Below are 40,425 nucleotides of genomic sequence, written 5' to 3'. Positions count from 1 at the left end.
CGGCGCTGCAGGCCCAGCTCCAGGACGCGCTCGACGGGGCCCTCGACCAGGCCCCACTCGACGAGCTTCTCGGCGAGCACGCGCTGGGAGGCGTCGTGGAAGTCGCGGAACTTCGCGCCCGGCTTCACGGCGGCGATGCCGGCTTCCTGGGACTCGTAGACCGCGTCGTAGATCTTGCGCTGGATGTCGGTGTACGTGCCGTTGACGGGCAGCGTGCGCGTGACGTCGGCGGTGTAGAGGGAGTGGGTCTCCACACCGGCGTCGAGCAGCAGCAGGTCGCCCGAGCGGACGTCGCCGTCGTTGCGGACCCAGTGCAGGGTGCAGGCGTGCGGGCCGGCGGCGCAGATGGAGCCGTAGCCGACGTCGTTGCCCTCGACGCGGGCGCGCAAGAAGAAGGTGCCCTCGATGTAGCGCTCCGAGGTGGCCTCGGCCTTGTCGAGGACCTTCACGACGTCCTCGAAGCCGCGGACGGTGGAGTCGACGGCCTTCTGGAGCTCGCCGATCTCGAACTCGTCCTTCACGGCGCGGGTCTCGGAGAGGTAGATGCGCAGTTCCTCGTCGCGCTCGGCGGTGACCTTGTCGGTCAGCGCCTTGTCGACCACGGCGTCGTGGCCGCGCAGGTTGCGCACCGGACCCTCGGCCTCGGCGAGGGCGTCGGCCAGCTCGCGCACGTCCTTGGCGGGGATCCCGAGCAGCTGCTCGGCCTCGGCCAGGGAGTGCCGGCGGCCGACCCACAGCTCGCCCTGGCCGGACAGCCAGAACTCGCCGTTCTCCCGGTCGGAGCGGGGCAGCAGGTAGATGGTGGCGGTGTGGCCGGCCGGGCCCGTGGGCTCCAGGACCAGCACGCCGTTCTCGGTCTGGTCACCGGTGAGGTAGGCGTACTCGGTCGACGCGCGGAAGGGGTACTCCGTGTCGTTCGAGCGGGTCTTCAGCCGGCCGGCCGGGATGACCAGGCGGTCGCCGGGGAAGCGTGCGGACAGTGCGGCGCGGCGGTCGGCGGTGTGTCCTGCCTGGGCGATGGGCTCCAGACCGCGCAGTTCGGTGTCGGCCCAGCCGGTGCGCATGTTCTCCGCGAGTTCCTCGCTGACGCCCGGGTACAGCCCGTTCTTGCGCTGCTTGTGCTTCTTCTGGGGCTGCTCTTCTGCCGGGGTCTCCGGGGTGAGCTCGTCCGCCACGTCTTCTCCTCAGCCGCTACGACATGCAGGGTCCGGGTACGGACCCCGTTCATCGTATGTGGGGGGAGGCGGCGCCCGGCGATGGCTGTGACATATCAGTCATACCGGGCGACGAGCCTCCGCCGGGCAGGTGCCGGGGCCGACGGCGGCGATTGCGTGCGCCCCGCGTCAGTCGAACCGGGCCGCGAGCAGCACGATGTCCTCGGCCGGGTCGGCCGCCACGGCGTCCGGATCCTCCCCGGGCAGCACGGTGCGCAGGATGTGGTCGCAGAGGGCCGCCGGGTCGTCCCGGGCGCTACGGGGGACCCCCGCGGCCGCCGCGTGCAGCCGGGCGTACGCCCGGTCCATGGGGTCGCCGGTGCGCCGCAGGAGGCCGTCCGTGTAGAGCAGCACCGTTTCTCCGGGTGCGGGTTCGATCTCCACGCTCGGTGCCTCCCAGCACGCCAGCATCCCCAGCGGCGCGGAGAGGGAGGTCTCCACGTACTCGGTGCGCCGCTCGCCGATCAGCAGGGGCGGGGTGTGCCCGGCCCCGGCGAGGATGATCTTCCGCGCGGCCGGCTCGCAGTACGCGAAGAGCGCGGTGGCCGAGCGCGCGGGCTCGGTCAGGCGCAGCAGCAGCTCCAGGTCGGACAGGACCGCGACGGGGTCCTCGCCCTCCATGACGGCGTACGCGCGCAGCGAGGCCCGCAGCCGGCCCATCGCGGCGACGGCACTCGGCCCGGAGCCGGTGACGGAGCCGACGGCCAGCCCCATGGCGCCTTCGGGCAGCGGGAGCGCGTCGTACCAGTCGCCACCGCCCCGCGGCCCGGTGTGGTGCCGGGCGGCGAGCTGGACGCCGGGGATCCGGGGCAGCCGGCTGGGCAGCAGCTCCTCGGAGACGGTGGCGAGCCGGGCGCGGGAGCGCTCCACCTCCAGCATCCGGGCCAGGTGCTCGGCGGCGTGCCGGACGTAGAGCCCGACGAGGTCGCGCTGGCGGTCGTCCGGCTCGGCCTGTTCGTCGTAGAGCCAGACGGCGGCGCCGAGCCGGCCGGTGGCGTCCGCCGTCAGCGGCAGCGCGTAGCTGGCGGCGTAGCCGAGCCGGGCCGCGACCTCGCGGTGGCGGGGGTCGAGGGTGGGTTCGGGGCCGCCGGTCGCGGGGGACGGCACAGGGGCGCCGGGTTCGGGGAGCACCTCGGAGCCGCCGTGGGCGTCGGGGAGTCCGTCGAGGATGCGGCCGTAGGAGGTGGCGCTGCGCGGCACGGTCTCGATGTGTCCGAGGTCCGCGCGGCCCAGGCCGAGGCCGATCGTGGTGCTGGGGCCGAGGCCGTCGGAGGGTTCCAGGACGACGAGTCCTCGGCGGGCGCCGACGAGTGCGGCGCCGGCGCGCAGGAACTCCTGGAGGGAGGAGGCGAGGTCGCTGGCGCGGGCGAGGCGCTCGGTGAGCTCGTGGAGGGTGGTGAGGTCGGAGACCATGCCCGCCAGCCGGTCCTGGATGACGCTGCTCGCGGCAGGCGGTACGGCCTGGGCGGGGGCGGTTCGAGGCGGGGTGGAGGGTGACGTGGGAACGGGCGTGGGCGCCGGAGTGTGCGCTGACGCTGTAACTGCTGGATCGATTCCAGCCACTTTCGGCAGATGCGGGGCGCTCATGGCGTCCGCCTTTCCACCTGGTGCGATTCGCCATATAGCATCGCAAACCCCCAGATCGTGCTGCGCCGCCATCGATGGATCCACATCTACACGCACACGAGGAGCGATGTCCAGCATTGCCCAGGCGGGAATCCTGGTGTCCGTGGGACGGCAACTCACGGTCGAGCCAGGGCTAAAACTTGGCCGGAAAACGCGGGAAGCGGACGGTTTTTGCGATCGACTGGACGGGCGTCACGGGCACTCCGGGTACGTAATCGGCAGTGGCCGGGGCCAGTTGGCGTCTCCCGGCACCGCCGGGAACCGCCCGGCGCGGGCCGCCGTCCTTAGCGGCGGCAGCCGGTCTCGGTACCGGTGCGGGCCGTCCGGGGCGTTGGTACCGGACCCCGCCGGACGTTTGACGGACCCGATAAGAAAACTGCACGAACCGTGTGAACCTGCTTCCGGCGGACAGTGGCGCGAAACGTGTACGTGTGGTGAGACACCGATTACATGGTGTGATGTGGCCCTCGGCGTTCAACGGAAAGGAACGAGCGCTCATGCGCGAGATCCTCGGAAGGCGTCTCCAGCGGCTCCGCGATCGCTTCAAATTCCCGCGCGCCGCCTCCCGCTCCACCGCGGCAGCCGCGGACGCGGCGGTTCCGTCCCTCCTCGACGGCGCCCTGACCTGCGCCACCCTCTGGCAGTGGCCCGTACTGCCCGGCATCGGACGGGCCGGTGCGGACAGCACCCGCTGCGCCTGCCCCGACCCCGACTGCGTGGTGCCCGGAGCCCATCCCTTCGATCCCGGGCTGCTGGCGGCGACGGCCGACGCCCGGATGGTGGCGTGGTGGTGGGCCCGGAGGCCCGCCGCCCCGGTGCTGCTGGCCACCGGCGGGACCGCACCGTGCGCGGTGAGCCTGCCGGCCGGGGCGGCCGCGCGTGCCGTCGTACGGCTGGACGCGATGGGCATGCGGCTCGGCCCGATCGTCGCCACGCCCACCCGCTGGTCCCTGCTGGTGGCGCCGTACTCGCTGGAGCGGCTCGGCGAACTCCTCTACGCCAAGGACCACGTCCCGTCCTCGTTGCGCTTCCACGGCGAGGGCGGGTACCTGCTGCTGCCGCCCTCGGCGGCCTCCGGCGGCGGGCAGGTCCGCTGGGAGCGGGAGCCCGCGGCGGGTCGCGACGGCCTGTGGCTGCCGGAGGTCGAGGCGGTCGTGGACGCGCTCGTCGAGGCGAGCAGCGGGGCTCCCGGCGGGGGCAGCCGGCTCGCGTACTGAGTCACTCGTACGGGTGTCGGCGGGACGTGTTTCCAAGGGAATTGGGCGCGGGGATCTCCGGGCCCCATTCCCGCGTCGCTATCTTCGGCGAATGAATCTCCGTCTGATCGCCATCGGTGCCGGCGTGCTGACCATCCTGTCGCTCCCCCTGGCCGGAGCGATCGCCGGGCCGGATTTCGCCGGTCAGGGTGACGGGAAGGGCGGAGGGCTGCTCTCCTCGCTCGGATTGTCGGGCCCTTCCCGTACGCCGGACACGGCGGCGCGCGCCGCGGACCGCGCCGCGAGCCCCGGGCCGGCCGAACAGCCCCGCACGGACTCCCACTGCGGACCCGAGCTCACCGCTCCGCAGGGTCTGGAGGCGCAGACCTGCGTGCTGGAGGGTGACGGGCAGACCTGGGGCCGCAGTTACTACCGGAACACGAGCGGCCGGGCCCTGGACGCCGTACTGACCGTCATGGGACCGGCCGGCCGCACCGTGCAGATCCGCTGTGCTGTCGGTCCGGGAGACGAGCCGGGGCTGTGCGAGACGCCCCGGGGTGAATCGGTGGGTGCGCCTGACGGCTACTCGGCCGTTGCGGAGTTTGCAGTTCCGGATGATGAAGGGCGACTGCTGCTGCGGTCCGGGAGCAACTCACCGGCACCGCGCGAGGGTTGAGCGCCACCTGAAAAGGAAGCGCCCGGTCGCTGGCGACGGGGGATGCACCAGCGACCGGGCTACAAGAACGGTAACAAGAGATCGCCTGTTCGCAAATTCGATCTCTGATATTCAGACATCGATTTGCAGGCGATTAGCGGGAGTTGTGACTCCGGTCACCGGCCTCGCGGGCTGTGTGGACGTCAGCTGAGCGTCACCTGACGGTTGGTGAGGCCGCCGCGCGCCCGGCGCTCCTCCGTGGTCAGCGGGGCGTCCGTGGCGAGGGCCCCGGCCAGCCGCTCGGCGAACTCCGCGGCGGGCTTCTCCACGTCCTCGGCGGTGACCCCGGTGGGCAGGTCCCAGACCGGGACCATCAGACCGTGCGCGCGGAAGGAGCCGACGAGCTTCGTGCCCTCGCCGAGCGAGGAGGTACCGGCGGCGTGCAGCCGCGCGAGGGCGTCGAGCAGCTTCTCCTCGGGGTGCGGCATGACCCAGCGCAGGTGGTTCTTGTCCGGGGTCTCGCACCAGTAGGCCGCGTCCACGGAGGCCAGCTTGACGGTGGGGATGGCGGCGGCGTTGGCCCGCTCCAGCGAGGCGGCGATCTCCGGGGAGGCGGTCTGGGCGTTCTCCGACTCCGGAATCCAGAATTCGAAGCCGCTGTGCACAACCGGCTCGAAAACGCCGTCGAGGTCCAGGAGATCCTGAAGTCGGCTGCCCTCGGCGGGAACCCGCCGGGCCGGCACCGGGGTGCCCGGCTCCGCGACGAGCGCGCGCTCCAGGGTGTCGGCCATGTCGCGGGCCAGGTCCCCGGAGGACGAGTCGTTCTGCAGGCCGATCAGGACGGAGCCGTCCTCGCGGCGCAGGGCCGGCCAGGCCATGGGCAGTACGGTCACCAGCGTGACGGAGGGGACGCCCTCGGGCAGACCGCCCTTGAGGGTCAGGGGGATGGTGGCCGCGGGGACCAGCTCGCGCAGCGCCACCCAGTCGCACTCGCCCGGCAGTCCCTCGAAGGGGCGCCGCACGTGCTCGGTCACCGCGTGCGAGGCGGCTGCGCCGTGGCAGGCCTTGTAGCGGCGCCCGGATCCGCAGGGGCAGGGCTCGCGGGCGCCCACCACCGGGATTTCCCCGTTCTGGATCTGCGGCTTCGCGGTCTTCGCGGCGGGGCGCTTCTTGGCCATCGTGGGTGTCTCCCGGTTGCGGCGGTACGGCGGTGTCTCTGGCGCGAGCCTAGCCGTTCGTACCGCCGTAACCGGTGGGGTGCGGCCGGGAGCGCGGTCGGCGTGCGCTCCCGGACGGCCTCCGTACGGATGACCCGTGCCGCGGTCGGGTTCCGGTCCGGGGGTCCGCTTCAGGTATCCAGGTCGTCGAAGGCCGATGCGAAGTCGATCGCCGGGGCGGTGACGCGCGTAGCGAAATCGTCGTGCCGGGGCCCGTGGGCCACGATCACCCACACGGTGACCTCACCCGCCGCTCCGTCCCGGACGCCCCAGTCCTGGGCCAGGGCGCTGATGATGTTCAGCCCCCGGCCGCCGCGGGCGGTGACCGAAGGCGTGGCAGGGACGGGGCGCGTGGGACCGCCGCCGTCCGTGACCTCGACCGTCAGCCGCCCCGCCTTGTCGACGCGCCAGGCGGCGCGTATCTCCCCCTCGCCGACCTCCCGCGCGCCCAGCGGCCGGCCGTGCCGGCAGGCGTTGCTGAGCAGTTCGGAAAGGATCAGTACGGCATCGTCCACGATCGATTCGGACAGGCCGCTGATGCGCAGCTGTTCGCGCATGCGGTGCCTCGCCTCGCCCACGCCCGCCGGCCCATGGCGAATGTCCATGCACGACGTGGGCACTTCCTGTGCCATCACCAACGTCACCCCCGGAACCTCCTTAGCCCCACGCCATGGTCTGGATGCCCCAATGGCCTGGACCGGAAACCGCCCTGACGAGGGCCTCTGACGCATTCATGACCAGTGAACGCGGAGCGGATGCGCCGGGGCACACCCTGTCACGTGGGGGGTGCGTGTGACGGGTGCGCAAAACGGGACGTCAGCGTCCCAGCTGTGACAGAACCTGGCGTGGCCTGTTCGTGATGATCGCCTCTACACCCAGATCAGCGCATAGCTGAACATCTTCCGGTTCGTTCACGGTCCAGACGTGGACGGAGTGCCCGGAGGCCTGGAGCTTGCGGATGTAGCCCGGATGGTTGCGCGCGATCCGCATGCCGGGCCCGGCGATCCGCACGCCGGCCGGCAGCCGCCCGTCGCGCATCCGGGGCGAGATGAACTGCATCAGGTAGACGGTCGGGATGGTGGGGGCGGCCGCCCGCACCCGGTGCAGGGACCGGGCGGAGAAGCTCATGACCCGGACGGGGTGGGGCCCCTCGGCGGGCGGGGCGTCGAGTCCGAAGCGCTTGAGGAGGAAGAGCAGGCGTTCTTCCACCTGTCCGGCCCAGCGGGTCGGGTGCTTCGTCTCGATCGCCAGCTGGACGGGGCGGCCGGCGTCGGACACCAGCTCCAGCAGCCGCTCCAGGGTGAGCACGGAGGTGCGCTCGGGGTCGGCGTCCCAGTCGGGGGACTCCTCGCGGTCCTTCCAGGAGCCGAAGTCGAGGGCGGCGAGTTCGGCCAGCTCCAGGGCGGAGACGGCGCCGCGGCCGTTCGAGGTGCGGTTCACCCGGCGGTCGTGGACCAGGACCAGGTGGCCGTCGGCGGTCAGCCGGACGTCGCATTCGAGGCCGTCGGCGCCGTCCTCGATGGCCTTGCGGTAGGCGGCCAGGGTGTGCTCGGGGGCGTCCTCCGAGGCGCCGCGGTGGGCGACGACCTGGATGGGGCGCGGCATTGCGTGGGTCACCTGGTCATGGTGCCATCGAGGGGCCGTCGTGCGTCGGGGTGAGTCCCGAGGATGCGCCCGATATGTCGGAGATAAAGGATGGGGAGAGACGCACAGGTCCGGCTTACAGTGCTCTGACGGGGCATGGGAAAGGCTTTGCCCTGGAACTTGTGCGGCACGTCGAACGTTCAGTCGGACCGATGCCGGGCCGGCGAAGGGCCCGGAATCGCCTGATTTCCAGTAGCCGTGTAGGCCGTGTGTGACTGAGGAGAGAGCGCTGTGAGCACCGAGAACGAGGGCACCGCGGCCCCGACACCCCCCGCGGCCCCGTCCGCACCCCCCGTGCCCGTGGCCGCCTCCACCCCCGACCCGGCGGCGTCCTCCGCGCAGCCCGTGCCAGGGGCCGAGCAGACCCAGCAGCTGCCGCCCACCCCGGCCGCCCCGGCGTACGCCCAGCCGCAGGACCAGCCCCCGGCCTACGGGCACACCCAGCCGCAGCCCCAGCCCGAGCCCCCGGCCGGCGCCCCGACGGCGTACGGCGCCGAGGGCTGGCCCCCGCCGCCGCCCGCGGTGCCCGCGTACGGCGGCCAGGGCGGCCACGGAGGCGGCTGGGGCACCCCGCTCCACACCGACGGCGCTCCGCAGCCCAAGCCGAAGGGCAGGGGCGGCCTGGTCGCCGCAGTCCTGGCGGCGGCCCTCCTCGCGGGCGGCATCGGCGGTGGCGTCGGCTACTGGGCGGCCCAGCGCGGCGACGAACCCTCGGGCTCGACCACCATCACCGCCAGCACCCCCAAGGACATCAAGCGCGAGCCCGGCTCCGTCGCCGGCCTCGCCGCGTCCGCGCTGCCCAGCGTCGTCACCATCGAGGCCTCGGCCGGGGACGGCGAGGGCGGCACCGGCACCGGCTTCGTCTACGACGAGCAGGGCCACATCCTCACCAACAACCACGTGGTGGCCTCCGCCGCCAACGGTGGCAAGCTCTCGGCGACCTTCTCCAACGGCAAGAAGTACGACGCCGAGGTGATCGGCCGCGCCCAGGGCTACGACGTCGCCGTGCTCAAGCTGAAGAACCCGCCCGCGGGCCTCAAGCCGCTGGCCCTCGGTGACTCCGACAAGGTCGCGGTCGGCGACTCGACCATCGCGATCGGCGCCCCGTTCGGCCTGTCCAACACGGTCACCACCGGCATCGTCAGCGCGAAGAACCGTCCGGTGGCCTCCGGCGACGGCTCGGGCGGCAAGAACTCGTACATGAGCGCCCTCCAGACGGACGCCTCCATCAACCCCGGAAACTCGGGCGGTCCGCTCCTCGACGGCCGCGGCGCGGTCATCGGCATCAACTCCGCGATCCAGTCCGCGGGCAACGGCGGCTTCGGCGGCGGACAGGCCGGCTCGATCGGCCTCGGCTTCGCCATCCCGGTCAACCAGGCCAAGAACGTCGCCGACTCCCTGATCAAGACCGGCAAGCCGGTCTACCCGGTGATCTCGGTCTCCGTCGACCTCCAGGCCAAGACCGACGGCGCCAAGATCTCCGAGCAGGGTGCGGCCGCCAACGAGCTGGTAGACCCCAACGGCCCGGCCGGCAAGGCGGGCCTCAAGCCCGGCGACGTCATCACCGAGTTCGGCGGCCGGCAGGTCGACAGCGGTCCGACGCTGATCAGCCTCATCTGGACGTACAAGCCGGGTGACACCGTGAAGCTGACTTACCTGCGGGACGGCAAGCCCAACACGGTCGACATCACCCTCGGCTCGCGGGTCGGCGACAAGTAGCCGCTCGACACTGGCTTGATGGGAGGGGCCGTGGGCGGGATTCCGTCTACGGCCCCTCCCAATATCTGCTTATGCTTCGCTGGTGTTCGATTCACGGCACATACGGACATTCCATGAAGTGGTCGCCGCGGGTTCGTACTCGGCGGCCGCTCGCGTCCTGGGCTACACCCAGCCCGCGATCACCCAGCAGATGAAGGCGCTCGAACGCGCCGTCGGCACACCGCTGTTCACCCGCGTGGGCCGGAAGATGAGACTCACCGAGGCCGGTGAGTCCCTGGCCCGGCACGCCGAGTCCATCCTCGGCTCCCTCTCGGCCGCCGAGGCCCAGCTGAAGGCGTACACCCGGCTGCGCACCGGGCGGGTCCGGGTCTGCGGATTCCCCAGTGCCAACGTCACCCTCGTTCCCGAGGCCCTCAGCGGGCTGGCGAAGGATCACCCGGGCGTCCAGGTCGAGCTGCTGGAGGGCGAGCCCCCGGAGTCCCTGCGCCGCCTCCAGCGCGGCGAGTGCGACATCACCCTCGCCTTCACCTACCCCGGGCTGCACGAGGAGATCCCGGAGGAGGTGGCCGAGGTCAGGCTCCTGGAGGACCAGCTGACCGTGCTGCTCCCGACCGGCCACCCGCTCGCCCGGCGCCGCGCCGTGCACCTGGCCGACCTCGCCGAGGAACGCTGGATCGCGGGCTGCCCCCGATGTCGCGCCAACCTGCTGCACGAATGCGCCGAGCTGGGCTTCGTCCCGGACATCAGGTTCGCCACCGACGACAACCTAGTGGTCCAGAGCCTCGTCGCGCAGGGGCTGGGGGTCGCGATGATGCCCGCGCTGGTGCTGCCGTCGCTCTCCCTCAGCCGTGTCTGCGGGCGGGTGCTGGAGCCCGCGGCCCGCCGCCACATCGCCGCCTACGTCTACCGCGACCACCTGCGGATCCCGGCGACCGCCGTGGTGCTGGACGAGCTCAAGCGCGTCGCCGCGAACCGGATCGGCTGCTGAGCCTCCGGCTCCACCCAGCCTCGATCCATAAGCTCAGCTTGGGATTTCAGGGAAGAACTGTCGTTGGACGTGATGGATGCGGCGACGGACGCTGCTTCCATGACCACCACCACGCCGGCCCGTACGACCGCGAGGATGGCCGCCCTCGTCAGTGAGATCCGCAAGGTCGTGGACCGGGGGCTGGCCCCCGACCTGACCGCCTACCTCGTCGGCGAGCGCCTCGCCCCGCACCTGGGCGAGCCCGAGCTGCTCACTCCCGAACAGCGCGAGGGGCACCCCGACCGCTACCGGCAGCACATCCTGCACACCGAGCCCGACGGGAGCTTCTCCGTGGTGGCCCTCGTGTGGCTGCCCGGCCAGGAGACCTCCATCCACGACCACGTCTCCTGGTGCGTGGCCGGGGTGCACGAGGGCGCCGAGAGCGAGGTCCGCTACCGACTGGCCCCCGCCACGGCGCCCGCGGGCGCCGCGCGGCTCGTGGCGACCGAGGAGGTGGTCAACGGCCAGGGGGACGTCTGCGGGTTCGCCCCGCCCGGTGACATCCACAAGGTGCGCAACTCCTGTCGTACGACGGCGATATCCCTGCACGTCTACGGAGCCGACGTGGGCCGTCTGGGCAGCAGCGTCCGCCGCGTCTACCCGGAACCGACCGGCTGATGGCCCTCCTGAACCGCACCGTCCATCGACCGGTGCGGCCGCGACTGCCCCGTGTTTCACGTGAAACATCCACCTCCTGGCCCGGATTGGGCCTCGCCGCCGCCGGCACCCTGGTGGCGTGGTGGGTACACGAGGTGGCCCCGGCGGTACCGATGCTGACCGCTTCGGTGGTGCTCGGCATCGCAGCGGCCCACCTTCCCGGTCTACGGGGCGTGGTGCGCGGACCGGCCCGCCCGGGTCTGTCGCTGGCCGGCCGGCGCCTGATGCGCATCGGCATCGTCCTGCTGGGCCTCGCCCTGGGGCTGGACCAGGTGGTCCGGCTGGGCTGGGCGACGGTGGCGATGGTGAGCGGAGTGGTCGCTGCCACCTTCTTCGGCACCGTCTGGCTGGGCCGACGCCTCGGACTCCCGGGAGACCAGCCCCTGTTGATCGCCACCGGCTACTCGATCTGCGGCGCCTCGGCCATCGGCGCGGTGAGCGAGGTGTCCGGCAGCGACGAGGAGGACGTGGCCACTTCGGTGGCTCTGGTGACCCTCTGCGGGACGCTCGCCATCGCCGTACTTCCGCTCCTCCAGGGCCCGCTGGGGCTCTCCGACCTCGGCTTCGGGCGATGGGTGGGGGCCAGCGTCCATGACGTCGGACAGGTCGTGGCGACGGCCCAGACCGCCGGGCCCGGGGCGCTGGGCGAGGCGGTGTTGGTCAAGCTGATGCGGGTGGCGCTCCTGGCTCCCCTGGTGGCGGCCGTGGCCTTCTCGATGCGCGCCCGGCGGCGCGGGGTGCGCACCTCCTCGGGGCGCAGGCCCGCTCCGGTGCCCCTGTTCGTGGTGGGGTTCCTGGCGGCGGCCGCGCTGCGCGCCACGGGTGTGCTGCCGGACGTGGCCCTGGAGTGGGCGCACACCGCACAGGGACTGCTGCTGGCGGCGGCCCTCTTCGGGCTGGGCAGCGCGGTCGACCTCCCCACCCTGGCCCGGACCGGGGGACGCGCGGCCCTGCTGGGGCTGGGGGCGTGGGTGATGGTGGCCGGGGTCTCGTACGTCGGAGTCCTGCTCACCGTATGACCCCTTGGTCCAGCGGGAGTTGGCCATTTCCTGGCCGGAACCGACCGAACGTCCGGACTGCCCGCTGACATTTCGGGGCGCGCGTGCGACGGTGCCCCGGCACGCGCGCTCACCCGTACACCCGTACACCCGTACAGCCGATCCGCACCGACAGCTCTTCACCCCACCCTGCCCGGGTCACACGGGTCCGGGCACGGCAGAAGGAGTCCTGCGTGAATCGTCATCGCACGGCGGTGTCCGTCCTCCTCGCCGCGGGCGCCCTGTTCGCGGGGGCCCTGACGGCGGCCTCCCCCTCGGCCGCCGCGGAGCCGCCCGCCTCGTTCCGGCCGTCGCAGACGGCCGGCTTCTGGACGGCGGAACGGATGCGGCAGGCCACCCCGCTGGACGTGGCGGCCGACCCCGGCGCCGCCCGTACGACCGGGGCCGCGGCCGGCCCCTCCCTCCGGGTGGCCCCCACGGTGGCCTCCCCCACCTCGTTCCCGCAGGCCGGCGGGGCCTGGACCGGCGGCGGGGCGATCGTGAGGACGTCGGGCCGGGTCTTCTTCACCATGGGCGACCGGACGGCCTCCTGCTCGGGCGACTCGATCACGAGCGCCAACGGCAGCACCGTCATCACGGCCGGCCACTGCGTGAAGTACCAGGGCGCCTGGCACACCAACTGGGTCTTCGTCCCCGCCTACGACAACGGGAACGCGCCCTACGGCCAGTGGCCGGCGACCAAGACCCTCGCGACCGACCAGTGGGCGGCGAGCGAGGACATGAACATGGACGTCGGCCTGGCGGTGGTGGCCCCGTTGAACGGCCGGAAGCTCAGCGAGGTCGTCGGGGCCCAGGGCATCCTCTTCAACGGCGGYTACACCAAGAAGATGTACTCCTTCGGCTTCCCGGCGGCCGCGCCCTACGACGGCACCAGGCTCGTCTACTGCAGCGGCACCACGGGCAAGGACTTCCTGCTCACCAAGGACCACAGCCTGGGCTGCAACATGACGGGCGGCTCCAGCGGCGGCCCCTGGCTCCAGGACTTCGACGAGGCCACCGGCCTGGGCACCCAGGTGTCGGTGAACAGCTTCGGCTACAACTTCCTGCCGAACCGGATGTTCGGCCCCTACTTCGGCAACGAGGCCAAAGCGGCCTACGACAAGGCCCAGAACTCCTGATCCCGACCACCCCCGACGCCCCGGAAACACCCACCCCACCCACCTCCACATCCCGGTACTCTGTACCGGCCAGGTGGGTTGCCCGAGCGGCCTAAGGGAACGGTCTTGAAAACCGTCGTGGCAGCGATGTCACCGTGGGTTCAAATCCCACACCCACCGCCAGGTCAGAGAAGTAGCAGGTCAGAGGGCGYGATCCCACATTGGGGTCACGCCCTCTCTGCTCACCCTGTCTCACCCGGTATCGCCCCTGTCACGCTGTTGACCAGCGCGTGTGGCCAACTTGTGGCCAGGCCGTCAGCCCTCTCCGGGGGTGCCGTCCTCTGCCAGAGCCTGATCAATGAGCTGGTTCGACACCTGCTGTTGGCCGCGCAGGATCTTCGCGTAGAACTTCCAGAGGACGGCCACGCTGTGGCCGGCACGCCGGGCCACTTCCACCGGGTCGACGCCCGCTTTGATCCAGAGCGATACACCGGCGTGCCGCAGTGAGTAAGGGACCTCGGCGAGCGGCGTACCCACATCCGTAGCGGGCAGCGTCTTCTCCCGCGCTTCGTCCCATACGCGGGTGTACTCGTTGGAGCCGACCCGGCCACCTTCCACCGCACGGAAAAGCCGACCATCGGCAGCCGCCCCTTCGCGATCCAGGTGGCTTCGGAGGAGCTGTACGAGCGCCGGCGGCACGGGCACCGACCGGCTGGCCTTGCGGGCTCGCCGCTTGAGCCCCCGTTCGTCGTAGGGTGTCCCGCCGTCCGTCCAGCCCGCCCCAACCTCAGGGCGGCTTCGGCGCAGGACCAGCTCCCCCCAGCCCGCCGACGGCAGCTTGCAGTCGCCCTTGGTGAGGGCTGCCACCTCAGACGGGCGCATCGCGGCGTAGTACATGCACCCGAAGAACGCATGGAGGTGTTGGCCGCGGCTGCCCTGCGCCTGGACGGCGTCCAGCAGCCGACGGGCCAGCTCGGGCCCGGGGACGTACTGGAAGTCCACTTCGTCGTCGGTCTGCGGAGGGTTCCAGTCGACTTTGGGCAGTGGATTCGTGGGCAGGGCGTCGCATTCGACGGCGTACCGGAGTGCGTTGCTCAGGACGGCGCGCTTACGCCTGATCGTGTTGTCCGCGGCGCGCTTGCCGTTGAGACGTCGGGAGATGGCGGCAAGAGCACGGCGCAGGTTCTCAGCCTCCGCCACTTCGGACACGCGGAGGGAGTGGCTGGCCATCCACTCGAGCGCCTGGACTGCGGGCGCCGGCGGCGTCTCGGCCGTCATACGGGGGACGGTGTTCCCCTCAGGGTCCAACGTCATCTGGAAGGCCCACGACCGCAAGGCCAGCCGAAGCACCTTCGGTTCAGGAGCCGACTTGCCGCCCGTGACGAGAGCCATAGTCACGTTCGTCATCGCCTCAGCGATGCCGACTCGGTGCTTGGCCGCAGCGTCCGGCCACTTCATACAGGCGTAGGACCTTGCGTGCTCGAACCAGCTGGGTGACTTGAGCTGGCGAAGTTCGGAAACCGGCAGCCCGGACGACACGTCGAACTGCTCACCCTTGCGAACGGCTTCCATGAGCTGAGCGCGTCGACCGTCGGCGAGGGTCTTGGTCAGGAACGGGGCCTGATGTTCTTCTCCTCCCACGATCCATCGGAGCTGGTAGGGGGCGCTCTTGCTCTGGCGGGTTCGGATGCCCCAGATCCGTACGTCGTAGCTGTACAACTCGACTCCGTTCAAGGAAAGAAAAAGGGCTCCAGCCGGAGTGGCTGGAGCCCTTGATGCCGGACGGGCTACGCGGCCGCGGCCTCGCAGGCAGCCAGCCAGTCATCCAGGTCCGTTCGGCGGACGCGGAGCTGTCCGTTGGGGAGCTTGTAGAGGCGCGGACCCTGGTTGCGGGCGCGCATCCGGTAGAAAGCGGCTCGGCTCATCCCGAGTTCGGTGAGGACTTCGGCGAGCTTGAGCATCTGCGGGCGTGCCATCGGGCTCCTTCAGCTCGGTCCGGGGCGCGAAAACCCCGGAAAGTACTGACAGAACTGACAGAACCTCGCCGTATGGCGTCTGACCTGCGGTTTTGGGTGGTTTCCCTCGCGTGACAAAACCTCAAAAAACTCTGACAGAACCTCGAAAACCTCGGTTCTGTCAGACCGGACGGCTCGCTCGCGGCGAGGTTTTTTGAGTTCTGTCAGAGTTTTCGGAGGTTTTATCAGAGCTCCGAAAGTGCTCGTTTCCGCAGGTCAGAGGCCTAGTCGGGAGGTTCTGTCAGTTCTGTCAGAGGTTTCGGGGGTTTTCAGGCGGCGGGGGTGACGCGGGGGTGGGTTTCGTAGCGGGGGGAGGGCGGCCGGCCGCCGCGTGTTGTGCGGGGCGGCGGGGGCTGCTGGCGGACCCAGCCGTGGTCTTCCAGGAGGTTCAGGGCCGGGTCGAGGTCGCACATGGCGGGGAAATCGCTGCGGGGCATCGCGCGGAAGAGGTCGCGTTTGGTGAACGTGGCGGTGCGGGTCTCGTTCAGGTGGGTCAGGACGGTGTGGGCGGCTTCCTGGGCGGGGTCGGCCTTCATGGCGTTGAAGACATCGAGGGCGTGGGCGGTGAAGTAGTCCCCGAGCCGGGTGGCGGCGGCCATGGTGGCGGCGGTGATCGGCCGGGTCCAGGCGTCCTCGGGGTGGGCGGCGAGGTGGAGGAGCCCGGCGATGCGGGCGACGGCGCCGTCGCGCTTGCTGGCCCAGTTCACGATCGGTGCGAGGCTCCCGTCTTTGCGGAGGCGGGATTCGGTGACGCGCTGGTAGGCGAGGAGGACGGCGTCCGCCTCGGGGGTGAGGGTGAGTGCCGCGGTCTCGGTCCAGCCCGCCAGGGTCAGAGCCAGACGGCCGAGGTTCTGGGCGTATGCGCCGGCAGTTTCGGGGTCGAGGAGTTCGGGGGTGAGGTTGCGATAGCCCACGAGGGATTCGGGCTTGGAGTAGAGGAACCGGGCAAGCAGGCCGCGCCCATCGGCGCCCTTGATCTGACCGATGGAGTCCAGGACGTCCGGCTGGACGGCCAAGCCCATCGTGATGGCGGGGTTCTCGATGTACTGGGCTTCTCGGGCCTGGCGGTTGACGCGGGCCATGTCGCCGGCGTGGCCCTTGAGGAAGATCCCCATGTTCGGGACGCCGGAGTAGCGTCCGGCGATGATCTCGAAGATCTCGCCCTCGGGGGACAGGATCGCGATCCGTCCGTCCTGCTGGGCAAGGAGGCTGGTCAGGCTCTCGGCCGTGACGTCGTCGGCAACGAGCTGCGGTTCGGCCGGGACGACGGCCCGCTCGGCGGCCTCGGAGAGCGAGATGGCCTGGGCGGTGAGGCCTGCCGCTTTCTCGGGATCGGCGTTGGCTGCCAGCTTCTCGGCCCTCTCCGCCGCGGCTTTCGCGATCCGCGCGGAGGCTGCGGCTTCGGCACGCTGGGGCGCCGTGAGCTCGATGAGGGCCTTCTCGGCGGCGAGGAGGGGCTTGGTCATGAGTCCGAACACGGCACTCTTGCGGTTGCCGGGCGGCAGGGCGACGGCGGTGTAGAGGTTGACCGGCTCGCTCCACTGCCCGCGCACGGTCACGGTGAGGCGCCCTCCGGCGGCGGCGCCGATCACGGCGAGTGCGAGGCATCCGGCGAGGTCGACGGGTGTCTGCGTCTCTTCCGCGACTCCGGCCGTCATGGCGGCGAGCCAGTGGGGCAGGGCGTCCACGGGGAAGGCGGGGAGCTGTCCGCGGGGGTTGAGGGGTACGGGCTCGTCCCACGTGGGCCCGGCCAGGGCCTCCGGGGTCAGCTCGTCGAACCCTTCCCACAGCTCAGGGTCGTGCGGACTCATGCGGCTTCCCTTCGCTGGGTGAGGCGGGAACAAGAGGTGCGGTGCTCTTCGTGGTCGGCGATCAGTGCGAGGGCACGGGCCTGCCCGGCCGCGAAGAGATCGCGGCCGCAGGAGCACCAGGAGCGCACGCTCGGGGCGGCCCCGTAGGAGGGCGGGGCCACGATGTGGAGCCAGGCGACGGGCCGGCGCCTGCCGTCGGCGTGCGGGTCAAGGCGAACAGATGAAGGGACGCCTTCGGCGACGACCCTCGGCGCGACACGGCCGTCCCGGGCTGGGGTCGGTTTGGCGGGGCTGGTGCTGGCAGGGGCGGGGGGTAGGCCTTCCAAGGGGAGGGGAATCTGGGTGCTCATGCCGTCTCCCGGGCGCGGACCGTGCGGGCGGAGCTGTCGAGGGCGGAGCGGATCGTGGCGCGGCACTCGGCCACGGTGAGTCCGCGGTCCTCCCCTGCCGCTTGGAAGGCCTCCTCCACCTCCTGACGGGGGAGGTCGCCCCACGCGACGAAGCGCCCCACCTTGAAGGCGCTGCGGTTGAGCGTGTTGTTCGCCTGCTTCGCGGGTGCCTGGCGGACGGCCTCGCACTCGGCGTGCAGCGCTGCGCGTGCGGCACTGCCTGCGCGGACCGGTGTCTGCATCCGCAGGTGGATCGGGCGCGGGGCCGGGGGCTGGAGCAGCGAAAGGAGCCAGGCGGGGAGTTCGACGACCGGGGACGGGTCGGTGATCTCGTACATTCCGGCCGCTGTGGTGCTGCGGGGGGCGACGACGTATCCGCCGTGGGCGCGGGTGTCGATGAGCGGGGCCAGCTTGCCCGCCGTGTTGCCCAGTCGTACCCCGTCGGGAGCGGTGAAGTATAGGTGGATCCCGCCGGAGGGAGTCCGCACGGCGAGGGTGGCCGGGACGGGCTGCCCGGCGCGCTCGCAGAGCGCCAACAGGTTCTCCGCGCCGCCAGGCGCGTCCTGACTGCAGTTCTCCTTGGGCATGTCGAGGTCGACCACGATCAGCCCGGCCGGGCCGGTGGCCAAGCCGATGTTGTACGGCCTGTGGCTCCAGCACCGGGCGATGACGGCCGGGTCGGTGGTGGCGCGCTGCTCCCACTTCACGTGCCCGCCCCGGCATGGACCGGTACGCGGGCAGCGGTCGTTACGGTGCAGAGCCGGGCTCTTGGCGCCGGGGCGAAGCGGGAACACGGGCCACCCCCGGGCGGCGGCGGCCAGCGCGGCTTCCACAAGCGCGTTCACGCGGCCACCGCCCCGGCCGAGGTGCGGGCGAGGAAGGCGCGGCCGAGCCATTGCGCGTAGGCGGGCGGGATGGCCTCGGTGAGTTCCTCGTGGACGTCGGTCCAGTCGATGCCCATCGCCTGCTGCATCTCGGCGACAGTGGCCTTACCGCCGCCCTTGCCGTAGGCGGCGACGTACGGTCCGGCGTGATACTTGCCGTGCCGCCAGCCGCGTACCCGGCCTCGGTGCTTGAGGTGCTTGGGCTGGACGGTGGTCCAGCCTCCCAGTTCGAAGTTGCGGTGCCGGATGACTCCGAGTCCGAACTGCTCGCCGCAAAGGGTGATGTCCTTGCGGACGTCGGCCTTGCCGTCGGGCTGCTCGATCACGTACGGCAGGCCGGACGCATCGAGGAGTGCGCGAGTGGGGGCGACGAGGTCGACGTGCATGCCACCCCAGCCGCGGGAGCGGTTGGTACCCACGGTCAGCGCGCACTTCTCCTGGCAGGGCGGGGAGGCGTGGATGGCGGTGTAGCGGCGGATCTCCCCGGAGGCGATCAGTTCGGCGAGGACGGTCAGTGCGTCGCCCTGGATGAAGGTGAAGGGGTAGTTCGGGCGGGGGCGGATGTCGACGCCGGTGACGGTGAACCCGGCCCGGTCGTAGCCGCGGCCCGCGCCGCCGGCGCAGGAGTACAGGTCCAGGAGTAACGGCCGGTCCGCGTTCGATGCTCGCCGGATGTCGGTGGGTTGGGTCATGCTGGTGACCTCCACAGGTCTGTTGATGGGTTGTGGACGAGGGCGGCCCCGCTTCATTGGCGTGAGAGGGGGCCGCCCTCGGCGTGTTCAGTGGCGGGTGTGGTCGGTGGCCAGGTCGGTGAGCCGCTTGGCCTCGTCGGGAGCGACGTGGCGGTAGCGGATGCTGACCCGGCATCCGGGGTGCGGGCAGCGGACAGTGCGCTGCCCGGTGAGGAGCGCGAGGGCGTCGGCGACGCGCTCGGGCAGGGGCTGATTCACGCGGTGGCCTTTCGACGGTTGAGGATTTTCGTAGCCGGGCCGGACATGGCTGAGGGCGGCCCGGTCTGTGGTGAGAGGGGGCCGCCCTCGCTGTCTGGTGGGGCGCTCAGCTGTCGATCTGCCTGCGTACCTCGGCGACGAGGCGGAGGATCTCGTGGGCCAGGTCGGTGATCGTCTGGAGCTTCTCCTCGACTTCTGCGGGTGCGGTGAAGGAGAAGGAGCGGTCGTCGCGGCCGTGGTCCGGTCTGGGGTCGGTGAACGAGAACGACACGGTCGGCTCCGGTCTCAGATGTTCGCGTGGTTGGCGCGCTGGATGGCGGCTTCCCAGACGCTGCGGACCTGGGGTCCGGTGTGGGCGTCGTTCCAGGCGGGGATCGCCTTCCACTGCTTGCCGTGCTGGCGGCGTGCTTCGTCCAGGAGGAGCTTTCCGGCGTCGCGGTAGGCGGTGCTGCGGGCGCCGGCGGCTGCGCGGAGTGCGCCGATGGAGCAGCGGGCGCCCTCGGGGTGGATCAACCGGTGCTTGGCCCAGCCGTGGGTGTCGAGGAAGGCGAGAGCGTCGGTGAGGGTCTTCTCCACCGGGCCGGGCCGGTGCACCGGCCCGGCGGCGAGGATGACGGACACCGGCGAGGGAGCGGCCAGCGCTGCGGCGGCGGGTTCCGGGGTGGGGTCGAGGAGTTGGAATGCCTTCGCGTACAGGTCCTGGTCGACGGGGTTGAAGTGGGTTTCGGTGCTGGTGGTCATGCTGCCCTCCAGAGGCCGTTTTCGTTGGTGATCTCGTCTCGCTTCTTCAGCTCGGACAAGCGCGGCTTGATGTTCTTGGCGGAGGTACCGAGCTTTCGGGCGATGGTCTCGGCGGTCATGGAGATCGATTCCTGACGCAGGAGTTCGAGGATTCGCGGCTTGATCAGCTCCTGTCCGTCGGATGCCGCTGCGGGGCCGGCGGGGTCTGTCTGGGCCCGCTGCTGAGGCTGGGACGGCCCCTGCTGGGCCTTGGTGAGGAGGTCGGCGAGGCTGCCGATCAGGTTCTTGCCGCGCTGGTCGACCATCGGCGTGTGCGCGATTGCCTCCCGCAGGCGCCACGCCTGGCAGTCCTCAACGGCGACGGGCGTCGCGTCTCCTGCGAGGAAGGCGGGCGGCACGTCCAGGTACAGGGAGCGGAACTGGACGGCCTGGGAGCCTGGGGTGAGGAGGTAGCCGAGGCCGAAGGTGCCGTCCTCGGGAGCGGCGACGGCCGTGGTGTCCAGGCCGCTCATGTCCCGGTCGGCGACCTTGGCGTACTGGCCGGGCCACTGCGGCGGGATCTTCGACAGGTCGATGCCCTCCGCGCCCTCGACCGCGTTCGCGCCGACGAGAGAGCCCTGGCCCTTGGCGCAGCGCAGGAACACCGCCCCGCCGCCGATCAGGAGCTGGGATCGGATGATCGAGGAGTTCCCGAGATCCTCGGCCAGCGGGGTCTGAGTGGCCAGGACCACGCCGATCCCCCGCTTGAGGGACCGGCGGGTGAGCTGCTCCACGATCGCCTTGGCCTCCGCGTGGTACTGCGAGGAGGCGGACAGCAGCATGTGTGCTTCGTCGATGACGATCAGGATCAGCGGGTCGGTGAAGGGGAAGGCCGGGGAGCGGTAGCGGGCTTCGCGGTCGAGCATCATCGCGTAGGCCAGCCGCAGCGCGCCCATCGCTTCGTCCAGGCCGTCCCCGCAGTACGCGGCCAGACTCGCTCCGGCGATGGTGCCGGCCTGCGGAGAGGCCAGGATCACGGCGATGGCGGACTTGTGGGCGGAGAGCAGGACCTGTTCCAGGCACCCGGACTTCCCCGAGCGGGACCCGCCCACCAGGTACAGGTGCCGGGCGCCGGAGCCCGGCTGGGCCAGGGGGACCAGCGCGGGGCGGGCGTCGACGTAGGTGCCCAGGCGGATGTAGCCGCGGGAGTCCATGGCCAGCTCGTCCACCACGTCGGAGAGCATGGTGCCGTGCATCAGCGCGTGCTCCTTCATCACGCGCACCCCCATCTGCGAGGGCATGTCGGTGGGACTCAGAGCGATCTGGATCGTCGACAGGTGGAGGTTGCCGGCCAGGTCCTGGATGTTGACGGTCCCGATCGCCTTGCGCTCCCGTGTAGCGATCCCCTCCCAGTCCAGGGGCCCGTCGCAGCGGGTCAGAGTCAAGGTGGTGCCGGGCATCGCGCCGTCAGGGACGGCAACGTGCGCGGCCCACAACTGCTCGGGAGTCGTCGGGGCACCCACGGCGATTCCCGGCTGCTCCGGCGCCTTCTTGAGGTGGACGGTGACAGGCAGCGCGTTCGGCGCGTAGTGCTTGGGGTCGCCCATCTCGACCTGGGAGACAGGGATCTGGTAGACGGAGGCGATGTCGGCTGCCTTCACCCTCACCTGCTGGCCCTGGGGCAGCGTGATGATCCCGGTGAACGACACACGGTCGTCTCCGGCCTCGATGGCGAGGTGCGCGAGGCGGGCGCCGGGCTGGATGAGCTTGCGGCCCTCGGTCTGGGTGGGGCCGCAGATGAACTCCGTCCACCACGCGGTGATGAGCTGTGCCTGGGAACTCTGCCCCGTCGCTGCCGTGGCAGGAAGTGCGGCCACCTCGCTGGCGGTGTTGCGGTGGTGGGCGAGGACGGCCGCTCCGGCCGGGACGGCGAGACCGAGGGCGAACAACGGGTCCATTCCACTCGCGAGGACCTGGTGGGCGGCGATGCCGCAGCCTGTGGCGGTGATCCCGCAGGCGATCAGGGAGCGTAGGGCGGGGGCGGAAGCGTCGATGGCCCACGCCCCCACTCCGGCCGCCGCGGCGGCGAGAGCGGACCAGGGGCCGGCCGTGAGTGCCCCCACGGCGAGAGCGGCGGGCGCGTACTGGACGAACTGTGCTCGGGTCGGCCCCATGGTCCTTCTCTCCTTACTGCTGGGCGTAGAAGGCGGCTTCGGCCATCTCGACCGGGGAGGTGTCGACCGCGTCGGCGATGCCGCCGTGGTCGGCTTCCGTGGTGGTCTTGGCGTCGTCGGCGGCCGCGGCCGCACTGTCCGCGGCGGCCGTGTAGGCGCCGGCCGCGTCCTTGGCGCCGGTCATGGTCAGCGCGGCGTCCGCGAACTCGGCGGTGGTGGCGTCGTCCACGGCCAGCGCCTTCATCGTCTCGGCGGCGTCCTGCATCTGCTCGGCCGTCTCGTCGACGTCGGAGGCGAGGGTGGTGACGGTGTCGGCGTGGGAGTGGACCTGGTGAGTGAGCCAGGCGAGCTTGGTGCGCAGGGCCGCGTAGGTCGCGGCGTCCTTGAGGGATTCGGTGGCAGACATGCGGGCCTCTCCTCGGCTATCGGGCGTTGTAGAAGTCGCGTTCGGCGGGCTTGGTCAGCGGGGAGTCGGCAACCGCCCGGAAGATGCCGCCGTGGCGGACCTCGGCGTTCGCGGACGCGGTCCGGCAGGCCTCCTCACCGCCCTGGATCTGGTCGTGCAACTTCTTGGCCGCGGCGGCCTGGAGGTCGAGCTGCTCCTTGAGGTGCTCGCACTTGCCGATGAGGTTCGCGCCGACGTCCTTCTCCGTGATCTCGGCAATCAGGACGTCACAGTCCGCGGCAAGCTGCGCGGACTCGTCCACGAGCTCCAGGCACTTCTCGGCACTGGTCTGGCACAGGGTGGCCGCGCCTTCGGCGAGGTCGATGACCTGGGTCAGGGTCATGACCTCCCCACCGCTGTAGGTACGGGTCTTGCCGGCGGCCGTGGTGACGTGAACGCCGTTGGCGTCCACAGTCGCGGTGTGCGGAACGGGCGGGTTGGGCTGCATCGCGGGGTCCTTCCTGACGTGATTCGGGAGCGGGACGGTGCGGGGCTGCGGGATCGTGCCGAGCGGCGGGATCGTCGGCCCCGCCGGAGGCGCGGCGGTGGGCGGAGTGGGCGGCGGTGTCGGGGGCGTGGTCGGCTTCGGGGGCACGGTGGGTTTCGGCGGCACGGTGGTCCCCGCGGTGGGTGCGGAGGGCCCCGGTGGCGGCTGGACGGAAGGCGAACCGGAAGGCTTGGTGCCCGGCTTCTTCAGGTAGGCGGAACGCCACCCATCGCGGAGTCCCCCGGCCCAATGCGCGCCTGCCAGAAGCCCGTAGTGGGTTTTCGCGGCGGCGTTGTAGGCGGCATTTCGGAAGGTGTCCGGCGCCCTGGTCGGCGACCATTTCGCATTCGGTTTCGGCGGGGGCTTCTTGATTCCCGCCTTCTCGTATTTGCCGTGGGTGTTGTCGACGCCGACGAGGTAGGTGATGGCGAGGAGAACGAGGAGTTCCACGACCCTCCCTAGGTGACACTCTGTAGTTGGCGGCGGTTACCGGTTACCGGTTACAGGCCCTGCGGACGACGGTTCAGTCCCCCAGGGCGGTCAGAACCGGGCGTCTGCGGGCTGTAACCGGTAACCGGTAACTGGCGCGAACGTTGCCTAGCGTGACGTTCCGATGTTGTTGACCGTGGTGTTCGCCGTGTTGAAGACCGATTCGAGGGTGCTGCGGATCTCGTCGCTGAACGGCGTGTAAGGCAGGAAGATCCCGGAGACGATCAGCATCAGGCAGATCGCCATCTGCTTTCCCTTGGTCTTCTTGAAGGTGAAGAACAGAGCCCAGATGAACAGGGCCAGGGCGAAGAACTGGAGCGTCATCTCACGCACCCTTCTCGAAGGTGAATCCCTTGTCGTTCACGGAGGCGATTACGCCCCCGCCGGAGCTGGAACCGGAACCGGAGGACGCGGAGAGCTTCTTGTAGGCGACGAGTCCGCCGGCGCCGACGAGCGCCACCCACAGCCACGGGCCGGAGGTGATGGAGCCGTCGGACCCGGTGGCCTCTTCCTTGGCCTTGGGGGCCGTACCGCCGCCGAGGGTCGGGGCGGTGCAGGCGGGGACCTTGGAGACCTCCCAGGAGGCGGCCTTCGCGACGGCCGCCGCCCGGACCTTCATGCATTCCAGGTAGACGGTCATCTCTCGCTCGTAGAGGGTCTTGGCCGCGGCTTCCTCGGTCTGGGCTCGCTCCTTGTCGGCCTGTGCCTCGACGAGGGTGTTCGCCGCGTTCTCCTTGGCGCGGGCGCGGTCCTGGGCGGCCTGTTCGCCCTGCATGCTGGTGACGGCCACGACCGTGCCGCACACCGCGAGGACGGCGATGGTGCCGCACACGGCGAGCGCGGCCGTGTTGCGGCGGACTCCGCCGAGCTTGCCGATCTTGGCGGAGAACTTGGACGACGTGCTGGGCTTCTCCGGGGCTTCGGGGTTCATGCGTGTGAACTCGTGGTCCCAGTCGATTCCGGACATGGCGGTTCCTCCTTTCGCGTCGAAGCAGTCAGGCGACGCACTGTTCGGGGAAGTCGTGGCAGGCGTTGCACATGCCGCGCAAGGTGGGGATCACGTACGGGAGGTGGTCCCGGCAGACCGGGCACCGGCGCCGGGCGGCATCGGCGAGGGCGAGAGCGGCCCACCGGCCGGGGGTCATCGGCCGCACCGGCACGGCAAGTTCGATCCGGTACAGGTAGGCGACCAGCGGGCCGCGCCGGCGGCGGGGACGCTCGAGCTGGGCGACGACGTCCTGCCCGCCGGGGCGCAGGCCGAGGGCGCGGAGCTGTCGGCGGGTGGCGAGCCCGTCGGGGGCCAGGCGCCACCGGTAGACGGGGAGGCCGGTCATGAGCCGGTGCTGGCCGGGACGGCGGTCAGGCGGGGCCGGTCGTCGTCCTGGCGGGCGGCGAGGATCTGCTTGCGGCCCCAGGACTCGCTCATGCCGAACGCCTCGCCCAGCGCACGGGCGGAGAGGGGGCGTGCGGCCTGTGCGGATTCGGCGTACGCACGGCGTGCGTCCTGCCGCATCCGCTCCAGCTCCGCCTCCTCGAAAACGTCCTCCGATACCGCGTGCGCGTCGGTGGGGGCGGGGTGTGCGGGGACGGCGTGTGGGGTGTGCGGATCATCTGCCCGCACACCGTCCGTATAGGCGGTGAGCTGCGGCAGCGCCTCCCGCATCGGCAGGTGCGCCGTCTGCGGGACCGGCTCCGGCTCCCGGTCGATGCTGGCCGTGTCGGGGGTGTGCGGATGCTGTGCGGAGGAATCCGCACGCTCCCCGTACGGTGCGGGCTGGGGCGGTTCGGGGCGGTGGTGGAGGACCTTGGCGACGAGGTCGGAGCCGAAATAGATGGACCCGACCGGCAGGCTGGTGGCGAGCAGGACGAGCGCATAGTTCGCCGGATCCCACGCGGCCAGCCGCATCCAGTCCACCGTGTGGTCGTGGAGTGCGGGCACGAGTCCGTGCACGTAGTTCAGGACCAGCGAGGCAGCCGTATATGCGCCGAGGACCTTGAGGGCGAACTTGCGGGCCTGGCCGGTGAGGACGAGGGCCGCGACCAGGGCCAGAGCCATCAGGCCGTCCACAACGAACGGGTAGAGCGTCGCGGCCGTGGTGTCCGCGCCGATGGCGCGGGCCACATCCCGCAGCGCATTCCAGGACACCCGGAAAGCCATCCCGACCACGGCCACCAAGGCCAGCACCAGGAGCACCCTGGGATCGCGCTTCACGAAGCCTCCCCGATCGCCCGGACGTCGAACGCGGCGAGGAGGGCAACGTCGCCCGTGTCGCCGTTGTCCATCTCCATCCACTCCCAGACGGCCCCCTCGGCCGCCTCGTAACCGAGATCGGCCAGCGCGGCGGTCCGCTCGGCGAGCGTCGGGATCGGCTGGGTGCGGCGGAAGTCGCACGCCGGCCAGCCCAGAGTCGGGCCGTCAGTGACGACGTAGATCTCCCACTCCCCGAAGTGGGAGTTGGCCAGACGGGCGCTGTGCGTCATGCCGCGTCCCCCGACTCCGTCAGGCTGGCGGCGCGGTTGGCCAGGTCCCGCCGGGCATCCAGCACCCGGTTGCGGGCCCGGCGGATCCGGCGGGCGTCGAACTCCGACGCCGGACGGTCCAGCAGGACGATCAGCGCGTCCAACAACTCGACCTCGGCCAGGACCACGGGCATCTCGGCCTCGATCGCATTCAGCTCCGCGTCCGACGGCTCCAAACCGTCGGACCACGGCGTAACAACGTCCTGAAGTGCACCGATGGACTTCATGGGTCTTGCTCCTTCGACAGAGGAACGGGACTCAGCAGCCCCCGACGTTCCCGCGCCGGGGGCTGCACTTCGTTGGGTCGGCTATTCGAATCCACGAACAGCCACAGCCGCCGACACCTGGCGTGTAGATCGGGTGTCGGTGACTGTGGTCGTTGGTGCGGGTCGGACTGGGCTTCGCACGGCGCCGCTCAAGCCGGGGGCGGTCCGAGTCCCCGGCGGTCGTCGCAGCCAAATCTCTGGCCGTGCGGTTCTTTAGAGCCGATGGCGTGCCACCCCTTCGGGGCGTAGGGACCGTTGTGACGCGGGCCCGTTCTCAGTCGGCTGGTCTCCACTCGCCTCGGCCGGTTCGGTCACGGCCGTACTGCTGCGGTGGATCACTCTGTGGAGTTCTCAAACAACGGCGGCTCTCCGACGGGCGCGGTAACCCCGAAGGGCTCCCGTAAGAACGGGACACGCCGGACGCCAATGAAGTGCATGACCAAGTCGCCCGAACTCCGGTGGAGTTGGGCGACCTCGCGGCCACATCCATAGAGTGGACCGGTGGACCGGTCCAGTCAAGCGTTTCGTGTGTGCGCCACTCCGAACCGTCACGTATCCGCAGGTCGATGGGGGTTCGAGAGCGCAAAAAAAGCTGGACCGGCGGACCGGTCCAGCTCCTTGTTTGCCCGGGGGTGGACTACATCGCGTAGGTGTCCACCCGCTCATACAGGGAGCCAGGAGTGACTCCCTCTTCGCAAACCAGAGGGCGGCCCTCGTTGTCGAATGCCGTGTGCAGCAGAACAGCAACCGCAGTCGGCCCTGACAGGGCGAGATGTTCAGCCTCGGTGTCGGAGGCCAGACGCACCGACGTGGTGTCAGTTCCCTCCACGGGGAATCGGCCGGTCTGTCGACGGACGTACCGGGTCGTCCCCTCAGCGATCGGCGCGGTCTGAGCCAGTCGCGGCGCGGACTCCGCCACATCGGGTGCGAACCAGGCGGTGATGTAGCTGTGGGGGCTGCCATCAGGGAGCTGCAAGACGCGCACCCGACGGAGGGTCTCGCGGTCGGCATCCATTCGGAGTGCCTCGGCCACGTGTCCCGGGGGCACTGCCCAGTCAGGCACCCCGATGCGCAGGAACGGCAGGCCGCCCGACACGCGTGCAGACCCAGCCGCCCGCCCACCGGCCGGCCGCGCTACGGGGGTCTCAGTGACGATGAACCCCGTCCCCTGACGGGCTTCGACCACGCCGTCATTCCGCAGGACATCCATGGCCTTGACGGTCGTGGCCCGCGAAACGGACCACTGCTCGGCGAGGTCCCGCCCAGACGGAAGGGTGTCGCCCGGCGCAAACTCTCCCGCCGCGATCCGGGATCGCAGGGATTCCGCGATCTCTTCGTACTTCAGCAGTGCCATGACTCCCCTTTCAAAGCTTTGCTGGACTGGTCCACCGGTACACAGGATACTGCCCTCATGCTGAAACGAGAGCTTGCGCCTGAGGTCGAGCACTTCTACTCCGAGGTTGTCGACGAGAGCGTCCGGCTGGCCATGTCGGCAGATGGACGCCTTGAGCTGCTCCGCACGCAGGAGATCCTTCGGCGGTTCCTGCCGCCCGCGCCGACGCGGATTCTGGACGTCGGTGGCGGCGCGGGCGTGCATGCCCAGTGGCTGGTTGACGATGGCTATCAGGTGGATCTCATCGACCCCGTCGCGCGGCATGTGGAGCAGGCCGCGAAGGTGTGCAATGCGGCCCTTGGGGACGCACGCCATCTGACTGCCGCAGATGCGTCCTATGACGTCGTCCAGGTGCTTGGCCCGCTCTACCACCTGCCGGACCCCGAGGACCGGCATGCGGCCCTCTCCGAGGCTCGGCGCGTAGTGAAACCCGGAGGGCTCGTAGCCGCTGCTGCGATCAACCGATACGCCTCGATCTTCGAGCACGTCACCTACGCACACCTGCACACCGAGCGGATGCAGGCGTCGATTTCCACGATCCTTCACACCGCCATCCACGATGGAAAGCGTGGCTTCACCCTGGCGTACTTCCATCGCGCGGAGGAGCTCGCTGAGGAGATGCGCGCTGCGGGCTTCACCGACGTTGAAGTGTTCGGTGTCGAAGGCCCCGCATGGTCCCTCCTCAAGGCTGTGGAGCAGCAGTCCGGCTCCGCCCCATCAGACGAGCTGTTCGCCTCCGTCCTGACGGCCGCCCGGATGGCCGAGCCTTACCCCGAACTTCTCGCGGCCAGCTCTCACTTCCTTGCCGTCGGGAAGGCTCCCGAATGATGGCTGTGGCCAACCTCTGGCCAGCGCGACCGCTGAAGATGGCGTGGAGGAGCCGAAAGGCCAGGTGAAGGCGGGGGCGAGTTGTGCCACGCGATCGGTCTTGAAAACCGTCGTGGCGCGAGTCACCGTGGGTTCAAATCCCACACCCACCGCAGAAGAACGGCCCCTGACCGGGAAACCCGGTCAGGGGCCGTTCGTCGCTTCCGGGCACGTCGTCGGGCGCGGTGCCGCGCGGATGCGGTGTGCGGGACGGGCCGCGATGCTGGAGGGGACGGAACACAGCGGAAGGAGCATCCATGTCCATGATGGACAAGCTCAAGCAGATGCTGAAGGGTCACGAGAAGGAGTCCGGCCAGGCCGTCGACAAGGCCGGTGACTACGTCGACGGCAAGACCCAGGGCAAGTACGCCGGCCAGGTCGACATGGCCCAGGAAAAGCTCAAGGACCAGCTGGGCCGCCCCGGTGGTGAGGGTCAGCCGCCGCAGCCGTAGTGCGGGGGCGCCCTCGCGGTTCCTTCTTTCTTCCGATTCCCCTGGCGGTTGATCTCCAGGTCAGAGGGCGGGCCCGTACGGGCCCGCCCTCTGGTTGTTCGCATGATCCTTTCAGCGGCCGGAACGCGGCTTTGGTTCATACGAGTGGTGTTTGTCAGAAGAACGGCGCGCGTGGTGGGGGCTCTGCGGTTGCGGCCACATCATGACGAATGTATGCAGATCCGCCCGTCGGAACATCGAGGAATGAGGCGCTCGTCATGACCCACCGCAGCAGCATCACGTCGATCTGGACCACCCTCCTCGCAGCACTCGTGGCGGTCCTGGCCGCCCTTGGTTTCGGCAGGAAGGCGGCTCCGGTCGAGGCCGCCGCCACCGTCACCACTCCGATGGCCCCCGCCGTGCGCCGGCCGGTTCCGGTGGCGCGACGGACGTGGCGGGCGATGATGCGGGGCGGTTCGCTCCCGCCGACCATCAAGCAGCGGATCCGCGCCGAGGCGCACGGCAAGAACCCTTCCGTCCGGCGTTCCACCACCGCGGCAGCGCTCGCGGCCGACGCGGTGCGTGTCGCCGGTGCGAGTGGTACGGACGTGGGTGTGGGCGTGGGCGCGGATGTGGTGAGGGTGCGCGGCGGTGGCGTGGAGCAGGGGCGGATGGCGCTCGCGGCGTAGTGGCGGGACCTGTGGTGGCCCGGCAGGGCAGGCAGGGCAGGCAGGACAGGCAGGACAGGCGGGACAGGCAGGACAGGCAGTGCATGCAGGACCGGCAGGACTTTTAAGGGTCAGTAGGGCAAGCAGGGACGTACAAGACGCAAGTGCGCAGGCGCTGGAGCCCGGTCGTCGTGGCCGTGGATCGCGCCGCGGAGTGCCCCCGGGAGTGGGGCACGGTGGAATGGCCCCGGCGGGCGCCGGGGGCGTGCGGGGGCGTGAAGCTTGGTAGGGCAGGGCCGCAGGACCGGGAGACGGCGGGGTTCCCGGACGGCGCGGCCCGCTTCGGCATGTCCGGGACAGGCCGACTTGGCGTCCTGTCCGGCGGCGTGGCTTCGGCCGACAGCGGCTCGTCCGCGAACGACGCGCAGCAGGTGGCCACCGGCTCCGGTGCCTCGAATCAGAACAACGGCCCGCGGCGGGCGCCCTTCCGCGTGCGCCGGTCCCGGTCCCTCCCGACCTTGACATCGACAGTCGATCTGACGGACAGTCAGATCCACTCGTCCGATGCGATGCCGGGAGGCCAGTGCCGTGCACCTCGCCCCGTCCGAAGGCCAGTTGAGGCTGCGCACCGAACTGCGGGAGTACTTCCGGAACCTGCTGCCGGACGGGGTGCCCGAGGACCCGGACGCCCAGCGCGCGCTGCTGCGCCGCATCGGCGCCGACGGCCTGCTCGGCCTCGGCTGGCCCGTCGAGTACGGGGGCCGGGGCCGCGGCCCCGACGAACAGTTCGTCTTCTTCGACGAGGCCTACCGGGCCGGCGCCCCCGTCTCCATGGTCACCCTGAACACCGTCGGCCCCACCCTCATGAAGTACGGGACCCCGGAGCAGAAGGACTACTTCCTCCCCCGGATCCTGCGGGGCGAGATCGTCTTCGCCATCGGCTACTCCGAGCCCGAGGCCGGCACGGACCTCGCCTCGCTGCGCACCCGCGCCGTCCGCGACGGCGGGGACTGGGTGATCGACGGGCAGAAGATCTTCACCTCCAACGCCCAGAACGCGGACTGGATCTGGCTGGCCTGCCGGACCGCCCCCGAGGCCCCCAAGCACAAGGGCATCTCCATCGTCCTCGTGCCCACCGACAGCCCCGGCTTCGCCTGGACCCCCATCGACACGGTCGGCGGCCTCACCACCACGGCCACGTACTACGACGGCGTCCGCGTTCCCGTGGGCCACCTCGTCGGCCCCGAACACGGCGGCTGGGGCCTGATCACCAACCAGCTCAACCACGAACGCGTCGCCCTCGCCGCCATCGGCATGCAGGCCGAGGACTTCTACGCGGGGGCGCTCGCCCACGCCCGCACCCCCGACCCCGCCACCGGCGAGCGCCCGGCCGACCGGCCCTGGGTACGGTCCCGGCTGGCCGAGGCCCACGCCCGCCTGGCCGCCGTACGCCTCCTCAACTGGCGGCTCGTCCAGGACGTCGGCGCGGGCACCCTGGCCCCCGGCGACGCCAGCGGGGTGAAGTTCCTCGGCACCGAGTCCACCGTTGAGGTGTACCGGATCTGCCAGGAGGTGGTGGGCGAGGAGGCCCTGCTCAGGGGCCCGGACGCGTTCGCCGGGGGTGAGCTGGAGCGGATGAACCGGGCCGCCCAGATCAACACCTTCGGCGGYGGCGTCAGCGAGGTACAGCGGGAGATCGTCGCCATGATGCGGCTCGGCATGAAGGGAAGGAAGCGATGACGGGGGACGCGGAGACCGGGAGCCCCGAGCGGGACAGCCGGTTCCACCACCTGCTCAAGACCTTCGAAGGGCGCCCCGCCGCCACCGCCGGCCGCGCCAAGGACGCCGTCAACGAGCCGATGATCCGCCACTGGTGCGAGGCGATGGGAGACACCAACCCGGCCTACACCGGCCCGGACGCCATCGCCCCGCCCACCATGCTCCAGGCCTGGACCATGGGCGGGCTCTCCGGCCACACCGACCGCTCCTCCGCCTACGACGAGCTCCTCGCGCTCCTCGACGCCGCCGGCTGCACCGCCGTTGTCGCCACCGACTGCGAGCAGGAGTACCTGCGCCCGCTGCGGCCCGGGGACACGGTGACCTTCGACGCCGTCATCGAATCGGTCTCCCCGCGCAAGACGACCAGACTCGGCACGGGGCACTTCGTGACGACCCGGATGGACGTCCACGCGAACGGCGAGCCCGCCGGTACCCACCGCTTCCGCATCCTCAAGTACRCCCCGGCCGCCGCGCCCCCACCGGCCCCGCCCAAGCCGCCGCGACCCCGTCCCGTGATCAACCGCGACAACCAGGGGTTCTGGGACGGCGTGCGCGAGCACAAGCTGCTGATCCAGCGCTGCACGGCCTGTGCCACCCTGCGCTTCCCCTGGCTGCCCGGCTGCAACGCCTGCGCCTCCCCCGCGTGGGACACCGTCGAGGCGGTCGGCACCGGCACGGTCTTCAGCTACGTCGTCATGCACCATCCGCCCTTCCCCGCCTTCGACCCGCCGTACGCGGTGGCCCTCGTCGAGCTCGCCGAGGGCGTGCGGGTGATCGGCAACATCACCGGCGTCCCCTACGACAAGGTCCGCATCGGCCTTCCCGTCCGGCTGGAGTTCCTGCGCGTCGACGACACGCTCGAACTCCCCGTCTTCCGCGGAGAGGCGGGCTGACGTGGACTTCCACCCCACCGAGGAACAGACCGCGGCGGCCGGCCTCGCGGCCCGCATCTTCCGCGACCTGGCCACCCACGAACGCCTCGCCGCGGCGGGCACCGACAGCGACGCCGAGCTGTGGAAGGCCCTCACCACCGCCGGACTGACCGCGGCCGTCGAGGAGGTCGGCCTCCTCGGCCTGGTCCTGCTGCTGGAGGAACAGGGCCGCACCACCGCGCAGGTCCCGTACGCCGCCACCTGCGCGTACGGCATCCTGCCGGTCGCCGCCCACGGCAGCCCCGCCCAGCGCGCCGACCTCCTGCCCGCCCTCGGTTCCGGCGAGGCCGTCGCCACCGGCGCGTTCCCGGACCGCGGCCGGATCACCGCCACGCCCGACGGCCGGCTCACCGGCACCGCGCCCGCAGTCCCCTGGCTGCGCGACGCCACGCACGTACTGGTCCCCGACGCCGAGCGGGCCCTGTGGTTCGTACGGACGGACGCGCCCGGCGTGGCCACGGCGCCGGTGGAGACCACCGCCCCCTGGTCGGCGGGCCGGCTGACCCTGACCGGCGCCGTCGCGCAGCGGCTCGGCGGGGAGGACGCCTACGACCGGGTGCTCGCCGGCGCCCGCACCGCCTTCGCCGGCCTCCAGGCGGGTGTCTGCGCCGGCTCCCTGGCCCGCGCGGTCGAGTACACCTCCACCCGCGAGCAGTTCGGCCGGCCGCTGTCCACGAACCAGGGGGTCATGCTCCGCGCCGCCGACGCGTACATGGACACCGAGGCGATCAGGGTCACCGCGTACGAGGCGGCCTGGCGCATCGACGAGGGGCTCGGGGCCCGAGAGCACGCGCTCACGGCGGCCTGGTGGGCCTCGGAAGCGGGCAAGCGGGTCGTCCACACCGGCCAGCACCTGCACGGCGGCATGGGCGCCGACCTGGACCACCCCGTCCACCGGCACTTCCTCTGGGGGCGCCAGTTGGACGCCTACCTGGGCTGCGGCAGCGCACTGCTGGCAGAGCTGGGCGACACCCTCGCCGTGACGCAGGAGGAGAGCGCATGAACGTCGGCGACGCACTGCCGCCCCTGGAGATCCCGGTCACCCGCACCCTGATCGTCGCGGGTGCCATCGCCTCACGTGACTACCAGGACGTGCACCACGACGCGGAACTCGCCCGCGAGAAGGGCTCCCCGGACATCTTCATGAACATCCTGACCACCAACGGCCTGGTCGGCCGCTACGTCACCGACCACCTCGGCCCGCACGCCGTCCTGCGCAAGGTAGCCATCCGCCTGGGCGCCCCCAACCACCCCGGTGACACCATGACCCTCACCGGCACCGTCAGCGCCCTCGACGGGGACACGGTCGAGATCCGGGTCGTCGGCGCCAACCGCATCGGCCACCACGTCACGGGCACCGTGACCGTCGCCCTGGAGGCCCGGGCATGAGCGTCCGCACCCGGGACGACCTCGGCGGCCGGGCCGCCATCGCCGGCATCGGCGCGACCGAGTTCTCCAAGGACTCCGGCCGCAGCGAGCTCAAGCTCGCGGTCGAGGCGGTCCACGCCGCCCTCGATGACGCCGGCCTCACCCCCGCCGACGTGGACGGCATGGTCACCTTCACGATGGACACCAGCCCCGAGATCACGGTGGCCCAGGCGGCCGGCATCGGGGACCTCTCCTTCTTCTCCCGCATCCACTACGGCGGTGGCGCCGCCTGCGCCACCGTCCAGCAGGCCGCCCTCGCCGTCGCCACGGGGGTGGCCGAGGTGGTGGTCTGCTACCGCGCCTTCAACGAGCGCTCCGGGCGCCGCTTCGGCTCCGGGGTCCAGCAGCGCGAGCCCTCGGCGGAGGGCGCGGCCCTCGGCTGGGCCCTGCCCTGGGGCCTGCTCACCCCGGCCTCCTGGGTGGCCATGGCGGCCCAGCGCTACCTGCACGCGTACCACCTGACCCCCGAGGCCTTCGGCCACGTCGCGGTCACCGGCCGACGGCACGCGGCGAACAACCCCGCCGCCTATTTCCACGGCAAGCCCATCACCCTCGCCGACCACGCCGCCTCCCGCTGGATCGTGGAGCCCCTGCGGCTCCTGGACTGCTGCCAGGAGACGGACGGCGGCCAGGCCCTCGTCGTCACCACTGCCGAGCGGGCCCGGGACCTGCGCCGACGTCCCGCCGTGATCACCGCGGCCGCGCAGGGGGCCGGCCGCCGTCAGGAGGCGATGACCTCCTTCTACCGCGACGACCTCACCGGGCTCCCGGAGATGGACGTGGTCGCCCGACAGCTGTGGCGCACCAGCGGCCTGAGCCCCGCGGACATCGACGTGGCCGTCCTCTACGACCACTTCTCCCCCTTCGTGCTCATGCAGCTGGAGGAGTTCGGCTTCTGCGGACCGGGCGAGGCCGCCGACTTCGTCGCCGCCGACGCGCTCCCGCTCAACACGCACGGCGGCCAGCTCGGGGAGGCGTACCTGCACGGCATGAACGGCATCGCCGAGGCCGTCCGCCAGCTGCGGGGCACCTCCGTCAACCAGGTCACCGGCGCCGGGCACGTGCTCGTCACGGCCGGAACCGGGGTGCCCACCTCGGGGCTGATCCTGGGCGCCGACGCCTGACCGCAGTCCCGGTCCGCGCCCACCTCCTCCACCTACAGGAGGTGGGTCGCGGCCCGGCCCTACAACCTGAGATGGACCCGCCTTCGGCACCTGCGGCCGATCCCAGGGGCGCCGTCCGCTCCTAGCGTGGAGTCATGACCACGCCTGTGTGCACACTCGCCTCGAACCCGACGCCGTACCCGTCGTTCTCGGCGTACGTCCGGACGCGCGGCACGGTCCTGATGCGCACGGCGCGGTCCCTCACCGCCAATCCCTGCGATGCCGAGGACCTGCTCCAGACGGCCCTCGCCAAGACCTACGCCGCCTGGGACCGGATCGAGGACCACCGGGCTCTGGACGGCTACGTCCGGCGGGCCCTGGTCAACACCCGGACCTCGCAGTGGCGCAAGCGCAAGGTCGACGAGTTCGTCTGCGACGAGATCCCGGAGGTCGAGGAGTCGCCGGCCGCCGACCCCGCCGAGGCCCAGGCGCTGCGCGACGCGATGTGGCGCGCGGTGACGCGGCTGCCCGACCGCCAGCGGGCCATGGTCGTCCTGCGCTACTACGAGGACCTGAGCGAGGCGCAGACCGCGGAGCTCCTCGGGGTCTCGGTCGGAACGGTCAAGAGCGCCGTCTCCCGCGCGCTCGTCAAGCTCCGCGAGGACCCGGAGCTGACCCCGGTCCGCTGACCCAAACCCGCCCGGCCCTGCGATGTTTCACGTGAAACACCGACGCCGAAATCCGACGTCGAAAACCGACGCCCGAACAGCGGTGTCGTTTCACGTGAAACACCGACCTGCCCGCGGTCCCGGACAGTGATCCGCCCCGCTGTTGTACTCCCGGGTAGTGACATGCCGACCGGTATGTGCACAGAATCGGCAGCATCCGACAGCCGCCGCAGCGCCGCAGCGCTCACCGGGAGGACGCTTTGCTGAGCACCATGCAGGACGTACCACTCCTCGTCACCCGCATACTGCAGCACGGGATGACGATCCACGGGAAGTCCCAGGTCACGACCTGGACCGGGGAGGCCGAGCCGCACCGCCGCAGCTTCGCCGAGATCGGTACCCGCGCCACCCGGCTCGCGGGCGCACTCCGCGACGAACTCGGCGTCCGGCAGGAAGACCGGGTCGCGACCCTCATGTGGAACAACGCGGAGCACGTGGAGGCGTACTTCGCGATCCCGTCCATGGGCGCCGTCCTGCACACGCTCAACCTGCGGCTCCCGCCCGAGCAGCTGGTCTTCATCGTCAACCACGCCGCGGACCGGGTCGTGCTGGTCAACGGCACCCTGCTGCCGCTGCTGGCCCCCCTGCTGCCGCACCTGCCGACCGTCGAGCACGTGGTGGTCACGGGCATCGGCGACCGCTCCGTCCTCGACGGACTCGACGTACGGGTCCACGAGTACGAGGAGCTCCTGGAGGGCCGCTCCGACCACTACGACTGGCCCGAGCTGGACGAGCGCCAGGCCGCGGCCATGTGCTACACCTCCGGCACCACCGGGGAGCCCAAGGGCGTCCTCTACTCCCACCGGTCCATCTACCTGCACTCCATGCAGGTGAACATGACCGAGTCGATGGGCCTCACCGACCGGGACACCAGCCTCGTCGTGGTTCCCCAGTTCCACGTGAACGCCTGGGGCCTGCCGCACGCCACCTTCATGACCGGCATCAACATGCTGATGCCGGACCGGTTCCTGCAGCCCGCCCCGCTCGCCGACATGATCGAGCGCGAGAAGCCCACGCACGCCGCGGCCGTCCCGACCATCTGGCAGGGCCTGCTCGCCGAGGTCACCGCCCGCCCGCGCGACCTGACCTCGATGAAGCAGGTCACCATCGGCGGCGCGGCCTGTCCGCCCTCCCTGATGGAGGCCTACGACAAGCTCGGCGTCCGGCTCTGCCACGCCTGGGGCATGACGGAGACCTCCCCGCTCGGCACCATGGCGCACCCGCCGGCCGGGCTGAGCGCCGAGGAGGAGTGGCCGTACCGGGTCACCCAGGGCCGCTTCCCGGCGGGCGTCGAGGCCCGCCTCATCGGCCCCGGCGGCGACCGCCTGCCCTGGGACGGGGAGGCCGCGGGCGAGCTGGAGGTGCGCGGCAACTGGATCGCGGGCGCCTACTACGGGGGCGCGGCCGGGGAACCCCTTCGCCCGGAGGACAAGTTCAGCGCCGACGGCTGGCTCAAGACCGGGGACGTCGGCGTGATCAGCCCCGACGGCTACCTCACCCTGACCGACCGGGCCAAGGACGTCATCAAGTCCGGCGGCGAGTGGATCTCCAGCGTGGAACTGGAGAACGCGCTGATGGCGCATCCCGAGGTGGCCGAGGCCGCCGTCGTCGCGGTCCCGGACGAGAAGTGGGGCGAGCGCCCGCTGGCCACGGTGGTCCTCAAGGAGGGCGCCACGGTGGACTACGCGGGACTGCGCGCCTTCCTCTCCGAGTCGATCGCCAAGTGGCAGCTGCCGGAGCGCTGGACGGTGGTGGAGGCGGTACCGAAGACGAGCGTCGGCAAGTTCGACAAGAAGGTGATCCGCAAGCAGTACGCCGACGGCGACCTCGACGTGACCACCTTGGCCTGATCAGCCGCGCGTGAGCCAGGGCCGCAGCAGCCTGCTGACCGCGGGCATGGCCACGTAGGTCATCAGGGTGCTGAAGACCACCGCGAAGGCGGCGGTCCGCAGCACGAAGTTGACGTCCACCAGGTACGGCCCGAGCACCGCGTTGCCCGCGAGCGAGATCGGGAAGATGGCCAGCCCCGAGCTGATCACCATCTTCCAGCGGGGCGGCGCGGGCCGGGTCGTACCCGGCTTGGCGAACCAGGTCTCCATGCCCTGCAGCTCGCGCCGGGCTATCTCGGTGTGGTGGTGGCCGAGGCAGTTCGAGAACCACTGCGCCCGCTCCGGGGAGTCCTGCCAGCGTTGGAACGCCGCCTGGTTGCGGAAGCGGTGCACCAGGAACCAGGGCCCGCCCTCCTCCGCCGGCCGGAAGAGTCCGTACCCGAGGTGGTCCGGGAATCCGGCGGCGGTCTCCAGGATCCCGTGGGCCCAGGCCTCGAAGGCCTCCTCGTGCCCGGGCTCCACCTGCCGCGCGATGAGCAGGTTCACCTCTCCGTTGTCGGCGGGTACGGTCTGCTCGGACGTGCTGGTGATGGCCATCGGGCCAGGATGACTAGTTGGTCCCGATCTTGGCCAGCAGGTCCACGATGCGGCCCTGCACGTCGGCCGTCGTGGACCGCTCGGCGAGGAACAGCACGCTCTCGCCGGAGGCCAGCCGCGGCAGTTGGGCCGACTCGATGCCGGTGGCCGTGTAGACGACCAGCGGAGTGCGGTTCAGCTGCCCGTTGGCGCGCAGCCAGTCCACGATCCCGGCCCGCCGCCGCCGCACCTGCATCAGGTCCATGACCACCAGGTTGGGCCGCATCCGGGTCGCCAGCTCCACGGCGTCCGTGTCCGCGCCGGCCCGCGCGACCTGCAGGCCGCGCCGCTCCAGCGCGGCGGTCAGCGCGGTCGCGATCTCCTCGTGCTCCTCGATGAGCAGTACCCGGGAAGGGTGCTGCTCGCTGTCGCGGGGCGCGAGGGCCTTCAGCAGCACGGCCGGATCGGCGCCGTACGCGGCCTCCCGCGTGGCGTGTCCCAGCCCGGCCGTCACGAGTACGGGCACCTCGGCGGCCACCGCGGCCTGGCGCAGGGACTGCAGGGCGGTCCGGGTGATCGGCCCGGTCAGCGGGTCGACGAACAGTGCGGCGGGGAACGCCGCGATCTGCGCGTCCACCTCCTCACGGGAGTGCACGATCACCGGGCGGTAGCCGCGGTCGCTGAGCGCCTGCTGCGTCTGGGCGTCCGGCGCGGGCCACACCAGCAGCCGGCGCGGGTTGTCCAGCGGCTCGGGCGGCAGCTCGTCGTCCACGGGAAGCGGAACGGGGCGGTTGACCACCTCGACGGCGCCACCGGGGCCGTCCAGCGGCTCGGGACCCTCGGCGGCGCCGGCCTCGGGGGCGCCTATGGCGAAGGTGCGTCCCTGGGGGGCCGGTTCGGAGAGCCGGCGCCGACGGCCGGGCCCGGACCCACCGGTGCTTGCCGCGGAGGGGTCCACGGAGATGCCCTGGCCCAGGGTGCCGAGCGCGCGCACGCTGATCGGCTGCCCCGCGCCCGCCGGGGCGTCAGCGGCCTGCCGGGCGGCGGGAACGGCGGCGGCCCGGCCGGCGCCGTCGGTGTCCTCGGGGGCGGTCCGGGCCGCCGGAACGGGCCACGCGGCGGGAGCGGGCAGCGCACGCCGACGCCCGGTCGGAGGTACGGCTTCCCCCTCGTCGGCGGTGGCGGCGGGGGTCTGAGGCTCGCTGCCGGCGGGCGCGCCGAGCACCCGTCGGCCCCGACGCCCGCCCGGTCCGTCGGAGTCCCCGTCGGTCTCACCGGTGCCGGGGGACGCCGCCGCRGGGGCGGAAGCGGAAGCGGAAGCGGGAGGGACGGCAGGGCCGGCCGGAGCCGGACCCGCGGGCAGTGCGAAGCCGCCCTCGGGGGCGACCGGCCGCTGCGCGACGGGAGCCCCGAGCCCGGAGGCCGGCGCCGGACCGGTGCCGGGCCGCGCCGACGCGGCCGCGGTACCCAGCGCCCGGCGGCGTCCGGCGGGATGTTCGGTCACCGGAACCGGGGGCACCGTCGGCACGGGCGGCAGCGCCGGCATGGCGGTGCCCTGTGGCGGTACGGGACGCGCTGCGCCCGGCAGTTCGAGCCCACCCGGGACCTCGCTGCCGTCGCCGTCGCGGCCCCGTCGGCGCCCGGTGCCCAGCCCGGCCGGGTTCACCGGGGACTGCGCGAGTTCCGCGGGGCCGGAAGGGCCCTCGGCGGGGCTGCCGTCGGCGCGGCGCCGCCCGGACGGCAGCGCCAGTGCGCCCCCGGCCTCACGGGCCCCGGAGGGCTTCTCCCGGTCGCCGTCGTCGTCCAGGAAGGCGTCCACCCCGCGCCGGGCCCGCCGCCCGGCGGGAGCGCCGGTCCGGCCGGGTCCGCCCTCCCCGGAGGCCTCCTCGCGGCCGTCGGCCGCGTCCGGCTCCGGCTCCGGTTCGGGCTCGGGCAGGGTCACCGTCCCGGCTCCCGAACCCAGCGGCAGCTCCAGCACGAACGCCCCGCCGGGCGCGCCCGGCACCTCCACCGTCTGCAGGACCCCGCCGTGTGCGGCGACGATGCCCCGCACGATCGGTCCGTGCACGGGGTCGCCGCCCTCGTAGGGGCCGCGCACCTCGATCCGTACGACGTCACCGCGCTGCGCGGCGGCCACCACGATCGTGGAGTCCATGTAGCCGCTGCCCTGGGGCGTCTTGCCGGTGGCGTCCACGCCCGCGACGTCCGCGACCAGGTGCGCGAGGGCGGTGGAGATCCGCTGCGCGTCCACCTCGGCCTCGATGGTCGGCGCGTGGACGGCGAACTGCACCCGCCCGGGGCCGATCAGCTCGACGGCCCCGTCGATACCGGCCGCGACGACCGTATTGATCAGGACGTTCTTCTTCTTGAGCTTGTCGCTGCCCGCGTCCAGCCGCTGGTAGCCCAGCACGTTGTCCACCAGGGTGGTCAT

42 protein-coding genes and 2 tRNA genes (1 of these 44 cut by a window edge) are annotated in these 40,425 nt (G+C 71.4%); 19 read left to right on the top strand and 25 right to left on the bottom strand.

What is annotated here, in order from left to right:
- On the bottom strand, window positions 1-1,175 hold a 1,175-nt coding region (locus AB4039_RS09605), incomplete at its 3' end, for an aminopeptidase P N-terminal domain-containing protein (RefSeq protein WP_442270503.1).
- Between the two features lie 168 nt (window positions 1,176-1,343).
- The gene (locus AB4039_RS09600) at window positions 1,344-2,918 is read right to left on the bottom strand and encodes a PP2C family protein-serine/threonine phosphatase (RefSeq protein ID WP_442270502.1); all 1,575 of its coding nucleotides are present in this window, start codon (window positions 2,916-2,918) and stop codon (window positions 1,344-1,346) included.
- A 419-nt stretch (window positions 2,919-3,337) separates the two neighbouring features.
- Between AB4039_RS09600 and AB4039_RS09595 the strand changes: the two genes are divergently transcribed.
- On the top strand, window positions 3,338-4,057 hold the full coding sequence (locus AB4039_RS09595) for a bifunctional DNA primase/polymerase (RefSeq protein WP_266840431.1): 720 nt from the start codon (window positions 3,338-3,340) through the stop codon (window positions 4,055-4,057).
- A gap of 91 nt (window positions 4,058-4,148) precedes the next feature.
- On the top strand, window positions 4,149-4,712 hold the full coding sequence (locus AB4039_RS09590) for a hypothetical protein (protein WP_442270501.1): 564 nt from the start codon (window positions 4,149-4,151) through the stop codon (window positions 4,710-4,712).
- Between the two features lie 182 nt (window positions 4,713-4,894).
- Here AB4039_RS09590 and AB4039_RS09585 read toward each other — a convergent pair whose 3' ends face one another.
- The 3 genes from AB4039_RS09585 to AB4039_RS09575 form a co-directional block, all read right to left on the bottom strand.
- Window positions 4,895-5,869 (bottom strand): DUF5926 family protein, encoded by a 975-nt coding sequence (locus AB4039_RS09585; RefSeq protein WP_266840435.1) that lies wholly within the window; start codon window positions 5,867-5,869, stop codon window positions 4,895-4,897.
- A gap of 170 nt (window positions 5,870-6,039) precedes the next feature.
- Window positions 6,040-6,639, bottom strand: a complete 600-nt coding sequence (locus tag AB4039_RS09580; RefSeq protein ID WP_266840436.1) for an ATP-binding protein — start codon at window positions 6,637-6,639, stop codon at window positions 6,040-6,042.
- A gap of 85 nt (window positions 6,640-6,724) precedes the next feature.
- Window positions 6,725-7,513 (bottom strand): glycerophosphodiester phosphodiesterase, encoded by a 789-nt coding sequence (locus AB4039_RS09575; protein ID WP_266841770.1) that lies wholly within the window; start codon window positions 7,511-7,513, stop codon window positions 6,725-6,727.
- A gap of 270 nt (window positions 7,514-7,783) precedes the next feature.
- Between AB4039_RS09575 and AB4039_RS09570 the strand changes: the two genes are divergently transcribed.
- From AB4039_RS09570 to AB4039_RS09545, 6 genes are all read left to right on the top strand, one after another.
- On the top strand, window positions 7,784-9,271 hold the full coding sequence (locus AB4039_RS09570; RefSeq protein ID WP_442270500.1) for a S1C family serine protease: 1,488 nt from the start codon (window positions 7,784-7,786) through the stop codon (window positions 9,269-9,271).
- An 82-nt stretch (window positions 9,272-9,353) separates the two neighbouring features.
- Complete coding sequence (locus AB4039_RS09565) at window positions 9,354-10,259, top strand: LysR family transcriptional regulator (protein ID WP_266840439.1); 906 nt, start codon at window positions 9,354-9,356, stop codon at window positions 10,257-10,259.
- A 99-nt stretch (window positions 10,260-10,358) separates the two neighbouring features.
- On the top strand, window positions 10,359-10,916 hold the full coding sequence (locus tag AB4039_RS09560; RefSeq protein ID WP_266840441.1) for a cysteine dioxygenase: 558 nt from the start codon (window positions 10,359-10,361) through the stop codon (window positions 10,914-10,916).
- Window positions 10,916-11,974 carry a putative sulfate exporter family transporter gene (locus AB4039_RS09555; protein WP_266840443.1) on the top strand — a complete coding sequence of 353 codons (1,059 nt, stop codon included), beginning with the start codon at window positions 10,916-10,918 and terminating at the stop codon, window positions 11,972-11,974. The genes AB4039_RS09560 and AB4039_RS09555 overlap by 1 nt, the downstream gene beginning before the upstream one ends.
- Before the next feature lie 212 nt (window positions 11,975-12,186).
- Entirely contained in the window at window positions 12,187-13,131 is a 945-nt protein-coding gene (locus tag AB4039_RS09550; protein ID WP_442270499.1) for a trypsin-like serine peptidase, read from the top strand.
- Between the two features lie 72 nt (window positions 13,132-13,203).
- Window positions 13,204-13,293: transfer RNA gene (locus AB4039_RS09545), tRNA-Ser, on the top strand.
- 132 nt (window positions 13,294-13,425) lie between these two features.
- On the opposite strand, the gene AB4039_RS09540 is transcribed toward AB4039_RS09545, so the two are convergent.
- From AB4039_RS09540 to AB4039_RS09455, 18 genes are all read right to left on the bottom strand, one after another.
- Window positions 13,426-14,829, bottom strand: coding sequence for a site-specific integrase (locus tag AB4039_RS09540; RefSeq protein ID WP_442270498.1), 1,404 nt, complete (start codon window positions 14,827-14,829; stop codon window positions 13,426-13,428).
- A gap of 68 nt (window positions 14,830-14,897) precedes the next feature.
- Entirely contained in the window at window positions 14,898-15,086 is a 189-nt protein-coding gene (locus AB4039_RS09535; protein ID WP_442270497.1) for a helix-turn-helix transcriptional regulator, read from the bottom strand.
- Window positions 15,087-15,394: 308 nt separating this feature from the next.
- Window positions 15,395-16,936 carry a YfjI family protein gene (locus tag AB4039_RS09530; RefSeq protein ID WP_442270496.1) on the bottom strand — a complete coding sequence of 514 codons (1,542 nt, stop codon included), beginning with the start codon at window positions 16,934-16,936 and terminating at the stop codon, window positions 15,395-15,397.
- A 346-nt stretch (window positions 16,937-17,282) separates the two neighbouring features.
- Window positions 17,283-18,221, bottom strand: coding sequence for a bifunctional DNA primase/polymerase (locus tag AB4039_RS09525; protein ID WP_442270495.1), 939 nt, complete (start codon window positions 18,219-18,221; stop codon window positions 17,283-17,285).
- Entirely contained in the window at window positions 18,167-18,901 is a 735-nt protein-coding gene (locus tag AB4039_RS09520; RefSeq protein WP_442270494.1) for a DNA methylase, read from the bottom strand. The genes AB4039_RS09525 and AB4039_RS09520 overlap by 55 nt, the downstream gene beginning before the upstream one ends.
- A gap of 87 nt (window positions 18,902-18,988) precedes the next feature.
- Entirely contained in the window at window positions 18,989-19,159 is a 171-nt protein-coding gene (locus AB4039_RS09515; RefSeq protein ID WP_442270493.1) for a hypothetical protein, read from the bottom strand.
- A gap of 106 nt (window positions 19,160-19,265) precedes the next feature.
- Window positions 19,266-19,430, bottom strand: a complete 165-nt coding sequence (locus AB4039_RS09510; RefSeq protein ID WP_442270492.1) for a hypothetical protein — start codon at window positions 19,428-19,430, stop codon at window positions 19,266-19,268.
- 14 nt (window positions 19,431-19,444) lie between these two features.
- On the bottom strand, window positions 19,445-19,900 hold the full coding sequence (locus AB4039_RS09505; protein ID WP_442270491.1) for a DUF6197 family protein: 456 nt from the start codon (window positions 19,898-19,900) through the stop codon (window positions 19,445-19,447).
- Window positions 19,897-22,053, bottom strand: coding sequence for a hypothetical protein (locus AB4039_RS09500; protein WP_442270490.1), 2,157 nt, complete (start codon window positions 22,051-22,053; stop codon window positions 19,897-19,899). The genes AB4039_RS09505 and AB4039_RS09500 overlap by 4 nt, the downstream gene beginning before the upstream one ends.
- A gap of 13 nt (window positions 22,054-22,066) precedes the next feature.
- Window positions 22,067-22,459, bottom strand: coding sequence for a hypothetical protein (locus AB4039_RS09495; protein ID WP_442270489.1), 393 nt, complete (start codon window positions 22,457-22,459; stop codon window positions 22,067-22,069).
- Window positions 22,460-22,475: 16 nt separating this feature from the next.
- The gene (locus AB4039_RS09490) at window positions 22,476-23,435 is read right to left on the bottom strand and encodes a hypothetical protein (RefSeq protein WP_442270488.1); all 960 of its coding nucleotides are present in this window, start codon (window positions 23,433-23,435) and stop codon (window positions 22,476-22,478) included.
- 147 nt (window positions 23,436-23,582) lie between these two features.
- Window positions 23,583-23,798 carry a hypothetical protein gene (locus AB4039_RS09485; RefSeq protein WP_385584175.1) on the bottom strand — a complete coding sequence of 72 codons (216 nt, stop codon included), beginning with the start codon at window positions 23,796-23,798 and terminating at the stop codon, window positions 23,583-23,585.
- Between the two features lies 1 nt (window position 23,799).
- A complete protein-coding gene (locus tag AB4039_RS09480) occupies window positions 23,800-24,441 on the bottom strand; it encodes a hypothetical protein (RefSeq protein WP_442270487.1) in 642 nt (213 codons plus the stop codon).
- Window positions 24,442-24,469: 28 nt separating this feature from the next.
- Window positions 24,470-24,808 carry an RRQRL motif-containing zinc-binding protein gene (locus AB4039_RS09475; protein WP_442270486.1) on the bottom strand — a complete coding sequence of 113 codons (339 nt, stop codon included), beginning with the start codon at window positions 24,806-24,808 and terminating at the stop codon, window positions 24,470-24,472.
- On the bottom strand, window positions 24,805-25,632 hold the full coding sequence (locus AB4039_RS09470) for a DUF2637 domain-containing protein (protein WP_442270505.1): 828 nt from the start codon (window positions 25,630-25,632) through the stop codon (window positions 24,805-24,807). Before AB4039_RS09470 ends, AB4039_RS09475 begins: the two co-directional genes overlap by 4 nt.
- 50 nt (window positions 25,633-25,682) lie before the next feature.
- Window positions 25,683-25,955, bottom strand: coding sequence for a DUF6303 family protein (locus AB4039_RS09465; RefSeq protein ID WP_442270485.1), 273 nt, complete (start codon window positions 25,953-25,955; stop codon window positions 25,683-25,685).
- The gene (locus tag AB4039_RS09460) at window positions 25,952-26,221 is read right to left on the bottom strand and encodes a DUF6284 family protein (protein ID WP_442270484.1); all 270 of its coding nucleotides are present in this window, start codon (window positions 26,219-26,221) and stop codon (window positions 25,952-25,954) included. The genes AB4039_RS09465 and AB4039_RS09460 overlap by 4 nt, the downstream gene beginning before the upstream one ends.
- Before the next feature lie 676 nt (window positions 26,222-26,897).
- The gene (locus AB4039_RS09455; protein ID WP_442270483.1) at window positions 26,898-27,614 is read right to left on the bottom strand and encodes a GntR family transcriptional regulator; all 717 of its coding nucleotides are present in this window, start codon (window positions 27,612-27,614) and stop codon (window positions 26,898-26,900) included.
- Window positions 27,615-27,671: 57 nt separating this feature from the next.
- On the opposite strand from AB4039_RS09455, the gene AB4039_RS09450 reads away from it, so the two are divergent.
- The 11 genes from AB4039_RS09450 to AB4039_RS09400 all read left to right on the top strand — a co-directional run bounded on the left by AB4039_RS09450 (window position 27,672) and on the right by AB4039_RS09400 (window position 37,439).
- Window positions 27,672-28,481 carry a class I SAM-dependent methyltransferase gene (locus tag AB4039_RS09450; RefSeq protein ID WP_442270482.1) on the top strand — a complete coding sequence of 270 codons (810 nt, stop codon included), beginning with the start codon at window positions 27,672-27,674 and terminating at the stop codon, window positions 28,479-28,481.
- Between the two features lie 70 nt (window positions 28,482-28,551).
- Window positions 28,552-28,635 (top strand) — tRNA-OTHER (locus AB4039_RS09445).
- A 142-nt stretch (window positions 28,636-28,777) separates the two neighbouring features.
- On the top strand, window positions 28,778-28,972 hold the full coding sequence (locus tag AB4039_RS09440; protein ID WP_266840446.1) for an antitoxin: 195 nt from the start codon (window positions 28,778-28,780) through the stop codon (window positions 28,970-28,972).
- 257 nt (window positions 28,973-29,229) lie between these two features.
- Window positions 29,230-29,640: a DUF6344 domain-containing protein gene (locus tag AB4039_RS09435; protein WP_266840447.1), complete on the top strand. Its 411-nt coding sequence runs from the start codon at window positions 29,230-29,232 to the stop codon at window positions 29,638-29,640.
- A 567-nt stretch (window positions 29,641-30,207) separates the two neighbouring features.
- Complete coding sequence (locus AB4039_RS09430) at window positions 30,208-31,359, top strand: acyl-CoA dehydrogenase family protein (RefSeq protein ID WP_442270504.1); 1,152 nt, start codon at window positions 30,208-30,210, stop codon at window positions 31,357-31,359.
- Window positions 31,356-32,291, top strand: a complete 936-nt coding sequence (locus AB4039_RS09425; RefSeq protein ID WP_442270481.1) for a bifunctional MaoC family dehydratase N-terminal/OB-fold nucleic acid binding domain-containing protein — start codon at window positions 31,356-31,358, stop codon at window positions 32,289-32,291. Before AB4039_RS09430 ends, AB4039_RS09425 begins: the two co-directional genes overlap by 4 nt.
- 1 nt (window position 32,292) lies before the next feature.
- A complete protein-coding gene (locus AB4039_RS09420) occupies window positions 32,293-33,333 on the top strand; it encodes an acyl-CoA dehydrogenase family protein (protein ID WP_266840452.1) in 1,041 nt (346 codons plus the stop codon).
- Window positions 33,330-33,719 (top strand): MaoC family dehydratase, encoded by a 390-nt coding sequence (locus tag AB4039_RS09415; protein WP_266840453.1) that lies wholly within the window; start codon window positions 33,330-33,332, stop codon window positions 33,717-33,719. Before AB4039_RS09420 ends, AB4039_RS09415 begins: the two co-directional genes overlap by 4 nt.
- Entirely contained in the window at window positions 33,716-34,882 is a 1,167-nt protein-coding gene (locus tag AB4039_RS09410) for a lipid-transfer protein (RefSeq protein WP_266840454.1), read from the top strand. The genes AB4039_RS09415 and AB4039_RS09410 overlap by 4 nt, the downstream gene beginning before the upstream one ends.
- Before the next feature lie 134 nt (window positions 34,883-35,016).
- Window positions 35,017-35,550 carry a SigE family RNA polymerase sigma factor gene (locus tag AB4039_RS09405; protein WP_266840456.1) on the top strand — a complete coding sequence of 178 codons (534 nt, stop codon included), beginning with the start codon at window positions 35,017-35,019 and terminating at the stop codon, window positions 35,548-35,550.
- A 239-nt stretch (window positions 35,551-35,789) separates the two neighbouring features.
- Complete coding sequence (locus AB4039_RS09400; protein ID WP_266840458.1) at window positions 35,790-37,439, top strand: long-chain fatty acid--CoA ligase; 1,650 nt, start codon at window positions 35,790-35,792, stop codon at window positions 37,437-37,439.
- On the opposite strand, the gene AB4039_RS09395 is transcribed toward AB4039_RS09400, so the two are convergent.
- Together AB4039_RS09395 and AB4039_RS09390 are read right to left on the bottom strand one after the other, a co-directional pair.
- Complete coding sequence (locus AB4039_RS09395; RefSeq protein ID WP_266840459.1) at window positions 37,440-38,015, bottom strand: antibiotic biosynthesis monooxygenase; 576 nt, start codon at window positions 38,013-38,015, stop codon at window positions 37,440-37,442. It lies immediately after the preceding gene.
- Window positions 38,016-38,028: 13 nt separating this feature from the next.
- On the bottom strand, window positions 38,029-40,425 hold the 3' portion of the coding sequence (locus tag AB4039_RS09390; protein WP_442270480.1) for a PAS domain-containing protein. The gene runs 969 nt beyond the window's last position; the window shows 2,397 of its 3,366 coding nt (coding positions 970-3,366); its start codon lies beyond the right edge, outside the window; the stop codon is at window positions 38,029-38,031.

Origin of the sequence: Streptomyces sp. M-16 (assembly GCF_052114405.1) — a bacterium.
GTDB lineage: Bacteria > Actinomycetota > Actinomycetes > Streptomycetales > Streptomycetaceae > Streptomyces.
This window is presented reverse-complemented; position numbering and strand designations above follow the sequence as displayed.

Excerpts from the sequence above, each read along its gene's own strand:
- AB4039_RS09600 (WP_442270502.1), bottom strand. The coding sequence starts at position 2,918 with ATGCTGGACATCGCTCCTCGTGTGCGTGTAGATGTGGATCCATCGATG.
- AB4039_RS09555 (WP_266840443.1), top strand. The coding sequence starts at position 10,916 with ATGGCCCTCCTGAACCGCACCGTCCATCGACCGGTGCGGCCGCGACTG.
- AB4039_RS09440 (WP_266840446.1), top strand. The coding sequence starts at position 28,778 with ATGTCCATGATGGACAAGCTCAAGCAGATGCTGAAGGGTCACGAGAAG.
- AB4039_RS09455 (WP_442270483.1), bottom strand. The coding sequence starts at position 27,614 with ATGGCACTGCTGAAGTACGAAGAGATCGCGGAATCCCTGCGATCCCGG.
- AB4039_RS09580 (WP_266840436.1), bottom strand. The coding sequence starts at position 6,639 with ATGCGTCAGAGGCCCTCGTCAGGGCGGTTTCCGGTCCAGGCCATTGGG.
- AB4039_RS09435 (WP_266840447.1), top strand. The coding sequence starts at position 29,230 with ATGACCCACCGCAGCAGCATCACGTCGATCTGGACCACCCTCCTCGCA.
- AB4039_RS09475 (WP_442270486.1), bottom strand. The coding sequence starts at position 24,808 with ATGACCGGCCTCCCCGTCTACCGGTGGCGCCTGGCCCCCGACGGGCTC.
- AB4039_RS09480 (WP_442270487.1), bottom strand. The coding sequence starts at position 24,441 with ATGTCCGGAATCGACTGGGACCACGAGTTCACACGCATGAACCCCGAA.
- AB4039_RS09530 (WP_442270496.1), bottom strand. The coding sequence starts at position 16,936 with ATGAGTCCGCACGACCCTGAGCTGTGGGAAGGGTTCGACGAGCTGACC.
- AB4039_RS09495 (WP_442270489.1), bottom strand. The coding sequence starts at position 22,459 with ATGTCTGCCACCGAATCCCTCAAGGACGCCGCGACCTACGCGGCCCTG.
- AB4039_RS09450 (WP_442270482.1), top strand. The coding sequence starts at position 27,672 with ATGCTGAAACGAGAGCTTGCGCCTGAGGTCGAGCACTTCTACTCCGAG.
- AB4039_RS09520 (WP_442270494.1), bottom strand. The coding sequence starts at position 18,901 with ATGACCCAACCCACCGACATCCGGCGAGCATCGAACGCGGACCGGCCG.
- AB4039_RS09575 (WP_266841770.1), bottom strand. The coding sequence starts at position 7,513 with ATGCCGCGCCCCATCCAGGTCGTCGCCCACCGCGGCGCCTCGGAGGAC.
- AB4039_RS09410 (WP_266840454.1), top strand. The coding sequence starts at position 33,716 with ATGAGCGTCCGCACCCGGGACGACCTCGGCGGCCGGGCCGCCATCGCC.
- AB4039_RS09525 (WP_442270495.1), bottom strand. The coding sequence starts at position 18,221 with ATGGCTCGGCCGCGCCTTCCTCGCCCGCACCTCGGCCGGGGCGGTGGC.
- AB4039_RS09415 (WP_266840453.1), top strand. The coding sequence starts at position 33,330 with ATGAACGTCGGCGACGCACTGCCGCCCCTGGAGATCCCGGTCACCCGC.
- AB4039_RS09395 (WP_266840459.1), bottom strand. The coding sequence starts at position 38,015 with ATGGCCATCACCAGCACGTCCGAGCAGACCGTACCCGCCGACAACGGA.
- AB4039_RS09585 (WP_266840435.1), bottom strand. The coding sequence starts at position 5,869 with ATGGCCAAGAAGCGCCCCGCCGCGAAGACCGCGAAGCCGCAGATCCAG.
- AB4039_RS09485 (WP_385584175.1), bottom strand. The coding sequence starts at position 23,798 with ATGACGCTCCAGTTCTTCGCCCTGGCCCTGTTCATCTGGGCTCTGTTC.
- AB4039_RS09405 (WP_266840456.1), top strand. The coding sequence starts at position 35,017 with ATGACCACGCCTGTGTGCACACTCGCCTCGAACCCGACGCCGTACCCG.
- AB4039_RS09505 (WP_442270491.1), bottom strand. The coding sequence starts at position 19,900 with ATGACCACCAGCACCGAAACCCACTTCAACCCCGTCGACCAGGACCTG.
- AB4039_RS09470 (WP_442270505.1), bottom strand. The coding sequence starts at position 25,632 with ATGGCTTTCCGGGTGTCCTGGAATGCGCTGCGGGATGTGGCCCGCGCC.
- AB4039_RS09590 (WP_442270501.1), top strand. The coding sequence starts at position 4,149 with ATGAATCTCCGTCTGATCGCCATCGGTGCCGGCGTGCTGACCATCCTG.
- AB4039_RS09500 (WP_442270490.1), bottom strand. The coding sequence starts at position 22,053 with ATGGGGCCGACCCGAGCACAGTTCGTCCAGTACGCGCCCGCCGCTCTC.
- AB4039_RS09460 (WP_442270484.1), bottom strand. The coding sequence starts at position 26,221 with ATGAAGTCCATCGGTGCACTTCAGGACGTTGTTACGCCGTGGTCCGAC.
- AB4039_RS09560 (WP_266840441.1), top strand. The coding sequence starts at position 10,359 with ATGACCACCACCACGCCGGCCCGTACGACCGCGAGGATGGCCGCCCTC.
- AB4039_RS09535 (WP_442270497.1), bottom strand. The coding sequence starts at position 15,086 with ATGGCACGCCCGCAGATGCTCAAGCTCGCCGAAGTCCTCACCGAACTC.
- AB4039_RS09595 (WP_266840431.1), top strand. The coding sequence starts at position 3,338 with ATGCGCGAGATCCTCGGAAGGCGTCTCCAGCGGCTCCGCGATCGCTTC.
- AB4039_RS09465 (WP_442270485.1), bottom strand. The coding sequence starts at position 25,955 with ATGACGCACAGCGCCCGTCTGGCCAACTCCCACTTCGGGGAGTGGGAG.